52 protein-coding genes and 4 tRNA genes (1 of these 56 only partly in view) are annotated in these 55,473 nt (G+C 74.2%); 17 read left to right on the forward strand and 39 right to left on the reverse strand.

What is annotated here, in order from left to right:
- Positions 1 to 60: 60 nt before the first annotated feature.
- From KME80_RS29795 to KME80_RS29815, 5 genes are all read right to left on the reverse strand, one after another.
- Positions 61 to 2,136, reverse strand: coding sequence for an MMPL family transporter (locus KME80_RS29795; RefSeq protein WP_219509721.1), 2,076 nt, complete (start codon positions 2,134 to 2,136; stop codon positions 61 to 63).
- 29 nt (positions 2,137 to 2,165) lie between these two features.
- Entirely contained in the window at positions 2,166 to 2,939 is a 774-nt protein-coding gene (locus KME80_RS29800) for an ABC transporter permease (RefSeq protein ID WP_219509722.1), read from the reverse strand.
- Positions 2,940 to 2,967: 28 nt separating this feature from the next.
- Positions 2,968 to 3,972, reverse strand: a complete 1,005-nt coding sequence (locus tag KME80_RS29805; RefSeq protein WP_219509723.1) for an ATP-binding cassette domain-containing protein — start codon at positions 3,970 to 3,972, stop codon at positions 2,968 to 2,970.
- Between the two features lie 100 nt (positions 3,973 to 4,072).
- Complete coding sequence (locus tag KME80_RS29810; protein WP_219509724.1) at positions 4,073 to 4,549, reverse strand: flavin reductase family protein; 477 nt, start codon at positions 4,547 to 4,549, stop codon at positions 4,073 to 4,075.
- Positions 4,546 to 5,547, reverse strand: coding sequence for a beta-ketoacyl-ACP synthase 3 (locus KME80_RS29815; RefSeq protein ID WP_219509726.1), 1,002 nt, complete (start codon positions 5,545 to 5,547; stop codon positions 4,546 to 4,548). The genes KME80_RS29810 and KME80_RS29815 overlap by 4 nt, the downstream gene beginning before the upstream one ends.
- A 140-nt stretch (positions 5,548 to 5,687) precedes the next feature.
- Here KME80_RS29815 and KME80_RS29820 point away from each other — a divergent pair, with 140 nt between their 5' ends.
- Together KME80_RS29820 and KME80_RS29825 are read left to right on the forward strand one after the other, a co-directional pair.
- Positions 5,688 to 5,948, forward strand: a complete 261-nt coding sequence (locus tag KME80_RS29820; RefSeq protein ID WP_219509727.1) for an acyl carrier protein — start codon at positions 5,688 to 5,690, stop codon at positions 5,946 to 5,948.
- A 28-nt stretch (positions 5,949 to 5,976) separates the two neighbouring features.
- Positions 5,977 to 9,126 (forward strand): ATP-binding protein, encoded by a 3,150-nt coding sequence (locus tag KME80_RS29825; RefSeq protein WP_219509728.1) that lies wholly within the window; start codon positions 5,977 to 5,979, stop codon positions 9,124 to 9,126.
- 141 nt (positions 9,127 to 9,267) lie between these two features.
- Here the strand turns inward: KME80_RS29825 and KME80_RS29830 are convergent, their stop codons facing one another.
- The 17 genes from KME80_RS29830 to KME80_RS29910 all read right to left on the reverse strand — a co-directional run bounded on the left by KME80_RS29830 (position 9,268) and on the right by KME80_RS29910 (position 25,309).
- Entirely contained in the window at positions 9,268 to 11,031 is a 1,764-nt protein-coding gene (locus KME80_RS29830) for an acetyl/propionyl/methylcrotonyl-CoA carboxylase subunit alpha (RefSeq protein ID WP_219509729.1), read from the reverse strand.
- Positions 11,024 to 11,206: an acyl-CoA carboxylase epsilon subunit gene (locus KME80_RS29835; RefSeq protein WP_219509730.1), complete on the reverse strand. Its 183-nt coding sequence runs from the start codon at positions 11,204 to 11,206 to the stop codon at positions 11,024 to 11,026. Before KME80_RS29835 ends, KME80_RS29830 begins: the two co-directional genes overlap by 8 nt.
- Positions 11,206 to 12,750 (reverse strand): acyl-CoA carboxylase subunit beta, encoded by a 1,545-nt coding sequence (locus KME80_RS29840; RefSeq protein ID WP_219509776.1) that lies wholly within the window; start codon positions 12,748 to 12,750, stop codon positions 11,206 to 11,208. Before KME80_RS29840 ends, KME80_RS29835 begins: the two co-directional genes overlap by 1 nt.
- A gap of 98 nt (positions 12,751 to 12,848) precedes the next feature.
- Complete coding sequence (locus KME80_RS29845; RefSeq protein WP_219509731.1) at positions 12,849 to 14,369, reverse strand: FAD-dependent monooxygenase; 1,521 nt, start codon at positions 14,367 to 14,369, stop codon at positions 12,849 to 12,851.
- Between the two features lie 17 nt (positions 14,370 to 14,386).
- Positions 14,387 to 14,992 carry a malonic semialdehyde reductase gene (locus KME80_RS29850; protein WP_219509732.1) on the reverse strand — a complete coding sequence of 202 codons (606 nt, stop codon included), beginning with the start codon at positions 14,990 to 14,992 and terminating at the stop codon, positions 14,387 to 14,389.
- Positions 14,985 to 16,565 (reverse strand): FAD-dependent monooxygenase, encoded by a 1,581-nt coding sequence (locus KME80_RS29855; RefSeq protein WP_219509733.1) that lies wholly within the window; start codon positions 16,563 to 16,565, stop codon positions 14,985 to 14,987. Before KME80_RS29855 ends, KME80_RS29850 begins: the two co-directional genes overlap by 8 nt.
- Complete coding sequence (locus KME80_RS29860; protein ID WP_219509735.1) at positions 16,562 to 17,161, reverse strand: 2OG-Fe dioxygenase family protein; 600 nt, start codon at positions 17,159 to 17,161, stop codon at positions 16,562 to 16,564. The genes KME80_RS29855 and KME80_RS29860 overlap by 4 nt, the downstream gene beginning before the upstream one ends.
- Positions 17,161 to 17,913: a cyclase family protein gene (locus KME80_RS29865; RefSeq protein WP_219509736.1), complete on the reverse strand. Its 753-nt coding sequence runs from the start codon at positions 17,911 to 17,913 to the stop codon at positions 17,161 to 17,163. The genes KME80_RS29860 and KME80_RS29865 overlap by 1 nt, the downstream gene beginning before the upstream one ends.
- Positions 17,910 to 18,398, reverse strand: coding sequence for an aromatase/cyclase (locus tag KME80_RS29870; RefSeq protein WP_219509738.1), 489 nt, complete (start codon positions 18,396 to 18,398; stop codon positions 17,910 to 17,912). The genes KME80_RS29865 and KME80_RS29870 overlap by 4 nt, the downstream gene beginning before the upstream one ends.
- A gap of 21 nt (positions 18,399 to 18,419) precedes the next feature.
- Positions 18,420 to 18,740, reverse strand: a complete 321-nt coding sequence (locus KME80_RS29875; protein ID WP_219509739.1) for a hypothetical protein — start codon at positions 18,738 to 18,740, stop codon at positions 18,420 to 18,422.
- Between the two features lie 53 nt (positions 18,741 to 18,793).
- Positions 18,794 to 19,036 carry an acyl carrier protein gene (locus tag KME80_RS29880; protein ID WP_219509741.1) on the reverse strand — a complete coding sequence of 81 codons (243 nt, stop codon included), beginning with the start codon at positions 19,034 to 19,036 and terminating at the stop codon, positions 18,794 to 18,796.
- Entirely contained in the window at positions 19,033 to 20,358 is a 1,326-nt protein-coding gene (locus KME80_RS29885) for a ketosynthase chain-length factor (protein ID WP_219509742.1), read from the reverse strand. Before KME80_RS29885 ends, KME80_RS29880 begins: the two co-directional genes overlap by 4 nt.
- A 4-nt stretch (positions 20,359 to 20,362) precedes the next feature.
- Positions 20,363 to 21,628: a beta-ketoacyl-[acyl-carrier-protein] synthase family protein gene (locus tag KME80_RS29890; RefSeq protein WP_219509743.1), complete on the reverse strand. Its 1,266-nt coding sequence runs from the start codon at positions 21,626 to 21,628 to the stop codon at positions 20,363 to 20,365.
- Between the two features lie 108 nt (positions 21,629 to 21,736).
- Complete coding sequence (locus tag KME80_RS29895; protein WP_219509744.1) at positions 21,737 to 22,576, reverse strand: ABC-2 transporter permease family protein; 840 nt, start codon at positions 22,574 to 22,576, stop codon at positions 21,737 to 21,739.
- Entirely contained in the window at positions 22,573 to 23,502 is a 930-nt protein-coding gene (locus KME80_RS29900) for an ABC transporter ATP-binding protein (protein ID WP_219509745.1), read from the reverse strand. Before KME80_RS29900 ends, KME80_RS29895 begins: the two co-directional genes overlap by 4 nt.
- A 96-nt stretch (positions 23,503 to 23,598) precedes the next feature.
- Complete coding sequence (locus KME80_RS29905; protein WP_219509746.1) at positions 23,599 to 24,267, reverse strand: response regulator; 669 nt, start codon at positions 24,265 to 24,267, stop codon at positions 23,599 to 23,601.
- Positions 24,245 to 25,309 carry a sensor histidine kinase gene (locus KME80_RS29910; protein ID WP_219509747.1) on the reverse strand — a complete coding sequence of 355 codons (1,065 nt, stop codon included), beginning with the start codon at positions 25,307 to 25,309 and terminating at the stop codon, positions 24,245 to 24,247. The genes KME80_RS29905 and KME80_RS29910 overlap by 23 nt, the downstream gene beginning before the upstream one ends.
- 543 nt (positions 25,310 to 25,852) lie before the next feature.
- Between KME80_RS29910 and KME80_RS29915 the strand changes: the two genes are divergently transcribed.
- Entirely contained in the window at positions 25,853 to 26,545 is a 693-nt protein-coding gene (locus KME80_RS29915) for an AfsR/SARP family transcriptional regulator (protein WP_219509748.1), read from the forward strand.
- A 132-nt stretch (positions 26,546 to 26,677) separates the two neighbouring features.
- Here the strand turns inward: KME80_RS29915 and KME80_RS52900 are convergent, their stop codons facing one another.
- Entirely contained in the window at positions 26,678 to 27,376 is a 699-nt protein-coding gene (locus tag KME80_RS52900; RefSeq protein WP_219509749.1) for a response regulator transcription factor, read from the reverse strand.
- Between the two features lie 139 nt (positions 27,377 to 27,515).
- Here KME80_RS52900 and KME80_RS29925 point away from each other — a divergent pair, with 139 nt between their 5' ends.
- The 3 genes from KME80_RS29925 (at position 27,516) to KME80_RS29935 (ending at position 29,973) form a co-directional block, all read left to right on the forward strand.
- The gene (locus KME80_RS29925; protein ID WP_219509750.1) at positions 27,516 to 28,490 is read left to right on the forward strand and encodes an acyltransferase domain-containing protein; all 975 of its coding nucleotides are present in this window, start codon (positions 27,516 to 27,518) and stop codon (positions 28,488 to 28,490) included.
- Positions 28,487 to 29,578 (forward strand): acyl-CoA dehydrogenase family protein, encoded by a 1,092-nt coding sequence (locus tag KME80_RS29930; protein WP_219509751.1) that lies wholly within the window; start codon positions 28,487 to 28,489, stop codon positions 29,576 to 29,578. Before KME80_RS29925 ends, KME80_RS29930 begins: the two co-directional genes overlap by 4 nt.
- Before the next feature lie 321 nt (positions 29,579 to 29,899).
- A tRNA-Leu gene (locus KME80_RS29935) sits at positions 29,900 to 29,973 on the forward strand.
- A gap of 21 nt (positions 29,974 to 29,994) precedes the next feature.
- On the opposite strand, the gene KME80_RS52085 is transcribed toward KME80_RS29935, so the two are convergent.
- On the reverse strand, positions 29,995 to 30,117 hold the full coding sequence (locus KME80_RS52085) for a hypothetical protein (RefSeq protein WP_281427230.1): 123 nt from the start codon (positions 30,115 to 30,117) through the stop codon (positions 29,995 to 29,997).
- Positions 30,118 to 30,148: 31 nt separating this feature from the next.
- Here KME80_RS52085 and KME80_RS53360 point away from each other — a divergent pair, with 31 nt between their 5' ends.
- Together KME80_RS53360 and KME80_RS29945 are read left to right on the forward strand one after the other, a co-directional pair.
- On the forward strand, positions 30,149 to 30,349 hold the full coding sequence (locus tag KME80_RS53360) for a MerR family DNA-binding transcriptional regulator (protein ID WP_219509752.1): 201 nt from the start codon (positions 30,149 to 30,151) through the stop codon (positions 30,347 to 30,349).
- Between the two features lie 87 nt (positions 30,350 to 30,436).
- Positions 30,437 to 30,685: a hypothetical protein gene (locus tag KME80_RS29945; RefSeq protein ID WP_219509753.1), complete on the forward strand. Its 249-nt coding sequence runs from the start codon at positions 30,437 to 30,439 to the stop codon at positions 30,683 to 30,685.
- A gap of 74 nt (positions 30,686 to 30,759) precedes the next feature.
- Here KME80_RS29945 and KME80_RS29950 read toward each other — a convergent pair whose 3' ends face one another.
- Together KME80_RS29950 and glgC are read right to left on the reverse strand one after the other, a co-directional pair.
- Complete coding sequence (locus tag KME80_RS29950) at positions 30,760 to 31,059, reverse strand: hypothetical protein (RefSeq protein ID WP_219509754.1); 300 nt, start codon at positions 31,057 to 31,059, stop codon at positions 30,760 to 30,762.
- 16 nt (positions 31,060 to 31,075) lie between these two features.
- A complete protein-coding gene (gene glgC / locus KME80_RS29955) occupies positions 31,076 to 32,311 on the reverse strand; it encodes a glucose-1-phosphate adenylyltransferase (protein ID WP_219509755.1) in 1,236 nt (411 codons plus the stop codon).
- A gap of 167 nt (positions 32,312 to 32,478) precedes the next feature.
- Here glgC and glgA point away from each other — a divergent pair, with 167 nt between their 5' ends.
- Both glgA and KME80_RS29965 read left to right on the forward strand, forming a co-directional pair.
- Positions 32,479 to 33,651: a glycogen synthase gene (gene glgA / locus KME80_RS29960; RefSeq protein ID WP_219509756.1), complete on the forward strand. Its 1,173-nt coding sequence runs from the start codon at positions 32,479 to 32,481 to the stop codon at positions 33,649 to 33,651.
- 55 nt (positions 33,652 to 33,706) lie between these two features.
- On the forward strand, positions 33,707 to 35,185 hold the full coding sequence (locus KME80_RS29965) for an Nramp family divalent metal transporter (protein WP_219509758.1): 1,479 nt from the start codon (positions 33,707 to 33,709) through the stop codon (positions 35,183 to 35,185).
- 7 nt (positions 35,186 to 35,192) lie between these two features.
- On the opposite strand, the gene KME80_RS29970 is transcribed toward KME80_RS29965, so the two are convergent.
- A complete protein-coding gene (locus KME80_RS29970) occupies positions 35,193 to 35,597 on the reverse strand; it encodes a nitroreductase family deazaflavin-dependent oxidoreductase (RefSeq protein WP_219509759.1) in 405 nt (134 codons plus the stop codon).
- Positions 35,598 to 35,753: 156 nt separating this feature from the next.
- Here KME80_RS29970 and KME80_RS29975 point away from each other — a divergent pair, with 156 nt between their 5' ends.
- Positions 35,754 to 41,939 (forward strand): CHAT domain-containing protein, encoded by a 6,186-nt coding sequence (locus tag KME80_RS29975; protein WP_219509760.1) that lies wholly within the window; start codon positions 35,754 to 35,756, stop codon positions 41,937 to 41,939.
- A gap of 40 nt (positions 41,940 to 41,979) precedes the next feature.
- On the opposite strand, the gene KME80_RS29980 is transcribed toward KME80_RS29975, so the two are convergent.
- Both KME80_RS29980 and KME80_RS29985 read right to left on the reverse strand, forming a co-directional pair.
- Positions 41,980 to 42,438, reverse strand: coding sequence for a hypothetical protein (locus KME80_RS29980; RefSeq protein ID WP_219509761.1), 459 nt, complete (start codon positions 42,436 to 42,438; stop codon positions 41,980 to 41,982).
- 61 nt (positions 42,439 to 42,499) lie between these two features.
- Complete coding sequence (locus tag KME80_RS29985; RefSeq protein ID WP_219509762.1) at positions 42,500 to 43,456, reverse strand: helix-turn-helix transcriptional regulator; 957 nt, start codon at positions 43,454 to 43,456, stop codon at positions 42,500 to 42,502.
- 43 nt (positions 43,457 to 43,499) lie between these two features.
- Here KME80_RS29985 and KME80_RS29990 point away from each other — a divergent pair, with 43 nt between their 5' ends.
- A complete protein-coding gene (locus KME80_RS29990) occupies positions 43,500 to 44,627 on the forward strand; it encodes an epoxide hydrolase family protein (RefSeq protein WP_219509763.1) in 1,128 nt (375 codons plus the stop codon).
- Positions 44,628 to 44,633: 6 nt separating this feature from the next.
- Here KME80_RS29990 and KME80_RS29995 read toward each other — a convergent pair whose 3' ends face one another.
- The 3 genes from KME80_RS29995 to KME80_RS30005 all read right to left on the reverse strand — a co-directional run bounded on the left by KME80_RS29995 (position 44,634) and on the right by KME80_RS30005 (position 47,529).
- On the reverse strand, positions 44,634 to 45,182 hold the full coding sequence (locus KME80_RS29995; RefSeq protein WP_219509764.1) for a GNAT family N-acetyltransferase: 549 nt from the start codon (positions 45,180 to 45,182) through the stop codon (positions 44,634 to 44,636).
- A gap of 59 nt (positions 45,183 to 45,241) precedes the next feature.
- Entirely contained in the window at positions 45,242 to 46,009 is a 768-nt protein-coding gene (locus KME80_RS30000; RefSeq protein WP_308125981.1) for a sirohydrochlorin chelatase, read from the reverse strand.
- Between the two features lie 212 nt (positions 46,010 to 46,221).
- Entirely contained in the window at positions 46,222 to 47,529 is a 1,308-nt protein-coding gene (locus KME80_RS30005; protein WP_219509765.1) for an MFS transporter, read from the reverse strand.
- 90 nt (positions 47,530 to 47,619) lie between these two features.
- Between KME80_RS30005 and KME80_RS30010 the strand changes: the two genes are divergently transcribed.
- From KME80_RS30010 to KME80_RS30020, 3 genes are all read left to right on the forward strand, one after another.
- Positions 47,620 to 48,300, forward strand: a complete 681-nt coding sequence (locus tag KME80_RS30010) for a GntR family transcriptional regulator (protein WP_308125982.1) — start codon at positions 47,620 to 47,622, stop codon at positions 48,298 to 48,300.
- A gap of 9 nt (positions 48,301 to 48,309) precedes the next feature.
- Positions 48,310 to 48,732: a DUF2203 domain-containing protein gene (locus tag KME80_RS30015; protein WP_219509767.1), complete on the forward strand. Its 423-nt coding sequence runs from the start codon at positions 48,310 to 48,312 to the stop codon at positions 48,730 to 48,732.
- A 101-nt stretch (positions 48,733 to 48,833) separates the two neighbouring features.
- Complete coding sequence (locus KME80_RS30020; protein WP_219509768.1) at positions 48,834 to 49,469, forward strand: hypothetical protein; 636 nt, start codon at positions 48,834 to 48,836, stop codon at positions 49,467 to 49,469.
- Positions 49,470 to 49,553: 84 nt separating this feature from the next.
- Here the strand turns inward: KME80_RS30020 and KME80_RS30025 are convergent, their stop codons facing one another.
- Positions 49,554 to 50,324 carry a VOC family protein gene (locus KME80_RS30025; protein WP_219509769.1) on the reverse strand — a complete coding sequence of 257 codons (771 nt, stop codon included), beginning with the start codon at positions 50,322 to 50,324 and terminating at the stop codon, positions 49,554 to 49,556.
- Between the two features lie 141 nt (positions 50,325 to 50,465).
- Here KME80_RS30025 and KME80_RS30030 point away from each other — a divergent pair, with 141 nt between their 5' ends.
- Positions 50,466 to 51,086 (forward strand): alpha-ketoglutarate-dependent dioxygenase AlkB, encoded by a 621-nt coding sequence (locus KME80_RS30030; RefSeq protein ID WP_219509770.1) that lies wholly within the window; start codon positions 50,466 to 50,468, stop codon positions 51,084 to 51,086.
- Between the two features lie 95 nt (positions 51,087 to 51,181).
- On the opposite strand, the gene KME80_RS30035 is transcribed toward KME80_RS30030, so the two are convergent.
- The 6 genes from KME80_RS30035 to KME80_RS30060 all read right to left on the reverse strand — a co-directional run bounded on the left by KME80_RS30035 (position 51,182) and on the right by KME80_RS30060 (position 54,290).
- Positions 51,182 to 52,294 (reverse strand): WD40/YVTN/BNR-like repeat-containing protein, encoded by a 1,113-nt coding sequence (locus KME80_RS30035; RefSeq protein ID WP_219509771.1) that lies wholly within the window; start codon positions 52,292 to 52,294, stop codon positions 51,182 to 51,184.
- A gap of 194 nt (positions 52,295 to 52,488) precedes the next feature.
- Positions 52,489 to 53,232, reverse strand: coding sequence for a hypothetical protein (locus tag KME80_RS30040; RefSeq protein ID WP_219509772.1), 744 nt, complete (start codon positions 53,230 to 53,232; stop codon positions 52,489 to 52,491).
- Positions 53,233 to 53,366: 134 nt separating this feature from the next.
- Positions 53,367 to 53,441: transfer RNA gene (locus tag KME80_RS30045), tRNA-Val, on the reverse strand.
- A 1-nt stretch (position 53,442) separates the two neighbouring features.
- A tRNA-Cys gene (locus KME80_RS30050) sits at positions 53,443 to 53,516 on the reverse strand.
- Positions 53,517 to 53,533: 17 nt separating this feature from the next.
- Positions 53,534 to 53,605 (reverse strand) — tRNA-Gly (locus tag KME80_RS30055).
- A gap of 46 nt (positions 53,606 to 53,651) precedes the next feature.
- Positions 53,652 to 54,290, reverse strand: coding sequence for an ACT domain-containing protein (locus KME80_RS30060; RefSeq protein WP_219509773.1), 639 nt, complete (start codon positions 54,288 to 54,290; stop codon positions 53,652 to 53,654).
- Positions 54,291 to 54,372: 82 nt separating this feature from the next.
- On the opposite strand from KME80_RS30060, the gene dusB reads away from it, so the two are divergent.
- Positions 54,373 to 55,473: the 5' portion of a tRNA dihydrouridine synthase DusB gene (dusB, locus tag KME80_RS30065; protein WP_246645992.1), read on the forward strand. It continues 9 nt past the right edge of the window; the window shows 1,101 of its 1,110 coding nt (coding positions 1-1,101); it begins with the start codon at positions 54,373 to 54,375; its stop codon lies off the right edge, out of view.

The following is a 55,473-nucleotide window of genomic DNA, read 5'->3' on the forward strand; positions in this document are numbered from 1 at the left end:
CTGCCCCATCATCCCAGCCCCGGGGCCCGGTGCGGCCTCCCGGGAGGCCGCACCGCCCGGTCACCGGGTGCCGACGGGGCTCTCCGCCGGCGCCGGGCTCCCGGACGCGGGGACGGGCAGCCTCGGCCACCAGACCCGCCAGTCCAGCAGCAGCGCCACCCCCGGCACCAGCACCGAGCGCACCAGCAGCGTGTCGAGCAGCACGCCGAACGCCACCAGCAGGCCGAGCTCGATCATGAACACGAGCGGCAGCGTCGCCATCGCGCCGAACGTCGCGGCCAGCACCACGCCCGCCGACGTGATCACGCCGCCGGTCGTCACCAGGGCCCGGACCACCCCGCGCGGCGTGCCGATCCGCGCGCTCTCCTCCCGCGCCCTGGTCATCAGGAAGATGTTGTAGTCCACGCCCAGCGCCACCAGGAACAGGAAGCCGAGCACGACCAGCGTGGGATCCAGCCCCGGCAGGCCGAGCACCTGGACGAAGACGAACGTCATCACGCCCAGCGCCGCCGCGAACGAGACCACCACCGTGGCGATCAGCACCAGCGGCGCCACCACCGAGCGCAGCAGCAGGCCCAGCACCAGCGACACCACGAGGAGGATGAGCGGGATCAGCCTGCGCTCGTCGGCGGCGGCGGCCTTGATCGTGTCGAGGTTCTGCGCGCTCGGCCCGCCCACCCGGGCGCTCGGGTCGACGGCCGCGATCCGGGCGCGGAGCGTCTCGATGGCGGCGTACTCCGGCGGGGTGTCCGGCTTGTGCCGCAGGAGCACCGCGAACTCGGTCAGCCCGTTGCCGAGCTGGCCCTTGGTGATCTGCGAGACGCCCGGCGTGGACTGCGCGGCGGCCCGCAGCCGGTCGCCCGTCTCCGCCTTGCCGATCACGATGAGCGGCTGCCCGCCGAGGTCGGGGAAGTGCGCGGGGATCTGCTGCAGCCCGCTGATGGACTCCGGCTTGTTGACGAACTGGTCCATCTGGCGCAGCGGGCTCGCCGGGGTCAGCAGGCCCAGCGCCATGACGCCGAGCAGCAGCAGCGACCCGGCCACGGCGGTCACCCGGCGGCGCGCCACCGCCTCGCCCAGCCGCGACCACAGGCTGGACGCGCTCGGCCCCGGGTCGCCCAGGCGCGGGATCCTCGGCCAGAACGCGGGCCGCCGCAGCAGCACCAGCACCGCGGGGAACAGCGTCAGCATCGCGGCGAGCGCGCTCAGGATCGCCACCGTGGCGACCGGGCCGAGCCCCTTGAGGCTGTTCATGTCGGCCGCGAGCAGGCACAGCAGCCCGGCGATCACGGTGGCGGCGGAGGCGACGACGGCCGGGGCGCTGCGCCGCAGCGCGGTGCCCATGGCCGACAGCGGCTCGTCCTGGAGGCGCAGCTCCTCCCGGTAGCGGGCGACGATCAGCAGCGCGTAGTCGGTCGCCACCCCGAACACCAGGATGATGAGGATCGCCGAGTTCTGGTCGCTGACCGTCAGCCCGAACGCCTCCACCAGCAGGTACGCGCCCGCCTGGGAGAGCACCACGGCCGCGCCCGCGCACAGCAGCGGGATGAGCCACAGCAGCGGGCTGCGGTAGGTCAGCACCAGGATCAGGGCCACCACGATCGTGGCCGCGATCAGCAGGCTCTCGTCGATGCCGTCGAAGACCGTGTCGATGTCGGCCTCGATCCCGCCGGGGCCCGACACCTTCACGTCCAGGCCGGCGGGCCGCTCGGCCACGACGGCGCGCATGCCGTCGATGTAGGTCGCGGGCGCGCCCCGCTCGGACGGGACGGACGCGATGGTGAACGCCGCCTTCCCGTCGGGCGACAGGTCCACCTTGCCCTCGTTCGGCGGGGGCACGCCCGGCTTGCCGAACCGGGCGATCAACGTGTCGAGATGCCGCTTGACCGTGTCCTTGTCCTCCTGGGTGAGCCCGCTGTCGCGCACGTACACGATCAGGAACTCGTAGTCCTGGCCGCGCGGGAGCCGCGTCTCCAGCGCGGTCACCTGCGTCGACTGGGCGCTGGACGGCAGATAGTCCACGACGCTGTCGCTCTTGACGCCGTCGAGCCTGGCCGCCAGCGGCAGGGCGCCCGCGACCAGGGCCGCCCAGATAACGATCATCACCCAGGGCAGTGCCTTGCGGGTGCGGTTCATCGGTGGAACTCCTTCGTCGGTGACGCCGGTCATCCGGACCTGCGCCGGAACCGGTGGATGGCGAGCGGCGCGAAGAGCGCGGTCAGGGCGGCGATCCACACGGCCGACCACATCAGCGGCCGGGCCACCTCCCCGCCGAGCAGCAGCCCGCGCATGGTGTCGGCGACCGACGTGACCGGGTTGAGGTTCACCCAGACCTGCAGCCAGCCGGGCATGGTCTCCGTCGGCACGAACAGGTTGCCGGTGAAGGCCAGCGGAAGAATGATCAGGAACGCGAACTCCGACGCGCTCTCCGCCGCGCGCACGGTCAGCCCCAGCAGCGCCGACCCCCACGACATGGCGAAGCCGAAGCACAGCAGCACCACGACCGCCGCGAGCGTCTCCAGGACGCCGGTCCGGATGCGGAAGCCCAGCAGCATGCCGACGACCATCAGGACGACGATGGACAGCAGGTAGCGGACCATCTCGCCGAGGATCGCCCCGGTCAGCGGGGAGAAGCGGGCGATCGGCAGGCTGCGGAACCGGTCGTAGACGCCTTTCTTGAAGTCGGTGCCGAGCGCGGTGCCCAGCCGCATCGTGGCGAACAGCGTGGCCTGCACGAGCATGCCCGGCAGCGCGAACTGCAGGTAGTCGCGCCAGTCGCCCTTGATCGCGCCGCCGAACACGAACGTGAACAGCAGCACGATCACGATGGGCTGGACGACCAGCTCGATGATCTCCTCGGGGTTGGTCTTCAGGTGCAGCAGGCTGCGCCGGGTCAGCGTCAGCGTCTCGCGCGCGCCGGCGACGGGAACGGTGGTCATCGGGACTCCTCGGTGGATGCGGGCCGGCTCACGGCTCGGCGCGACCGGCGGCGGCCTCGCGCGCGGCGGCGGCCGTGCCCGCCGGACTCGCCGGGCTCGTCGTGGCCGCGCGGTGCCCGGTCAGGGTCAGGAACACCTCGTCCAGGCTCGGCCGCCGCAGCGCCAGCTCGGCCACCTGGACGTCGGCCAGGTCGAGCCTGAGGACCACGGCCCGCAGCACGTCCGGGTCGGCGACGGGCACGCTCACCCGCCGGTCCTCGACCGTGGCCGGGCCGCGCGCGATCTCGCCGAGGATCGTGGCGACCTCCCCGAGGTCCCGCTCGTTCGCCGGCCACACCTCCAGCACCTGGCCGCCGATCTTGCTCTTCAGCTCGAACGGGGTGCCGTCGGCGATGACGCGGCCGTGGTCGAACACCACGATCCGGTCGGCGAGCTGGTCGGCCTCCTCCAGGTACTGGGTGGTCAGCAGCACCGTCGTGCCGTCGGCCACCAGGGCGCGGATCACGTCCCAGAGGCCGTCGCGCGCCGCCGGGTCCAGGCCCGTCGTCGGCTCGTCCAGGAACAGCACCTGCGGCCGGCCGATGAGGCTCGCGGCCAGGTCGAGCTTGCGCCGCATGCCGCCCGAGTACGTCCCCGCCGCCCGCCTGGCCGCCTCCGTCAGGCCGAACTGCTCCAGCAGCTCGAAGCTGCGCAGCCGCGCGGTCTCCCTCGGCAGGCCGAGCAGCCGGCCGATGACCAGCAGGTTGTCCAGGCCGCTGATGATCTCGTCCACGGCCGCGTACTGGCCCGTCAGGCCGATGACCTTCCGCACCTTCGCGGCCTGCCTGACCACGTCGAACCCGCCGACCTCGGCGACGCCGCCGTCCGGGCGGGTCAGCGTGGCCAGGATGCGGACGGCCGTGGTCTTGCCGGCGCCGTTCGGGCCGAGCACGCCCAGCACCTCACCCGCTCGCGCGGCGAAGCTCACGCCGTCGAGCGCGCGCGTGGAACCGTACCGTTTGCCGAGGTCGTCGGCCCGGATGGCGTAGGTCATGGCCACCTCCTTACGTGTGTGGGTGTGATCTGAGACGAGGATCGTCGGCGGCCCTGTCCCCGCCCGCACCCCGTGCTGTCCCGGGGCTGTCCCGGTCCTGTTACGGCGAGCCGAGCCGGTGGAAGGCGCGGTTGAAGTAGATGAGCGGGTCGCCGTGGCGGAAGCGCACCCAGGTGACCCGGCCCAGCAGGAGCATGTGGTCACCGGCGTCGTAGCGGTCCTCGATCGCGCACTCGACCACGCACATCGCCGCCTCGACCGCCGGCAGCCCGGCCGGGGTCTCGCGGGCGACGCCGGAGCCGAACTTGTCCGCGGCGGTGTTGGCGAAGCGCAGCGCCACCTCGTCCTGGCCGTCGCGCAGCATGCTGACGGCGAAGCTCTCGCACGCGGCGAAGACCGGGTAGCAGTTGGCCGACTGGGCCAGGCACACCAGCAGCAGCGGCGGGCTGAGCGAGACCGAGCAGAAGGACGTGGCGGTGAACCCGTACGGCTCGCCGTCCCCGCCGACGGTGGTGACCACGGTCACGCCGCTGGCGTAGGCGGCCATGGCCGAGCGGAAGGCGTCTGACGAGGTCATGGAAGGTGCACGACCTGTCCGGCGTAGTTGAGCCCGGCGCCGAACCCCATGAGCAGCGCCGCGTCACCGGACGCCGCCCGCCCCGAGCGCAGCAGCGCTTCCATGGCCAGCGGGATGGACGCCGCCGAGGTGTTGCCGCTGACGACCACGTCGTCGGCGACCGCGACGTGGTCCGGCAGGCCGATCCTGGCCGCCAGGATCTCGATCATGCGCAGGTTCGCCTGGTGCGGGACGAACGCGGCCAGGTCACCCGGGGCCAGCCCGGCCAGCTCCAGCGCCCGCCGCCCGGCGGGCACCGCGTGCTCCACCGCCCACCGGAAGACGCGCCGGCCGTCCATCTTCATCCTCGGCGGCGGCAGCGTCGGGTCGGCGCGGAAGGCGCCCCACCCGGTGTTCATGCGCAGCGCGTCCCGCGACGACCCGTCCGCGCCGCGCACCACCGGGCCGATCCCCGGCGCCGCCGACGGCCCCACCACGACCGCGCCCGCGCCGTCGGCGAACAGGAACGCGATGCCCCGATCGGTGGGGTCGACGATGTCGGTCATCCGCTCCACCCCGGCGACCAGCACGTACCTGGCCTGCCGGGTCGAGACCATGTCACCCGCGATCGCCAGCGCGTGACAGAACCCCGCGCACGCCGCCGACACGTCGAACCCCGCCGAGCCCGTCGCCCCCAGGTCGGCCGCCACCGTGACGGCCAGGGGCGGCGTCTGCACCAGGTTCGACATGCTGGCCACGATCACGCAGTCGACCTCGCCCGCCCCGACGCCCGCGTGCCGCAGCGCCGACCGGGACGCCGACACCGCCATCACCGCGAGCGTCTCGTCCTTCTCGGCGAAGCGGCGGCTGCGGATGCCGGAGCGGGTCTCGATCCACTCCTCCGTCGAGTCGATCCACTCGCAGATCTCCTTGTTGCTGACCACGCGTCGCGGCCGGTGGACGCCCACCCCGAGAATCCGGCTGTGCGTCCGCGGTGCCGCCAGAAGCTGGCTGGTCATGGCAGTCTCGGACCTCCTTGCGTCGGTGTCGGGCGCATGCTCGCGAGCTCCGGTGGAGGGCAGATCGAGGACCGCTGGAGGAAGCCCGCCTCCAGCCCGTCTCCAGAGGTTCTCCAGCGCCGCCCGTCAGCCTGGCCGGCATGACGGAGTTCACCTTCGACGACCTGAAGCGCGTCGTCAGCACCTGCCTCGGCACCACGGAGGCGGCCGACCTCACCCCCGAGTCCGCCGACACCCCCTTCGAGGAGCTCGGCCTGGACTCGCTGGCCCGGTACGAGGTGGCCACGGTGCTCCAGGAGCAGCTCGGCCTGCCCATCCCCGACGAGGACATCGACCGCATGCTCTCCCCCCGGCAGACGCTGACGTACGTGAACGAAAGGCTGGCCGCCGCCGCGTCCTGACCGATCGGCGGTGTCCTAGAGTCGCCCTGTGGAGTTTCGGATCCTGGGTCCGCTCGAAGTGCGGCGCGACGGCCAGCTGATCGAGGTCAGAGGCGCCCGGCTCCGGGCGCTGCTCGTCGTCCTCGGCCTCAATGTCGGCCAGGTGGTCCCGGCCGACCGGCTGATCGCCGAGCTGTGGGCCGACGGGGCGCCGGTCGACGCCGTCAACGCGCTGCACTCCCTGGTGTCGCGGCTGCGCTCGGCCGTCGGCCGCGACACGATCGACTCCCGGCTCGGCGGCTACGTGCTGGCGGCCGACCCCGACGACGTCGACGTGCGCCGCTTCGAGCGGCTGGCCGCCGCCGGGCAGGCCGCGCTCGCCGCGCAGGACCACTCCACCGCCGCCGACCTGCTCGGCCGGGCCCTGGAGCTGTGGCGCGGCCCCGCGCTCCTCGACGTCGCCGACGCCATGTTCGCCCAGGGCACGATCGCCCGGCTGGAGGAGCTGCGGCTGTCGGCCACCAAGGACCGGATCGAGGCCGACCTCGCGCTCGGCCGGCACGCGACGCTGCTGCCCGAGATGGAGGCGCTCGTCGCCGCCCACCCGCTGGACGAGCGGCTGCGCGCCCTCCAGATGCGCGCCCTGTACGCCGCCGACCGCCAGGTCACCGCGCTGGAGGTCTACGAGCAGACCAAGCAGGCGCTGGCCGACGAGCTCGGCATCGACCCCTCGCCCGAGCTGGAGACCACCTACCTGGCCGTGCTCCGGCGCGACCCCCTCGTCCGCGGCCGCCGCCAGGAGCGGCGCACCAACCTGCGGGCGGCGCTCACCTCGTTCGTCGGCCGCGACGCCGAGGTCGAGCTCGTCGAACGCTGCCTGGCCGAGCACCGGCTGACCACGCTCGTCGGGCCGGGCGGCGCCGGCAAGACCCGGCTGGCCCAGGAGGTCGGCGCGCGGGCCGTCCCCCGCATGCGCGACGGCGTCTGGCTGGTGGAGCTGGCCGCGCTCACCGACCCGGCCGACCTCCCGCAGGCCGTCGCCTCCGTCCTGCACCCGACCGAGGGCATCCTGCTGACCGGCGCGCGCGACGGCGAGCCGCCCGCCGTCGGCATCGGCCACCTCGTCTCCATGCTGGCCTCCCGCCAGCTCCTGATCGTGCTCGACAACTGCGAGCACCTGATCGACGACGTGGCCCGGCTCGCCGAGACGCTGCTCGGCTCCTGCCCCGGGCTGCGGCTGCTGGCCACCAGCCGCGAGTCGCTGAACATCGCGGGCGAGCGGCTCGCCCCGGTGCCGCCGCTCACCGTCCCGCCCGAGGTCACCGGCCCGCCGGGCGCGCTCGCCGCCCCCGCCGTGCGGCTGTTCGCCGACCGCGCCCTGGCCGTCCTGCCCGGCTTCGCCGTCACCGAGGACAACGTCGACGACGTCGTACGGGTGTGCCGCAGGCTCGACGGGATGCCGCTGGCCATCGAACTGGCGGCGGCCCAGATGCGCGTCCTGTCGGTCGACCAGCTCGCCGAACGCCTCGACGACCGCTTCCGGCTCCTCGTCGGCGGCAGCCGCACCGCCTTCCCCCGCCACCAGACGCTGCGCGCCGTCGTCGACTGGAGCTGGGAACGGCTGGAGCCCGCCGAACGGGCGCTGCTGCGCAGGCTGGCGGTGTTCGCGGGCGGCGCCACCCTCGAATCCGCCGAGCGGGTCGCGGGCGCCGACGTGTTACCGCCGCTCGGCGCCCTGGTCGACAAGTCGCTGCTGCACGTGTCCCGCGAGCCCGCCGGCGTCCGCTACCGCATGCTGGAGACCGTACGCCTCTACGCCCTCGAACGCCTGGAGGAGTCCGGCGAACGCGAACGGCTGCGACGGGCGCACGCCACCCACTTCACCGAGGTCGCCGAACGCGCCGAGCCCGGCCTGCGCGGCCCCCGCCAGCTCGCCCTGCTGGCCCGCCTGACCGCCGAGCACGACAACCTGCGGGCCGCGCTGCGCCAGGCCATCGAGACCGGCGACGCCGCCACCGCCGTGCGGCTGGTGGCCGCGCTCGGCTGGTACTGGCGGCTGACCGGCTCACGCGGCGAGGGCGCCGAATGGACCAGGCAGGCCCTGGCCGCCGGGAAGGACGCGCCGGCTCGCGCCACCGTGCTCGCCCTCCTGCTCGGCGGCCTCGACGCCGGCCGCGAGCTGGCCGGCCGGGCCCGCGCCGCCGTCGCCGCCTGGCGCAACGAGGGCGAGCCCGGCGGCCACCCCTACCTCACGCTCGTGGAGCCCGCCCTGGCCATCGCCATGAAGGAGCCGCCGGGCCGCATCGTGGCGCTCGCCTCACGCCACACCGGCGACCCCGACCCGTGGACCAGGGCCACCGCGCTGCTGTGGCGCGGGCTGCGCCGTCTGGACGACGCCGACGAGCAGGCCGACGCCGACCTCGCGGCGGCGCTGGAGGCGTTCCGGGCCGCGGGCGACCGGTGGGGCATGGCCTCCGCGCTGCGCGCGACCGCCGAGATCGCCTCCGTACGCGGCGAGTACGCCCGCGCGCGGGCCGCCTACGCCGACGCGCTGCGGCTGTCCGACGAGCTCGGCGCTCGCCACGAGCGCCCCGCGCTGCTCTACCACCTGGCGGCGATCCAGCTGGAGAGCGGCGACCCCGACGCCGGGCTGGCTTGCCTGAGCGAGGCCCGGGAGATCGCCGAGGAGCTGGGGCAGCCCGCCACCGTCGCCGGGGTGCACCTGCTGCTGGGCAACCTGGCCCGCCGCGAGGGCGACCTCGCCCGGGCGCGCGACGAGCTGGCCGCCGCGCTCGCCATCGTCGACGGCAGCGGGCTCGACCTCATGGAGCTGCGCTCGCTCGTGATGACCTCCCTCGGCCTGCTGCACGCCCGCGAAGGGCTGCTGGAGCAGGCCGAGGAGTCGCACGGCCGGGCCCTGAGCGCCGCCGTGGGCAGCGCCGACGTGCCGATGATCGGCGCCGTGCTGGTCGGGTGCGCCGACCTGGCCGCCCGGCGTGGGGCCCCCGAGCGGGCGGCCGTGCTGCTCGGCGGGGCCGCCGCCATGGCGCCCGGCCCCGGGCTGTCGCGCCACGACCTGTCCGCCGTCACGCGCGTCGCCGCCGACCGGCTCGGCCGCCCCGCCTTCGACCGCCTCTACTCCCAGGGCCGCACCATGGACCGCGCGGAACTCATCGCCTACGGCCGCGCCACCCTCTGACCGCCCGGCCCTTTCCGGAGGCGCGCGGCCCTGCCCTCCGGCTTGCCCTCTCCGGGAGGGCTCGCGCGTCCCCCGCCCTCCGGCTGCCCCTCAGAGAGGGCGCGTGTCTCGTACGGGATGAAGGGGGCGTACCGGATGGAGTCAGGGGACGATCTCGCAGAGGACCGCGCCGCCCGCGACGGTCTGGCCCACCTCGGCGGCCAGCCCGCGGACCACGCCCGCCTGGTGCGCGGTGAGCGCCTGCTCCATCTTCATGGCCTCCAGGATGACCACCCCGTCGCCCTCCCGCACCGAGGCGCCGTCGGCGACGAGCACCCGGACGACCGTCCCCTGCATGGGGCTGACCAGCGCGTCCCCGCCCGCAACCGGCTTGCGCACGGGCTTGCGGCGCTTCGGCTCGCCCGGCCGCGCCTGGACGGCGGGCGCGGCGGCGGGCGGGACGGTCAGCCCGGCGGGCAGCGACACCGCCACGCGCCGCCCGGCCACCTCGACCGTGAGCCGGTCGCGCGGCGCGGGCGCCGCCTGCTCGGGCGCGGCCTCGTACGGCGGGATCAGGTTCACGAACTCCGTCTCGATCCACCGCGTGTGCACCCCGAACGGCGCCGCCGGATCGGCCGGGGCGAACGCCTCGTCGTCCAGCACCGCCCGGTGGAACGGCAGCACGGTCGGCATGCCCCCGATCTCGCACTGCGCCAGCGCCCGCCGCGCCCGCGCCAGCGCCTCCGCCCGGTCGCGGCCGGTGACCACCACCTTGGCCACGAGCGAGTCGAACGCGCCGGGCACGGTCATCCCCTCGTCGTAGCCGGGATCGACGCGCACCCCCGGGCCGGTGGGCAGCCGCAGCCGGGTCAGGGTGCCCGGCGCGGGCAGGAAGCCGCGGCCCGGGTCCTCGGCGTTGATCCGGAACTCGATGGAGTGCCCGTGCGGGACCGGGTCGCCGTGCTCCAGCCGCCCGCCGGCCGCGATGCGGAACTGCTCGCGGACCAGGTCGACGCCGGAGACCTCCTCGGTCACCGGATGCTCCACCTGAAGGCGCGTGTTGACCTCCAGGAACGTGACCGTCCCGTCCGCGCCGAGCAGGAACTCGCAGGTGCCGGCGCCGACGTACCCGGCCGCGCGCAGGATCGCCCGCGACGCGGCGGTGACCGACCCGGCCTGGGCGGGGGTCAGGAACGGCGCGGGCGCCTCCTCCACCAGCTTCTGGTGACGCCGCTGGAGCGTGCAGTCGCGGGTGGAGACCACCACGACCGTGCCGTCGGCGTCGGCCAGGCACTGGGTCTCCACGTGCCGGGGCCGGTCCAGGTAGCGCTCGGCGAAGCACTCGCCGCGCCCGAACGCCGCAGCCGCCTCCCGCACCGCGGACTCGTACAGCTCCGGGATCTCCTCCAGCGTCCTGGCCACCTTCATGCCGCGTCCGCCGCCCCCGTGCGCCGCCTTGATCGCGACCGGCAGCCCGTGCTCGCGGGCGAACGCGACCACCTCGGCGGCGCCGGACACCGGGCCGGGCGTGCCGGGCACGAGCGGCGCGCCCACCTCGCGGGCGATGCGGCGGGCGCTCACCTTGTCGCCCAGCAGCGTGATCGCCGACGGCGGCGGGCCGATCCACGTCAGGCCCGCGTCGAGGACGGCCTGCGCGAAGCCGGCGTTCTCGGCGAGGAAGCCGTAGCCGGGGTGGACCGCGTCCGCGCCGGCCCGCAGCGCCACGCCGATCAGGCGATCGGCGTCCAGGTACGTCTCGGCGGGCGTCCGGCCGCCCAGGGCGTAGGCCTCGTCGGCCACCCGGACGTGCAGCGCGTCGAGATCCTGCTCGGCGTAGACCGCGACGCTGGCGAGCCGGGCGTCGCGGCAGGCGTGGGCCACCCGCACAGCGATCTCGCCCCGGTTGGCGATGAGCACCTTACGCACGTGTTCTCCATGATCGTGGTGAGCGGTAGCCGGTCTCCCAGGCCCGCGGGACGGGCCGCCGGGCGGCGGCGGGTCCGGCGGGCGGGGCCGGGCTGCGGGCGACGAGCGCGACGATCAGGGCGGCGAGCTCCTCGTCGGTGAGCTCGGCGCCCTCCACCTGGATCGCGCCCGCCATCAGAACGGCGGGTTCCCGTGCTTGCGCGACGGCAGCGGCTGATGCTTGGACGCCAGCATCTCCAGCGAGCGGATGAGCGTGCGCCGCGTGTCGGCCGGGCTCACCACGTCGTCCACCAGGCCGCGCTCGGCCGCGTAGTAGGGGTGCATCAGCTCCCGTTTGTACTCGGCGATCCGCTCGGCGCGCACCGCCTGCGGGTCGGCGGCGGCGGCGATCTCCCTGCGGAAGATCACGTTCGCCGCGCCCTCCGCGCCCATGACCGCGATCTCGTTGGTCGGCCAGGCGTACGACAGGTCCGCGCCGATCGAGCGGGAGTCCATGACGATGTACGCGCCGCCGTACGCCTTGCGCAGGATGAGCTGGACGCGCGGCACGGTGGCGTTGCAGTAGGCGTACAGCAGCTTGGCGCCGTGGCGGATGATGCCGCCATGCTCCTGCTCGACCCCGGGCAGGAAGCCGGGCACGTCCACGAGCGTGACGAGCGGGATGTTGAAGGCGTCGCAGGTCTGGACGAAGCGGGCGGCCTTCGCCGAGGCGTCGATGTCCAGCGCGCCCGCGAAGGAGGCGGGCTGGCTGGCCACCACGCCCGCGACCCGGCCGCCGAGGCGGGCGAAGGCGCAGATGACGTTGGTGGCCCAGCCGGCGTGCACCTCCAGGAAGTCGCCGTGGTCGACGATCTCCTCGATGACGTCGCGCATGTCGTACGCCCGGCCGGGGTCGGCGGGCACCAGGTCGAGCAGCCGGTCGTTGCGCCGGTCGGCCGGGTCCTCCGGAAGCTGCTCGGGCGGCAGCTCGCGGTTGTTGGACGGCAGGAACGCGAGCAGGTCGCGCACCGTGGCCAGGCACTCCTCCTCGTCGTCGCAGGCGAAGGCCGCCACGCCGGAGACGCCCGCGTGCACGTCGGCGCCGCCGAGCTCGGCGTGGGTCACGCTGGCCCCGGTCACGGCCTCCACCACGTCGGGGCCGGTGATGAACATCTGGGCGATGTCGCGCACCATGAACGTGAAGTCGGTCAGCGCAGGGGAGTAGGCGGCCCCGCCCGCGCACGGCCCCATGATCACGCTGATCTGGGGCACCACCCCGGACATTCGGGCGTTGCGCTGAAATATCCCGCCATATCCGGCGAGGGCGGTGACGCCCTCCTGGATCCGCGCCCCGGCCCCGTCACAGAGCCCGACCAGCGGCGCGCCCGCCGCCTCGGCCAGGTCCATCAGCTTGTGGATCTTCTGCGCGTGCGCCTCGCCGAGCGCGCCGCCGAACATGCGGAAGTCGTGCGCGTAGGCGAAGACCGTCCGCCCGTGCACCTGACCCCAGCCCGTCACCACGCCGTCGGAGTACGGGCGCTTGCCCTCCATGCCGAACCCGCGCGCCCGGTGCCGCCGCAGCGGCTCCACCTCGGTGAAGGAGTCCTTGTCGAAGAGCAGGTCGATGCGCTCGCGCACGGTCAGCTTGCCCTTGCGGCGCTGCAGGCCGGTCTCCCGGTCGCCGGGCCCCTCCAGCACCCGCGCCTTCAGCCGGGCCAGCTCGGCGTCCCGCTCCCGCATGCTCCCGTCCACGCGCCCGGCCGGTCCGCCGGCCGGTCCGCCGGCCGATCCGCCGGCCGGTCCGCTGTCCGGTCCGCCGGGCCGCTCGTCGAGTGCCGTCATCCCGTCTCCCCCTCCCCGAACCAGGTGCGCAGCGCCCCGGTGAGCGCCTCCGCGCGGTATGCCGCCCCCTGCGGCAGCACCCAGGCCACGCAGCCGTCGGGCCTGAGCAGCATCGCGTCCACCCCGTCCACCTTGGCCCGCGCGGTGACGGTCCCGACGCGGGCCGACCAGGGCGCGATCCCGGCGCGCACCTCGGCCCGCCCGGCCAGGTCCAGCAGCAGCCCCCGCCCCCGGCCCAGCCGGTCGCGCAGCGTGGTGGCCGCTCCAGCAACCGCGCCGTCCAGCGGCAGGTCCGGGCAGAGGGTGCCGGCCAGCGGATGGTCGTCGCCCACGGCGTAACGGACCGACTGGCCGGTCTTCATGTCGACGATGCGCCGGGTGACCGGCTCCAGGCCGGTGAACTCGGCGAACAGCTCGCGCAGCGCCCGGCTCTGCGGGTCGGGCCGCATGAGCGCGGCCTGGGCGCGGGTGTTGTCCAGCAGCCCGGCGGCCACCGGGTGCCGCTCGGCCGTGTAGGTGTCCAGCAGCCCTGCGGGAGCCCAGCCGTGGACCTGGGCGGCCAGCTTCCAGCCCAGGTTCGCGGCGTCCGCCAGGCCGACGTTGAGCCCCTGGCCGCCGAACGGCGCGTACACGTGCGCGGCGTCGCCCGCCAGCAGCACCCGGCCCCGGCGGTAGGTGGTGGCCTGCCGCGCCTCGTCGGTGTAGACGAACCCGGACAGCAGCTCGTCGATGACCACCTCGACCCCGCTCACCCGGCGCACGCTGGCCTCCAGGTCCGTGAGCGTGAGCGGCGCCGCCGGATCGGCGGGCGGGCCGTCGAACTCGACCGACGCCACCCGGTCGGCGCCGAACCCGGCGAAGACGAACACGCCGCGCTCGGTGTGGTGGAAGCCGCGCGGCAGCGCCCGCCTGGCCTCCTCCGACAGCCGTACGACGCCGTCGCGGCCGGTCAGGCTGCCCGGCGTGCCCGCGAAGCCGAAGCCCGCCAGCTCGCGCACGGTGCTGCGCCCGCCGTCGCAGCCGGCCAGGTAGGCGCAGCGCAGCCGCAGCGCCCCGGCCGGGGTGGCCACGTCCACGCTCACGCCGTCGCCGTCCTGGGACAGGCCGGTGACCTCGTGCTCGCGGCGCACGTCCACGCCCAGGCTCCTGGCGTGCCGGGCGAGGATGTCCTCCAGCGCCGGCTGGTCGACGCGGACCCGGCGGCGGTCGGGGTCGGAGGCGAGCGACGGGTCGAGGAAGATCCCGCCGAAGTGCTCGCGCGGGCCGCCCGGCTTGCCGGTGAGCCGCAGGTCGCGCTCGTTCGCGGCCTCCTCGGCGGCGCGCAGCTCCGCGCCCAGGCCCAGCCCGCGCACCGCCTCGGCCGCCAGCGGGCCCATCGAGCCGGCCTTGACCGCCCGCTCGGGCCGGGCCCGCCGCTCCAGCACGAGCACCGCCACCCCGGCGGCGCGCAGCTCGCAGGCGAGCATGAGCCCGACCGGGCCGCCGCCCGCCACGACCACGTCGAAGTCGTTGGTCATCTCAGCTCCTCAATCGTCTAGATCACGGTCACGGCGTCGTCGAACTCCAGCCTCGGCAGCCGGGGCGGCGGCGTGCCCGGCACGGGCCTGCCCAGGTTCAGCACGGCCAGCGTGGTGTGCCTGCCGTCGCCGAAGAACTCCTTGTCGAGCCCGCCGGGGTCGAAGCCCATCGTGGGCGCCGCCGCCAGCCCGGCGGCGCGCACGCCGAGGATCAGGTACGCGATCTGCAGGGCCGCGTTGAAGCGGGCCGACTCCTCGCGCACGCGCGGGTCCTCGAACAGGCGCGCCGCGTCCGGCCGGCCGGGGAACAGCTCCGGCAGCCGCTCGTGGAAGCACAGGTCGGCGGCCAGCAGCGCGGTCAGCGGGGCCGCCGCCGTCCTGGCCCTGCCGGGCCCGGACATCCACCGGACCGCGTTCGCCCTGGCCTCGGCCGAGCGCAGGAGCACGATCCGCAGCGGCTGCTGGTTCATCGAGGTGGGCCCGTACCGGACCAGGTCGTAGACGGCCCGGACCAGGTCGTCGCCGACGGGCTCGCCGGTGAACACATCGACCGTGCGGGCCTCGCGGAACAGCAGGTCCTGCGCGGCCCGGTCGAGCAGCAGCCCGAAGGCGCCCTCAGCCATCGCCGAACCACCTGGCCAGCGCCGAGAGCAGCCCCTCGTACGGGCGCCCGTCACCGGCCGGCAGCACCCAGGCCACGCAGCCGTCGGGCCTGACCAGCGCCGCGTCGATCCCGTCGAGCCCGGCCCCGGCGGTGACGACCGCGACCCGATCGGCCCACGGCGCCGCCGCGGCGCGCACCTCGGCGCGGTCCGCCTGGTCGAGCAGGACGCCCCGGCCCCGGCCCAGGTGGTCGAAGAGCCGCTTGCCCGTCGACAGCTCCAGGTCCGGCAGCAGCGTCCCGGCCAGCGGATGCTCCTCGCCCAGGTCGTAGCGGACGGACAGGCCGGTCACCATGTCGTAGACGCGCCGGTTGACCACGTCGAGGCCGAGCACGCCCGCGAACAGCTCGCGCAGCGCCCGGCTCTGCGGGTCCGGCCGCATGAGCGCCGTCTGGGCGCGGGTGTTGTCCAGGAGCCGCGCCGCCACCGGGTGCCGCTCGGCCGTGTAGGAGTCCAGCAGCCCCTCCGGGGCCCGCCCCTGGACCTGCGCGGCCAGCTTCCAGCCCAGGTTGGCGGCGTCGACCAGGCCGACGTTGAGCCCCTGGCCGCCGAACGGCGGGTGCACGTGCGCGGAGTCGCCCGCCAGCAGCACCCGGCCCAGCCGGTACGTGGCCGCCTGCCGGGTGTGGTCGGTGAAGCGGACCCCGGACAGCAGCCGGTCGACGGCCGCCTCGGTCCCGCTCACCCGGCGCACGCTCTCCTGGAGCTCCTCGGCGGTCAGCGGCGCGTCTCGGTCCTGCGGCGGGCCGTCGAACTCCACGGTCGCCACCCGGTTGGCGCCGAAGGCGGCGAACAGGTAACCGCCCCGATCGGTCAGGTTGAAGCCCGGCCGCAGCCCGCCCGCGCCGGCCATGCGGACCAGGCCCTGCCTGCCGGTGAGGGTCGGATCGGTGCCGTCGAAGGCGAAACCGGCCAGCTTGCGCACGGTGCTGCGGCCGCCATCGCAGCCGGCCAGGTAGGCGCAGCGCAGCCGCAGCTCGCCGCCCGGGGTGGCGACCTTGACGCTCACGCCGTCGCCGTCCTGGGACAGGCCGGTGACCGTGTGCTCGTGCCGCACGTCCACGCCGAGCCGGCCGGCGTGCTCGGCGAGGATGCGGTGCAGGGTGAGCTGGTCCACCCGGACCCGGCGGCGGCCGGGGTCGGACGACAGCGCCGCGTCGAGGGGCAGCCCGGCGAAGTGCTCCGGCGGCCCCGCGTGCCCCGGCGCCCGCCCCCCGGGAGCTCCCGGCGGGCCACCCCCCGGCGGGCCACCGCCCGGCCGTCCGGCCGGGGCGGCGGACAGGAGCTTGGCCAGCATCTCCTCGTCGCGCCTGATCGCCTCGGCCTCGGCCTCCATCAGCGCCTCGCCCAGCCCGAGCCGGGCGACGGCCTCGGCCGCCAGCGGCCCGATGATGCCCGCCTTCGGCATCGGGTCCGGCTCGGGGTCGCGTTCGAGGACGAGCACCGTCACGCCCGCCGAGCGCAGCTCGCAGGCCAGCATCATCCCCACGGGCCCCGCGCCCGCGATCACCACCTCGTGGAAGCCCCCGGTCATGACCGCCCCTCGCCGTCCGTGCGGGTCAGCGACACGACGAGCACGTCCCGCTGCGCCCGGCCCCCCGCCTTGGGGGTGAACGGCGTGCAGTGGTGGGTCAGCGCCCGGTCGTCGAGCAGCAGCGTCTCGCCCGGGTTCAGGCGGCGCTCGAAGACCAGCGAGGTCTCGTCCTCGGCGGTGGCCAGCATGTGCACGGCCCCGTTGACGTTCTCCTCTGCGACGACGGTGACGAGCACGTGGTCGCCGCCGCCCTGGTGGAAGCCCTGGGACGGGTGCGCGTTCTGCCGGTCGTCGGCGTAGTTGCGGACCTGGAAGACGGTCAGCGCGAACTCCTCGCCCGGCAGCCACGCGCGCACGCGCGGGTCGCCGACCTGGGCGGCGACGAAGTTGCGCACCGCGGCCCCCAGCGGGTCGTACGGCGAGCCGCCGTCGCCCTCGTGCCAGGTGACGGCGGTGCCCTTGACCTGGCCGGTGCCGGTCGCGACGTGGCGGACCACCTCGTCGTCCTTGAAGCCGACGTTGGCCGACAGGCCGGAGAAGCTCGCCACGAGCCCTTCGGTGATCTTGTCGATGCTGCTGAACGTGCGATAGAACATCAGCTCTCCTCCATGATGGCGACCACCCGGGTCCAGCCGGCTCCCGCGCCCGCGATCGACACCGGGAAGCACGAGACGTCGAACCCGGTGGCGGCGGGCAGCGTCCCGAGCCCGGCCAGCTTCTCCAGCTGCAGATACTCCTTGCGCCGCCCGTAGACGTGGGCGGGCCACAGGCACGCCTTGTCCCCGGTGCGCTTGTAGTCCTCGACCATCGCGCGCATCGGCCGGTCCAGCCCCCACGCGTCGATGCCGATGACCCGCACGCCGCTCTCGACCAGGAACTCGGTGCCCTCGCCGGACAGCCCGGCGTAGTCGGTCAGGTAGCGGGCGCTGCCCCACAGCGCGTCGGCGCCGGTCCACAGCAGCACGATGTCGCCGGGGGCGAGCCGGTGCCCGGCCGCGTCGAGCGCCGCCGTGAGCCGTTCGACGGTGACGGCCTCGCCCGAGGGCACGTCGCGTACGTCCAGGCGGACGCCGGGCCCGTGACACCACTCCAGCGGCACCTGGTCGATGCTCCTGGCGGGCCGGCCCGCCGTCAGCGGGCCGTAGTGCAGCGGCGCGTCCATGTGCGTGCCGGTGTGGGTGGTCAGCGTGACGGTCTCGTTGGAGATGGCCATCCCGTCGGGGAAGTCCTCGGGGCTCAGCCCGAGGACGATCGCGCCCGTACGGTGGTCGAGCAGGTCCACCGTCACCGGCGTGGCCTCGCTCGGCGTGTCGCGGGTGGCGACGCTCAGGTCGTAGAACCGCTTCACGCGACCGCGCCGGCGGCGAGCCGCTCGGCCTCCGACTTGACCGCGCCGAGGTCGGCCACGCTGTTGCGCTCGACGGCCGCGCGCAGCATCGTGTCGGCCTCCTCCGGCGTGAACCGGCCCGCGACCTTGCCGCCGACCGGCTCGCGCGCCTCGAAGTCGTGCGTCAGCACGAGCTGCGTGCGGTCCTCCCCGAACGGGAAGGCCCGCCACTCGCCGCCCATCCGCCCGACGATCGGCGCGGTCTCCAGCTGCCGGTAGGCGATGACGCGCCGCCCGGCGTCGATGTCCCTGCGCGACACCCAGGTCGCAAGCTCCCCGCTGACGTCCACCAGGAACCGGGCGATCTGGTACGTGTCGTCGCCCTCCAGGATCGTGACCTCCTGGGTGGGCGGGAAGATCCTGGCGTACCCCTCCACGTCGACCAGCAGGTCCCAGACGACGCTGACGGGGGCGTCCACGGTCACGGTGTGCTCGGCGTACGGCATGGCGCTTCCTCCTTCGCTGGGTCAGACCGACAGGGGCTCGTGGTTGGCGTAGGCCGCCTCGAACCGGAGCTTCTGCTTCCACTGCGTGGTGAAGTCGTAGACCTCGGGGATCTCGGAGAACGTCTTGAGGTCCTCCAGCGTCTCGGTGGTGAACTGGGCGATCTTCGAGGCGGTGATGCCCCGGGAGCGCTCGTCGGCGGGCAGCCACAGGTGCGGCCGGTAGTCGAAGCCCTTGACCAGCGGGTTGCGGTCGAGCAGCTCCTTCATCGCGGTGAAGAACTCCTCCTGGTCGCCCTCGGTCGCGGAGGCGGGGAAGCGGTAGATCAGGGTGTGCACGATCATGACGTGGTCCTTCCGGAGGTCAGCGGAACAGGGACGGAACGGGCGGCGCGCGGTCAGGGGACGGTCACGCCGGAGACGAAGTCGAGCAGGGCGCGGGGCGTGGTCAGCTCGGCCACCTGCTCGTCGGGGATCCGCACGCCGAACTCGGTCTCGATCCGGGCGGCGGTCTCCATCAGGGCCAGCGAGTCGTAGCCCAGGTCGGTGAAGAGCTCGTCCAGGATGTCGCCGCCGAGGTCGACGTGCTCGTCCTCGCCGGCGCAGGCCACCATGATTCTGCGAAGGTCGTCGAGAGTCATTTCTCCTCTTTCCGAGGTACGGCTTCCGGATGTTCGGGCTTGCGAAGGACGACGGCGGCGTTGAAGCCGCCCTTTCCGCGCGCCAGGACCAGCGCGTGGGTGAGCGCCGCGCTCCTCGGCTCGGCGCCGCGCACCAGGTCGATCCGGTACGCGGCGGGCACCTCCCCGGCGTGGGGCACGGGCGGGATGACCCCGTCGCGCAGCGCCAGCAGCGCGCACACCACGTCGAGCGGCCCGCTCCCGGCGTACAGGCGGCCGGTCAGCGCCTTGGGCGCGGTCACCGGGACGCCCCCGGGTCCGAAGACCGCGGAAATCGCCGCGGCCTCCTCCCGGTCCAGGAACGGCACCCCGGCGGCGTCGGCGAAGACGACGCCGATCTCCCCGGGCTCGGTGCCCGCGTCGGCGAGCGCCTTGCGGATGGCCTGCTCCAGGCCGGGCGGCCGGCCCGAGCCCGGCCGCGGGTCGAAGGTGGCGGCGTACCCGGCGACCTCGCCGTAGACCTTGGCCGCGCCGCGCCGCAGCGCCGCCTCCCGGTCCTCCAGGACGAGGATGGCCCCGCCCTCGCCGGGCACGTAGCCGTCCGCCTCCCGGGTGAAGGGCCGGTAGGCCAGCTCGGGGACGGGCTCGCGGCTAAGCCTGCCGCTGGCGATGTGGCTCACCCAGCCCCACGGGTCGAGCGAGGACTCCACGCCGCCCGTCACGATGTGCGGGGTGCCGCGGCGCACCGCCCGCCGGGCGTGGCCGAGCGCGTCCAGGCCGCCCGCCTGCTCGGCCACCAGCACCCCGCCGGGGCCGCGCATGCCGTGCCGGATGGAGATCTGGCCGGTGTTGACCGCGTAGAACCAGGCGAAGGACTCGTACACGCTGACCGTCTGCGGGCCCTGCGTCCAGAGCTTCTGGATCTCCCGGTGGGTGAACTCGAAGCCGCCGGAGGCGTTGGAGGTGACCACGCCCATGCTGTACTCGGGCAGCTCGGCCGGGCGCAGCGCGGCGTCCTCCAGCGCCCACTCGGCCGCCGCCAGCGCGAGCCGGGTCACCCGGTCGGTCTGCGGCATCAGCCTGGAGGGGATGTGCTCCTCGGCGACGAAGCCGCTCACCTGCCCGGCCAGCGTCACCGGGTAGCGGGGGCCGCCGCCCCGGGGGTGCCCGCCGGCGTGTCCCTCGGCGTGCAGCGGCCGGATGCCGCTCTCCCCGCGCAGGGTCGCCGCCCAGAACTTCTCGGCGCCCAGCCCGTTGGGGGCGATGACGCCCAGGCCGGTGATGACGGCCGTGGCCGCCCCGCCGGTCCGCTCGCCGGGCGCGGCGATCGTGGTCTGCGTCATGGCGTCAGCTCCCGTTCCCGGCGCGGCTGAGCAGCATGGCGCTCTGGAAGCCGCCGAAGCCGCTGCCCACCGACAGCACCGTGTCCACCCGCTGGTCGCGCGCCTCGATCGGCACGTAGTCGAGATCGCATTCGGGGTCGGCCTCCGTCAGGTTGGCGGTGGGCGGCACCATGTCGTTCTCGATGGCCAGGGCGCAGGCGACGAGCTCGATCGAGCCGATCGCGCCCAGCGAGTGGCCGATCATCGACTTGATGGAGCTGACCGGCGTGCGGTAGGCGTGCTCGCCGAGCGCCCGCTTGAACGCGGCGGTCTCGTGCCGGTCGTTCTGCTTGGTGCCGGAGCCGTGCGCGTTGACGTAGTCGACGGCGTCGCCGTCCATGCGCGCCTCGGCCAGTGCCGCGTTGATCGCCTCGGCCATCTCGCGGCCGTCGGGCTTGAGCCCGGTCATGTGGTAGGCGTTGCAGCGGGTGGCGTACCCGTTGATCTCGGCGATGATCCGCGCGCCGCGCCGCCGCGCGTGCTCGTACTCCTCCAGCACCAGCATGGCCGCGCCCTCGGCGAGCACGAAGCCGTTCCTGGTCCGGTCGAACGGGCGCGAGGCGTGCTCGGCGTCGTCGTTGCGCGGCGTGGTCGCCTTGATCGCGTCGAAGCACGCCACGGCGATGGGGGAGATGGGGGCGTCGGTCGCGCCGGCGAGCACGACGTCGGCGCTGCCCTCCTTGATCAGCTGGTGGCCGTACCCGACGGAGTCGAGGCCCGAGGTGCAGCCGGAGGAGACGATGGCCGCCGGGCCCTCCGCGCCGGCGATCCAGGCGACCTCGGCCGCGATGGCGCTCGGCACGAAGTAGTCGAACAGGTGCGGCGAGGCGTACCCGGGGTCGACGAACCAGTCGTGGCCCGTGTCCGACAGCACCAGGTACTCGCGTTCGAGGCTGGTGGTGGCGCCGACGGCGGTGCCGACGCTGACCGCCACCCGGCCCGGGTCGAGGCCGGCCGCCTCCAGCCCGCTGTCGGCGACGGCCTCACGTCCGGCCACCACCGCGAGCTGGGTGGCGCGGTCCATCCGGCGGATCTCCCGGCGCGTCAGCCCGGACGCCTCGGGATCGAAGTCGCACTCGGCCGCCACCTGGGACCGGAAGGGCGAGGGGTCGAAGAAGGAGATCCTGCGGGTGGACGTCCGCCCGGAGGACAAGAGCTCGAAGAAAGACTTCGTCCCCGCACCACCGGGCGCGCGCACGCCCATTCCGGTGATCACGGTTCGTCGGTCCATGAGACGCACACGCTCCTTTTGCGACATCGGCTGTCGCAGGTGAACATGTGCGACGGTCCTCGAGCGCCGCTCGAGGACCGTTGGGGTCCCAGCCCGGCGTTCCGCCGGTCAGGCGTCGCGCCGGCGCAGCGTCCAGGCGGCGAGCCCGAGCAGCGCCACGAGGTACGCGCAGAACACGAGGAAGCCCGGCAGCGGCGCCAGCACCCCGCCGGCCTGCGTCTCGGCCATGAACGCCTTGCCCGCGGTGGCCGGCAGGTAGGGCGTGACCGCGTCGGCGACGCCCTCCGGCAGCAGCATCCCGGCCAGCGAGTCGAGCAGGAAGACGGCGAACGACACGACGGAGACCGCCATCGCCGTGCTGCGCATCAGCGTGGCCAGCGCGATCGCCGCCACCCCGACCCCGGTCAGGTACACCGGCGCGGCCAGCACCGCCCGCAGCACGCCCGGGTCGCCCAGCGACGGCGCGACGCCGTGCGCGCCGAGGAGCGCCGACCCGGCCAGGAACGACACCAGCGAGGAGAGGAGCATCAGGGCGAGCACGACCCCGGCGAAGACCACGCACTTGGCCCACAGCACCGGCAGCCGCCTCGGCACCGCCGAGAACGTGGCGCGGATCAGCCCCGTCGAGTACTCCGACGACACGTACAGCACGCCGAGCGCGCCGATGAGCAGCTGGGCGAAGGCGACGCCGCCGAGGGTGGCGCCGGTCGGGGTGCTCGGCTGGAACGGCGGCCCGTCCGGCTCCAGCGTGCCCGCCGCCAGCGGCTCGGCCATGGCGCCGGCGGTGATCAGCCCCACGCCGACGAACACGACGACCGACAGCAGCAGGGCGACGGTGGTCGAGCGCACCGACCTCAGCTTGATCCACTCGCCGTTGACCGCGCGGGCCAGGCTCACGCCGGGCGCCACCGCCGCGGCGCTCGCGGGATGACTCACGGGCCGGCTCATGACGCGATCCCCACACCGGTGGGCGCGCGGAACTCCACCGACAGGCCCGTCAGCTCCATGAACGCCTCCTCCAGCGAGGCCCGCGCGGTCGTCAGCTCGTGCAGCGGCAGGCCGCACGCCGCCGCCTCGTCGCCGATCCGCTCCGCCGGGACGCCCTCGATCTCCAGCAGGTCGTCGTGCCGCCGGGTGATGGTCACGCCCGCGCGCTGGATCAGGTTGCACAGCCGCACCGGGTCCGGAGTGCGCACCAGCACCCGCATCCGGCGCTCCGACACCGACCTGATCAGCTCGCCGACCGGCTCGTCCGCGATCAGCCTGCCCTGCCCGATGACCACGACCTGCTCGGCCGTCTCGGCCAGCTCGCCCATCAGGTGCGACGACAGGAACACCGTCCGGCCCTCGGCCGCCAGCCCCTTGAGCAGCCTGCGGATCCACACGATGCCCTCGGGGTCCAGGCCGTTGACGGGCTCGTCCAGCACGACCGTCGCGGGGTCGCCGAGCAGCGCCGCGGCGATGCCCAGCCGCTGCGCCATGCCGAGGGAGAAACCGCCCGCCCGCCGGTGCGCCACCTCGCTGAGCCCGACCAGCTCCAGCACCTCGCGGACGCGCCGCCGGGGGATGCCGTTGGTCGCCGCCAGCGCCGCCAGATGGTTGAACGCCGACCTGCCCGGGTGGGCCGCCTTGGCCTCCAGCAGCGCGCCGATCTCGCGCAGCGGCGCCGCGTGCTCGCGGACGGGCCGCCCGTTGACCAGCGCCACGCCCTCCGTGGGCGCGTCCAGGCCGAGGATGAGCCGCATCGTGGTGGACTTGCCCGACCCGTTGGGCCCCAGGAACCCGGTGACGACGCCGGGCCTGACAGTGAAAGTCAGGTCGTCGACCGCCAGCGTGTCCCCGTAGCGCTTCTTCAGGTTGGTGACCTCAATCATGGTCCCACGATGCAGCAGCCGCGACCTCGTCCGCGTCGTCCGATCGCAGTATCCGCGAGATCATGCGTCCGTACGAGACGGCCTTGACCAAGGGTGTCAGGCGCTCGCCACCGTGACCAGCCCGGCCTGGTACGCGGTCACCACGAGCTGCGCCCTGTCCCGCGCGCCCAGCTTCGCCATCGCCCGGTTGACGTGCGTCTTCACCGTGTACGGGGACAGGCACAGCTCTTCGGCGATCTCCTCGTTGGAGGCCCCGGTGGCCACGTGCACGACGATCTCCAGCTCGCGGGCCGTCAGCGCCTCCAGCACCCCGCCCGCCTCGGTGTCGGCCTTCACCGGCTGGTTGAGGAAGCGGGTGATCAGCCCCTTGGTGGCCTTCGGCGACAGCAGCGCCTCCCCGGCCGCCACGACGCGGATCGCGGCCAGCAGCTCGCCCGGCTCCACGTCCTTGCCGAGGAAGCCGCTGGCGCCCGCCCGCAGCGCCTGGAACACGTACTCGTCGATCTCGAACGTCGTCAGCACCAGGATGCGCACCCCCGACAGGCTCTCGTCGGCGGTGATCTCCCGGGTGGCCGCCAGCCCGTCCATCTCCGGCATCCGGATGTCCATGAGGATCACGTCGGCGCGGGTCTCGCGGGCCAGCCGCACCGTCTCCAGCCCGGTCTGCGCCTCCCCGACCACGCACAGGTCGCCGGCCGTCTCGATGAGCGAGCGGAATCCCTTGCGGATCAGGGTCTGGTCGTCAGCGAGCAACACGCGGATCATCCTGGTTCCTCTCGGTGAGTTGGCTTCCCGTCAGCGGCAGCCGGGCCACCACCGCGAACTCCCCGCCCCGGGCGGGCCCGGCGCTGAGCACGCCGCCGACGGACGCGACGCGCTCGCGCATGCCGATCAGGCCGTGCCCGGTGCCAGGATCGGCCCCGGCCGTCCCGGCCCGCTGGTTGCGCACGTCGATGGTCAGCTCGCCGGCGGTGTAGGCCATCGTCATCCGGACGTGGCCGCGCCCGTACTTGCGGGCGTTGGTGAGCGACTCCTGGATCGTCCGGTACGCGCACAGGTCGACCGCCGGGGGGAGCGGCACGGCCAGGCCGGAGACGGTCCGGTCCACCTTGAGCCCGGTGCGGGCGAACGACTCCAGCAGCGGGTCCAGGTCGGCGAGCCCCGGCAGCGGCTCCAGCGGCGCCCGCGCGTCGCCCGACCCGCGCAGCACGTCGAGCACCGCGCCGAGCTCGTTGAGCACGGTGCGGCCGGCCGCCCGGACGTGCGCCAGCGCCTCCTCGGCCGCGTCGGGCCGGTGCCGCAGCAGGTGGGCGGCCACCCCGGCCTGCACGTTGACGACCGAGATGTGGTGGGCGACCAGGTCGTGGACCTCGCGCGCGATGTGCATGCGCTCCTCGACGACCCGCCGCCTGGCCTCCTCCTCCAGCGCCAGCTCCGCCCGCCGGGCCCGTTCCTCCAGCGCGGCGACGAGCTGGCGCCGCGTCACGGCGGCCTGTCCCACCGCGCCGCCCGCCAGCGTCGCGGCGATGAACGGCGGCGGCCCGCTCTGCGCGTCGGGCCAGGTGGTCCCCTGGACGAGGAAGTGCACCGCGACGAGCAGCGCCGACCCGCCGGCCGCCACCGCCACGGCGGTCCCGCGCTCGCTCACCGCCCCCACCGTGTACGCGGTCAGCAGGATCGCGGCCATGGCCGGCTCCACCACGTCGAGCGGGTCGGCCAGCGCCGAGGCCAGCAGGGTGAGGAACAGCGCGGGCACCGGCACGACCCGCCGGACGGCGACGGCGGCGCCCATGAGCACGGTCAGCACCGGTAAATGCCGGGCCGCTGGTTCGGGCGTGTCCAAATACGGTGCGAGAAGCGCCGAAATACTCACCGCGGCGCCGGCGATCGCGTCGACAACGAGAGCGGGGAGTCGGGGAATATGGCGCCTTATACCTCGTTGTCTCACGTCGCCACAATAACGGGTGCGCCGCCAATCGGCCTACTGCAATTGCAGTAGGTGGCGGTTACCGCGCATGCGGTAGCGTGCGCTTACCACATGTAGTGATAAGACATTAAACGGTTGCGAAGTGAACCATTTACCTGCCCGTCCATCAATGCCCGCCTCGTCGCAGCGGCGAATTACATGCGGGCGGCTCACCTTCGATGGAGCATACCTCTTTAGAGGCACGACATTCGAGACATGTTCCATCTTGCTATATTCTCGCCGGGTATTAGGGGTCGCCGCATGTCGTGTTCCATCAACTGACGGGGAGACATGATGCCCAAAACCAATTTCTCGGTGCTTGGACCGATGGAGGTGGTGCATGCCGGCCGGGCCTGCACGCCAAGTGCGCCCAAGGTTCGCCAGGTGCTCGCGCTGCTGCTCGTTTCCGCCAATCGCCTGGTGCTGGTCGATTCCATCATCCGCGAACTGTGGGACGACAACCCGCCCAAGAGCGCCCTCACCACCACCCAGACCTACATCTACCAAATACGCAACCTGATCCAGCGCGAGCGCCTCAGCGGCTCCGGGCGCGAACTGCTGCTGACCAAGCCGTTCGGCTACACGCTCCTGGTCGACCAGGACCAGCTCGACCAGGACCGATTCGACCACCTGGTCACCCGGGCCGAGGGCTTCGCCCGCGCCGGGCAGCACGAAGCCGCCGCCGCCGACCTGCGCCAGGCGCTGGGGCTGTGGCAGGGGCCGCCCCTGGCCAACGTGACCCAGGGCCCCCTGCTCCGCTCCCACGTCGTCCACCTGGCCGAACGCCGCACCCACGCGCTGGAGCTGCGCATCGAGGCCGACATGCACCTCGGGCGGCACCGGGAGCTGATCGGCGAGCTGCGCAGCCTGATCGCCGAGAACCCGCTGCACGAGTGGCTGCACGCCCAGCTCATCACCGTCCTCAGCCAGGCGGGCCGGCGCGGCGAGGCGCTGGCCGCCTTCCAGGGCCTGCGCGAGGTCCTCAACCGCGAGCTGGGCCTGGACCCGTCGCCGGCGGTCCAGCGCCTGCACCGCGAGGTCCTGCGGGGCGGCCGCGTCCTGGCCATCCCCGCCTGACCCGTCCGCTTCAAGGCCCGTCCGCTTCAAGGCCCGTCCACATCGAGGCCCGTCCGCTTCAAGGCCCGTCCACCCTGGCCCGCCCAGCGGCTGCGGCGGACCGACGGGCCCCGGCGCGGCCGGCCGGGCGGTTCAGCGGGCGCCGAGGCAGTGGGCCTGCCCGGGGGACGCCGCCCGCGCGGTGGGGAGGCCGGCCGCCTTGTTGACCGCGTCGATGCGCGACACCGCCCCGAGCTTGCCGTAGATGTTGCGCAGATGCCGCTTCACCGTCCCCTCGGTGATCGACAGCCGGGCGCCGATCTGCGCGTTGCTCAGCGCCTGGGAGACCAGGTCGAGCACCTGCCGCTCGCGGACGGACAGGCGGGCCGTCCAGCGCGGCCCCGCCTCGGCGTCGGCCTCGCGCCGCCGCTCGCACCCGGGCCGGCGCGGCGACGGGCCGGGCTCCAGCCGGGTGAGGTTGCGCAGCACCAGCACGAGGTCCGCCCGTGTGCTGGTCGCCGGCAGGCACCAGTGCGCGCCGTGCCCGGCCAGCTCGCCCAGGTCGACGGTGTGGCTCAGCGCCAACACCACGATCTTGACGTCCGCCAGGTGCCGCCGGACCTGCCGCAGCGCCCGCCACTCGGCCTCCTGCGGGCCGCCGCCCGCCCCGGCCAGCACCACGTCCGGCCGCACCCGCGCGGCCACCTGCGGGACCTCGGCCGGCGAGCGCGCCTCCCCGACGACGCTGATGCCGTGCAACCTGCCGATCCAGTCCCTCAGGCACTCCCTGAAGATCACATGATCCGTACCGAGAACGACGCCGATCCCCCCGGCCGCGTCCGTACCTTCCACGGAATCCACCCCCTTCTTGCCGACGTGCGGTTCCGACCCTGCTGGACGGACCTGTCATGGCCCGCACACGGCTCTGTCACCGACTACGTATCGAGGCAACCTCGAGCCCGGCTCAAGATCGGTCACGCAAGCTGGCAGCATGCGACAGACCGAGAGGCGCACGGTGCTGCTCCTGCCGGGGCAGGGCGCCCAGTACCCGCGCATGGCCGCCGAGCTCTACCGCGAGCAGGCGGCCTTCACGGCGGCCATGGACGAGTTCTTCGACGCCTGCGGCCGCCGGGGCGGCGAGCTGCGCGACGACTGGCTGTCGGCCGCGCCCCGGGTGCCGATCGACGACGTCACCCGGGCCCAGCCCCTGCTGTTCGCGGTGAATCTGGCGATCGGCCGGGCCCTCACCGACGCGGGCAGGCCGGTTGACGCGCTGCTCGGTCACAGCGTGGGCGAACTGGCCGCCGCCGCGCTCGCCGGCGTGTTCAGCCCGGCCGACGGCGCGGAGCTGATGTGCCGCCGCGCCGACGCGGCCCGCCTGATGCCCCCGGGCGGCATGCTCGCCGTGGCCGCCACCCCGGACGAGCTCGCCCCCCACCTGTCCGGCGGCCCCGGCGGGGAGCTCGGCGGGGTCGTGGTGGGGGCCTGGAACGCGCCCCGGCAGTGCATCGTGTCCGGGCCCGATCCGGCGCTGGAGGCCGCCGAGGAGACGTTGCGCGGCAAGGGCTTCATGTGCCGCAGGGTCCGGGCGCTCCAGCCGTTCCACAGCCCGGTGCTGCGGCCGGCCGCCGAGGAGCTGGTCCGCTGCCTGGAGGGGATGCGCCTGAGCCCGCCACGCGTCCCGGTGCGCTCGTGCCGGACCGGGCGGTGGGTCACCGACGAGGAGGCGGTCACGCCCGAGTTCTGGGCGCTGCAACTGGCCGAGCCGGTGCTGTTCTGGCCCGCACTCGACGGCCTGCTCACCGACCGGCCCGAGGGCGGCTGGACGCTCGTCGAGGCCTGCCTCTCCCAGCTCGCGCCCCTGGCCAGGCGGCACCGCGCCGTGGCCCGGGGCGGCGCCGAAGTGATCACGATCGGCCCCGGCGAGTTCCCCATGACGGCATCCGTACGAAGGAGTGGATCATGACCGACCACGAGGCCACGGGCCTGCTCGAAGCGGCGGACGCCGTCGCCAAGCTCGCCGGCGAGCGGGCCGCCGAGGCGGAGGCCGCGCGGCGGCTGCCGGAGGACGTCGTCGCGGCGATCCTCGACGCCGGGTTCGCCCGCCACTTCGTCCCGCGCAGGCACGGCGGGCACGAGGCGGCGTTCACCGAGCTGCGGCGGGCCCTCGCGACGGTGGGGGAGTCGTGCGCGTCCGCGTCGTGGTGCGCGCTGATCGTGGCCACCTCGGGCCGCATGGCCGCCTACCTCCCGGCCGAGGGGCAGGCGGAGGTCTGGCGTGAGGGGCCGGACGCGGCGATCTCGGCGGCGCTCGTCCCGTCGGGCACGGCCGAGGAGACGCCCGGCGGGTGGCGGCTCTCGGGGGAGTGGCACTTCCTCAGCGGCGTCGACTTCTCCGACTGGGCGCTGCTGTGCGCGCCCGCGCCGGACGGGCCGAGGTTCTTCGCCGTGCCGCGCGGCGACTACCGGATCAGGAACACCTGGTTCACGCTCGGCATGCGCGGCACCGGCAGCAACACCGTGGTCGCCGACGGCGTCCTGGTGCCCCGCCACCGCGCGGTGGCGCAGGGCGCGGTGTTCCGGGGGCACAGCGAGCACTCGGCCGCGCCGTGCCACCAGACGCCGCTGGCGGCCGTGGCGGGCGCGCTGTTCGCCGCGCCCGCGCTCGGCTCCGCCACCGCGATGCTGCGCGCGTGGACCGCGCAGCTGACGGCCAAGGGGCCCGGCCTGACGCCGCCCGCCGAGCTGGAGCTGGCCCGCTCCAGCGCCGAGCTGGACGCGGCCCTGCTGCTCACCGAGCGGGCCACGGCGATCGCCGACCTGGGCCGCGTCGCGCCCGCGACGGCCGCGCGCAACGCCCGGGACGCCTCGCTCGCGGCCCAGCTCGTCCGCGCCGCCGCCGCCCGGCTCTTCGAGTCGGGCGGCAGCCAGGTCCAGCGGGACGACAGCGACCTGCAGCGCCACTGGCGGGACGTGCAGAGCGCCACCTCGCACGCGGCGCTGCGCTTCGAGCGCACCAGCGGCCCGTACGCGCAGTCGCTGGGCGCGGGCTGACCGGATATTCGGTGGCGTCCCGCACGATCTCCGGGCTACCTTGAAGCTGTCCGGAACGACGTACGAGAAGGAGGCGAGCGGTGACATCCCTGGCACTGGCACTGGCACTGACGCCTCCGGCCTCCGGGTGACCTGACGAGGACACCAGGACGGCCGCCCGGGCTCGACCCCGAGGCGGCTTTTTCATGCGCGTCACCAGGATCCAGCGGCCCTGAAGGGAAAGGCGCCGCGAGCAAGGCCTGCGCGGCGGGGCTGGCGGCCCCCGGGCGGACCGAGCTCATGCCCCGGGCCGGGCCTCCCGCCGGCCCGTCCGGGGCCCACGCCGCTCTGGCCCAACTGGCAGAGGCGCCGCCCTCAGGAGGCGGAGGTTCGGGGTTCGAATCCCTGGAGCGGCACCGCGTTCAACAGCACCGCGTTCACAACACCCCCGGGTAGAGGACGGCGGGGTCGGCCGACAGGGCGGCCTTGATCCGGGCGGTGCCGTCGTCGGCGACGACCTCGGCCCGTCCGGCCTCGACGCCGTCCAGCGCGGCCCGCACGACGTCAGAGGCAAGCCGAAGGGAAGCGGGCATGCGCATCGGGGAGCTGGCCGCCGCGACCGGCGTGAGCGTGCGGGCGCTGCGCTACTACGAGGAGCAGAGCCTGCTCGCCGCCGAGCGCGATCGCATCGACCGGCAGATCCGCGACCTGACCGGCACCCGTGACCGGCTCGACGCCGCGATCGCCACCGCCTCGCTCGCCCGGGAGGCGGGCCGCCCCTGCCCGCGCTGAGCGCGGCCCGCGTGGCGTTCCCCCGCCCGGCGGATGGCTCCGTATAGTGATGCAGCGATGACACTTCGTGATCACGGGGGGAATATCATGAAAGCCATCCTTGCCGCCGCCGGCGGCGCCGTCCTCGCCGCGGCCGCCCTGACCGCGACCCTCGCGAGCCCGGCCGCCGCCGACAAATGGCCGGGCTGCGACGGGAAGAGCGCCACCTGGCAGAAGATCCACGACGACAACACCGTCTCGTCCGGCACGTACGACGAGACCGACTGCGACGACCACCACGGCTGGTGGGGCAGCGACTACCACCGCAGCGGCTGGCTCTACACGCTGGCCGACTGACCGGCGTCACCACGGTCCCGGAGCTCGCCCGCCGAGCCCGGGGCCTCGCCATGTCCGCCCTCGTCCAGCACCGGTCAGCCGCCCGCCTCCCACACGGCCTCGAACGCCGGCGCGCTGATCTCGGTCAGCTCCCAGATCTCCAGCGCCTGATCGGTCAGGAAGCCGTGCTCGTCCTGCAGGTGCCGCCACCAGTAGCGGTGCACCTGACGCCCGGCGCGGATCTCGATCTGCCGGATCGCCCACTGCTCGCCGTCGCCCTCGACGCTCTCGAACAGCCACACGCCGCCGTCCTCGTCGTCGCCCCGCCAGTGCTGGCGGGGCAGGTCGGACTCGCTCAGGTCGCGGATCAGCGGTTGGCGGAGATCAGGCTGCACCCCCACACTCTACGGCTCACCGGTCGACGATCTCGTTCTTGCCGATGACCACGACGCCGCCGCGGGTCAGCGCGAACCGGGTGCGGTCGTAGTCCAGGTCGAAGCCGATGCGGGCGCCGTCGGGGATGACGACGTTCTTGTCGATGATGGCCTTGCGCACGATCGCGCCGCGCCCCACCTTGACGTTCTCCATCAGCACCGAGTCCTCCACCAGCGAGTGGGAGTGCAGCACGACCTTGGGCGACAGGATCGAGCGGTAGGCGGTGCCGCCGGAGACGATGACGCCGGGCGAGACCAGCGAGTCGATGGCCCGGCCGACGCGGTCGCCGTCGTTGTGCACGAACTTGGCGGGCGGCAGCGGGTCGTGCCCGGTGTGGATGGGCCACTTGTCGTTGTACAGGTTGAAGACCGGATGCGCGGCGATCAGGTCCATGTGCGCCTCGTAGTAGGCGTCGAGCGTGCCCACGTCGCGCCAGTAGCCCCGGTCGCGCTCGCTCGAACCGGGCACCACGTTGTTGGCGAAGTCGTACACGTCGGCCCCGCCGGACTTGACCATCATCGGGATGATGTTGCCGCCCAGGTCGTGCTTGCTCGTGGGGTCGAGGGCGTCCTCGCGCAGCGCGTCGATCATCGCCTGCGTCTTGAACACGTAGTTGCCCATCGAGGCGTAGACCTCGTCGGGCGAGTCGGCCAGCCCGACGGCGTCCTTGGGCTTCTCCCGGAACGCCACGATGCGCCGGCCCTCCGGGTCGGTCTCGATCACGCCGAACTGGTCGGCCAGCGACAGCGGCTGCCGGATCGCGGCCACGGTCACGTCGGCGCCGGAGTCCTCGTGCTGGTCGACCATCTGCCGCGGATCCATGCGGTAGATGTGGTCGGCGCCGAACACGATCACGTGCTCGGGCATCTCGTCGTAGATCAGGTTCAGGTTCTGGAAGAGCGCGTCGGCCGAGCCGGAGAACCAGCGCGGGCCCAGCCGCTGCTGCGCGGGCACCGGCGTCACGTAGTTTCCGAGCATGGCCGACAGCCGCCAGGTGCGCGAGACGTGGCGGTCGAGGCTGTGGTTCTTGTACTGGGTCAGTACGACGATCTTCAGATAGCCGCCGTTGGCGAGGTTGGACAGCACGAAGTCGATGAGCCGGTACATCCCGCCGAACGGCACCGCCGGTTTCGCCCGATCCGCCGTGAGAGGCATGAGCCTCTTTCCCTCTCCACCTGCCAGCACGACCGCAAGCACCCTCCGGGACCTCATGTCCTGGACGCTACCCTCAATCGGCCGATCTATCGACGAATGCGCGTCCGGCTCCCTCCCGTCGTGTCCCGTTCTCTCGGGTTATGTACGCCACGCGGCGGGCGGTCGTTCCGCATGTCGGGCTTGTCGCCGTGTCGCGGGGAGGCACTTCCTCGTATGGTCGTGTCATGCGTGTTGATCTGCTGAGCAGGGAGTACCCACCGGAGGTCTACGGCGGGGCCGGCGTGCACCTGGAGTATCTGGCCAGGGAGCTGCGCGAGCTGGCCGACGTGCGGGTCCGCTGCTTCGGCGCGGACCGGGACGAGCCGGGCGTGTCGGCATACCGTACGCCCGCCGGGCTGGGGGCGGCGAACGCGGCCCTCCAGGTGCTCGGGGTGGACCTGGAGATGGCCGCCGCCTGCGCGGGCGCGGACGTGGTCCATTCGCATACCTGGTACGCCAACTTTGCCGGGCATGTCGCGAAGCTGCTCCACGGCGTGCCGCACGTGGTCACCACGCACAGCCTCGAACCGCTGCGGCCGTGGAAGGCCGAGCAGCTCGGCGGCGGCTACGCGATCTCGTCGTGGGCCGAGCGCACCGCGCTGGCGGCGGCCGACGCGGTGATCGCGGTGTCGGAGGGCATGCGCCGCGACGTGCTGTCGGCCTATCCGGGGATCGACCCGGCCAAGGTCACGGTGATCCACAACGGCATCGACACCGCCGAGTACGCCCCGGACATCGACCAGGATGTCCTGAAAAAGTATGGGATAGACCCCGACCGGCCGTACGTGATCTTCGTGGGCCGGATCACCCGCCAGAAGGGGCTCGTCCACCTCCTGCACGCGGCGCGCGCCCTCGACCCCGGCGCGCAGCTCGTGCTGTGCGCGGGCGCGCCCGACACGCCCGAGATCGAGGCCGAGGTCACCGCGCTGGTGCGCGGGCTGGACCGCGAGGGCGTGTTCTGGATCTCCGAGATGCTGCCCAAGCCCGAGGTCATCCAGCTCCTCACCCACGCGGCCGTGTTCGTGTGCCCGTCGGTCTACGAGCCGATGGGCATCGTCAACCTGGAGGCGATGGCCTGCGAGACCGCCGTGGTCGCCACCGCCACCGGCGGCATCCCCGAGGTCGTCGCCGACGGCGAGACCGGCCTGCTCGTCCCGATCGACCAGGGCCCCGACGGCACCCCGCACGACCCGGAACGCTTCGCCGGCGACCTGGCCGCGCGCGTCAACGCCCTGCTCGCCGACCCCGCCCGCGCCGCCGCCCTCGGCCGGGCCGGTCGCGCCCGCGCCGTCGAGCACTTCTCCTGGGCCACCGTCGCCCGCCGCACCCTCGCCCTGTACGACTCGCTCACGCGCTGATTGGGCCTTGCCGACCCTCCTGCCCCGGCTCACGCTGGGGGCAGGAGGCGAGGACATGGCGCACCCACTCGGAGTCAGCCGCCCGGATCTCGGCGTCACCGACCTGCCCACGCCGGAGGAGGTCTTCAAGGTCTCCCGGATCGGCCCGGCGCAACTGTTCAAGTACGCGGTCGGGCCCAGCCTGATCGCCCTCGGCATCTCGATCGGCAGCGGCGAATGGCTGCTCGGCCCGCTCAGCGTCGGCCAGTACGGCTTCGTCGGCGTCGGCTGGGTGATCCTCGTCTCGGCGCTGCTCCAGACGTTCTACAACGTCGAATGCTCCCGCTACGTCGTCGCCACCGGCGAGGCGCCGGTCGTCGCCTGGGGGCGCGTGCCGCCCGGCCGGCGGCTGTGGGTGCCGCTGTCGGTGCTGATCGTCCTGTTCTCCTTCATCGCCGGCGGCTGGGCCGCCTCGGCGGGACAGGGCGTGTACGCGCTCGTCCACGGCCGCATCCCGCCTGCCGGGGCCGAGGAACCCCGGCTGTGGGCCATCGCGCTGCTCGTGGTCGTCTTCCTGATCACCGCGCTGGCCCGCCGGATCAGCCGGGCGCTGGAGCTGGCCAACTGGCTGCTCGTGTCGGTCATCCTGCTCGCGCTGCTGGCCATCGACCTGCTCGTGGTGCCGTGGGAGCTGTGGTGGGAGGGCATCCGCGGCTTCGTCACCCCCGCCGCCCCGCCCGCCGGCATCACCGCCACCCAGCTCGGCGCGCTGGCCGGCTTCACCGCGCTGGCCTCCGGCCTCAACTGGTACGTCATGGGGCACTACCGGGACAAGGGCTACGGCATGGGCCACCGCACCGGGTTCATCTCCGGGCTGCGCGGCGACCGGCGCGAGATCCTGGCCAGCGGCGTCACCTTCCCCGACGACGAACGCAACCGGGGACTGTGGCGGCGCTGGTACCGGCTGCTCATGGTCGACATGTGGGGCGTGTTCTTCGTCGGCGCCATCCTCGGCATGCTGCTGCCCACGATCCTCATGTCCCAGGCCGTCGCGCTCTCCGGCGAGCGGCCCACCAGGGCCGACGTGCCCACGTTCGTGGCCGTCGCGCTCGGCGACGAGTACGGCGGGGCCATGTTCGCCGTCGCGCTCGTCCTCGGCGTGCTCGTGCTGTTCTCCACCCAGCTCGGCATCTTCGAGGCCATGGTCCGGGTGACCACCGACGCCGCCCACGCCACCAGCCCGCGCCTGCGCCGGCTGGTGGAGGGCGACCCGCGCCGGTTCTACTACCCGTTCATGATCGTCCTGCTGGTGGTGATCTCCGTCGTCATCCACCTCAGCCTGCCCGTCGCGCTGGTGGAGTGGTCGGCCAACATGTCGAACCTGGGCGCGCTCATCTACCCGTTCTTCCTCATGTACCTCAACAGCAGGCTGCCCAGGCCCGCCCGGCCCCGCCCGTGGCACTACGCCGTGCTCGGGCTCAACGTCGTCTTCTTCGGGTTCTTCTTCGTCAACTTCATCGCCGACTTCCTCGGCGACCCGCTGGTGACCTTCTGACCCCCGATCAGCGGGTGCGCTCCAGCACCACGATCGGGATCTCCCGGTCGGTCTTCTTCGTGTACTCGTCGTAGTCGGGCCACGCGGCGGCCATCAGCCGCCACAGCTCCGGCCGCTCCTCAGGGGTGGCGGTACGGGCGCGGGCCTTGAACCGGTCACCCTTGACCTGCGCCTCCACCTCAGGCTCGGCCAGCAGGTTCTTGTACCAGTCGGGATGGTCCGGGTCGCCGCCCTTCGAGGCGACGAGCACGAGGTCGTCGCCGTGCCGCTGGTAGATCAGCGGCGTCGTGTACGGGTCGCCCGACGTGCGGCCCTTGGTGGTCAGCAGCAGCACCGTCGTGCCGTTCCAGTCGTGTCCCTCGGCGCCGTCGGTCTCACGGTAGCGCCGGACGTGTTCCTTGCCGTAGAGCATGCCTGCATGCCTACCCCCCGGACAGGCTTCTCACCTGGGCCTGTACGACAGTGGAAGTCCCGTGGCACACACCAGAACTGTAAGCGCTTACCTACCGGCGCCCCCCGGCAGGGGCGGTCCTGTACGCCGGCGCGCACCAGTGAGAGTGTTGCCTTCATGAACGATCCGGCCTGGGCTCTCGCCTCCCGCATCGCGGCGTTCGACCGGGACGCCGACCCCGGGCCGGTGCGGGACGAGACGGCGCTCGCCGAAGCCGAACAGGCCATGCTCGCCTGCGACGGCGGCCCCGCCGACGCCGTCACCTGGCGGCTCATCGGCATGCTCCACCTGGCCCGCTACCGCCTCGACCCCGGAGAGGGCACCGAAGCCGCCGTGGCCGGCGTGTTCTTCGCCGCCGTGGCCGTCGTCGACCCGCGTGGCCTGCCCGAACGGCTGCGCGGCCCCGGCGCCGCCGACACCCCCGAGACCTGGGCCAAACTCGTCGAAGAGCTCTTCCGCCACGTCGACCCCGGCGCCCACCCCCACGTCGCCCTCCTCCTGCACACCCTCGTCCGCCGCGCCCTCGCCGACCCGACCCCCGAGGTGTGCGACCGGCTCGCCCAGGTCCTCCTCCAGGAGGCCGACGGCGCCTGGGCGTCCCGCGCCCTCGCCCTCCTCGGCGACGGCCTCACCCGCCTGCACCGCGCGACCGGCCGGCCCGAGGCGCTCGACGACGCCGTCCACGTCCTCTTCCGCGCCGCCCTCGGCGACCCCCGCCACCTCGGGGCCCTCGCCGCCGCCCTCGGCCGCGCCATGCCCGGCGACGATGAGCTCACCCGCGCCCACCTCACCGCCGCCTGGCGGCCCGACGGCCCGGAACGCTCCCAGGCGCTCCTCGCCCTCCTGGAGCTCGCCGGGCGGCGCGCCGCCCAGTCCGCGCACGACGCCGACCTGCTCGCGTTCATCCGCACCGGGCAGGCGGCCCTCGACTTCTGGCACGAGCCCCGCGCCGCCCACCCCCGCGTCCTCGCCGCGTACGCCTCCGGGCTCGTCGAGTGGTACGCCGTCACCGGCGACGAACGCTCCCTGGAGGCCGCCCGCGAAATGCTCGCCGCCCTCGGCGAACCGCCCGGCGACATCCCCGCCGAACTCGGCCGCGACCCCATCGCCCGGCTCGACCTCCTCGCCGGCCGCCGCTGGCGCCGCTACCGCGCCACCGGCCACCCCGCCGACCTGGACACCGCCCTGCACGCCCTGCGCCACGCGGCCACCCGCGCCTACCCCGGCCACCCCGACCGTCCCCGCCTCCTCGCCAACCTCGCCAACGCCCTCACCCACCACGCCACCCCTGAACCCGCCCTCAGGGGACCGAGCGGCCTCCTCGGCGAGGACGCCACTACGGCGACGGGCCCCGGCGGCGCACCCGCTTCCGGGCGGCAGAGCGGCACCCCCGGTGGTGCGGCAGCCTCTGGAGGGTGGGGCGACGTGGGTTCTCGTGGGGCGGCCCCTGAACGGGCGGCACGTCCGTACGGTGGGGGCGCCACTCCGGTGGGGCCGCCTCACGGTCAGGACGCCATCGGGGTCGTGGGAGGGCAGCGGGACGCCCGGGCGGACGAAGCGATCACGGCGGCGCGGGAAGCCGTGGCGGCGTGTTCCGGCGCCGACCCGATGCGGCCCCGGGCGCTCCTGCTGCTCGCCCGGGCGCTCCGGCTCGACCCCGGCCTGCCCGCCGCCGACGAGGCGGTGACCGCCTTACGGCAGGTGATCGACGCCGGCGAGGAGCCGGCGGAGGCGTACGCGCTGCTGTCCCTCATGCTGCGCCGCCGCGCCCTGGCCGGCCAGGGACGCCAGGACCTCGACGACGCCGTGCAGGCCGCCCGCCAGGCCGCCGAGACGGCCGCCAAGACGCTGCCCGACCAGCCCGCCGTCCCGGCCCCGCTGGCCGAGGCGCTGCTGCTGCGGTTCGACGTGCTGGGCGACCCCGCCGACCTGGCCGAGGCCCTGACCGTGCCCGCCACCGCCCTCGACCCCGCCCTGCACGCCCACCTGGCCCGCACCCTCGCCCGCCTGCCCGAGCACCCGTCGCCCCTGGCCACGGCCGGGCCGGAGCCGGCGGAGGCCGCCGCGCGGCTCGCGCTGGACGTCGACGACGACCTGACCCGCGCCCTCCTGCCCCTCGCCGGACGACCCGGCCCGGCCCCCGCCGAAGAACCGGACGCCCTGGCGACCCGGCTGCTCGGCATCGCCGGCCTGTTCGCGGACCGGGGCAGGCATCGCATCGCCGCCGAACTGCTCGTAGGTGCCGAACGGGCCTTCACCGACGCGGGCGCCCCGGCCGGCGCCGCGCGGGCGCGTTCCCTGATCGGCCGCTGCCACGAGGAGCTGGGCGAGTGGGAGGCGGCGCTGCGCTCGTACGAACAGGCCGCGATCACGTACCGCGACCTGGGCGACGCGCACGCGGAGGCGGCGGAGACCGGCCGGATGGGCGCGGCGGCGAGCGGCGGGAACGATCCGGCCCGCGCCGCCGCCCTGCACCTGCGTGCCGCCGACCTCTGCCGCCAGGCGGGCCTGGCCGAGGCGGAGGCGTCCCAGCAGGAACAGGCCGCCGCCGCGCACCTGGCCGCGGGCGACCCGGAGGCCGCGCTGGAGCGTTCGAGCCGCGCCCGCGAGCTGTACCTGGCGCTCGGCGAGAGCGTACGCGCCGCCCGCGTCCTCATCGTCAGCGCCCGGTGCGGCGCCGAGCTCGGCCATCTGCCCGCCGCCGCCGAGGTGATCACCACCTGCGCCGCCGAGCTGGAGACGCACGGCTCCTGGGACGACGCCTGCCAGGCGCTCGACGCCCACGCGCGGCTCCTCCACGCCCTCGGCCACGCCGGCCACGCCGCCGCGTGCGAGACGGCCATCGTCGAGATCGTCCGCCGCCGGGGGAACCGGCGCGATCCCGCCGACGAGTGGTACCGGATCGCCCGCCGCCGCCGCGCCCGCGGCGACCTGCCCGCCGCCCGGCAGGCCTTCGAACGGGCCGAACGCGCGTACAACGCGATCGGTCACCAGGACGGCCTCGCCGCCGTCCGCCACCAGCTCGGCACCCTCGCCTACGCCGAGGGCGACCCGGACCAGGCCGCCCAGGACCTCGCCACGGCCGCCGACGCCTACGCCCGCCTCGGCGCCCCGTCCCGCGAGGCCGCCGCCCGCACCCTGCGCGGCGCCTGCCTGGGCGACCTGAACCGGCCGGACGACGCCCGTACGGAACTCGCCCGCGCCTTCGAGCTGGCCGCCTCCGAGGGGGACCTGGAGGCGCTGTTCTCCGCCACGCTGGCGCAGGCCGACCTGGCGCTTCACCCGGCCTCGGCATCGCCCGGCACGCCTTCCCGCCCCCAGGCGGAGGCAGGCCGGCCGTCGCGAGCAGCGGCGGAACTGGCAGCCGGGTTCGGGAACGAGCCGGGCGCCGCCTTCGAGGACCGCGGGGGAGCCGGTGACGGGTGGCTCGCCGAGGTGCGGCGGGGGCTGGCGGCCAAGGCTTCGGACAGTGCCGGGGCCCGGGGCGCGTGGGCGGTCGCGGCGGGGGAGCTGCTGGAATCGGCCCTGGGGATGGCAGCGGGTGACCCGGTGCGCGAGGCGATCGTCCAGGACCGCCTGGCGGTGCTGGCCGCGCGTACCGGTGACGCGGACGGGGAGATCGAGGCGCTCGAACGGGCGGCGGCGGGGCTGCGTCACACGGGCCGTCCCGGCGCCTTCGCTGCGGTACGGCTCGGGTTCGCGCTGGAGGCGCGCGGGGCGCTGGTGCGTGCCCGTTCCGCCCTGGAGGAAGGGCTGGCGGCCCTGGCCGACGACCCGGCCCCCCAGCCGGCCGAGCCGTCGTACGGCCATCGCGCCCCGACGGAGGGCACGGCGTGTTCAGGCGATGGGCCGGCGGGGGCAGAGGCGCCGTACTGGCTGATGGCGGGGCAGGTCGAGGCGGCGGTGCTGGTCCGGGTGGCGCAGCTGCAGCTGGCGCTCGGGGAGCGGGCGCGCGGGCGGGCGGCGCTGGCACGGGCGCTCGCGGGGCTGCGGCGGGAAGGGGACCCGGCGGAGGCGCCGGCCGAGTGGCTGCGCATCGAGGAGGCCGAAGCGGCGGCAGACCTGGCCGGGGCGCTCGCGCCGGCCCGGCAGGCGCTCCAGGTGAACGACGACCCGGGACGCCGCTCGCGGCTGCTGGCGAAGCTGGCCGAGCTGGCGTTGGAGGCGGAGGAGCCCGCGGTGGCGCACGACTACGCCGCCCAGGGGTGCGAGCTGGGTGACGCCCGTCTGGTGGAGCATCTGCGCAACCTCGGCGCGGCGGCGCTGGCACAGGGGCGGGCCGCCAAGGCGGTCGACCACCTGACCAAGGCCGCCCAGCTCGCCCGCGAGCCCGTCCGGGCGACCCCGGCGGCAGGCACGGCGAGCACAGCCGGCTCGGCGGGGGCGGCGTTGCCGGTGCGACTGGTGCGGGTGCTGGCCGTGCTGGGGGCGGCGCTGGTCGAGGCGCGGCGGCTCGCGGAGGCCGGAGCGGTGCTGGCCGAAGGGCTGGCGCTGACGGGCGGGCCGGCGTGGCGGGTGCCCAGGGCCGAGCTGCTGGTGGCGCGGTCCCGGCTGCGGCTGGTGCAGGGCGAGCCGGGGGAGGCGGTCACGGGCTGCCTGGAGGCCCTGGTGCTGGGCGAGGCGGCAGGCGACGACAGGCTCGTCGGGGCGGCCTGCGACGGCCTCGCGGAGGCGTACCGGGAGCTGGGGGAGACGGCGCGGGCGCGGTCGTTCGGCGCGCGGGCGGTGGAGGTCGACCGGGCCCGGGGGCGGCGGCGGGCCGTGGTGCTGGGGTTGATCCGGCAGGCGGCCTTGCAAGCCCAGGGGCTCGGGGCGGGTGGGGCGGAGGCCGTGGCGGGGCTGGAGGAGGCGCTGGGGCTGGCGCGGCGGATCGGGTTCGCGGCCGGGGAGGGGCTGGCGCTCGGCAGGCTGGCCGCGCTCGACGTGCGGGCCGGGGAGCACGCGCGGGCGCGGCAGCGCGCCTCGGAGGCCATCGCGCTGCTGCGCGGCACCGGGCAGGAGGAGGCGCTGGGCCGCGCGTACCAGGACAGGGCGGTCGCCTCGGAACGGCTCGGTGACCTGGCGGCGGCGCTGGCGGACGCCGAGGCGGCCGGAGAGCTGTCCGAACGCGCCGGCGACGGCGCCGCCGGGGCGCTGCGTGACAGGGCCGTCGAGCTGGCCGTGCGGCTGGGGCGGGGCCGGACCGCGTGGGCGCACGCCGAGCGGGCGAAGGCCAGGCTCCTGGCCGTCCAGCTCGGCCCCGTGGGCCGGGCCGACGGGCCAGGCCCGGGGTGGCACGACGAGGGCGTCGTGGCCGAGGCCGTGGAGGCGATGGCCGGGGTGCTCGGGACAGCCGAAGCAACCGGGGCAATCAGGGCAACCGGGGCGGCCGAAGCAGCCGGGGCGCGCAGGGGCGCGGGGGTGACCGGGGTGCTGGGGTTCTACCTGAGCGGCGGCCGGGTGCTGGTGCTCGCGCACCGGACCGGGTGGGCGCAGCCGAGGGCGTTCGGCACCCGGGTGGGAACGGAACTGCTCGTGGCGGCAGGCGGCGAGGGCCGGTGGGGCGACGACTGGGCGCTGCTCGGCGACCTGCTCCTGGGCGACGCCCTCGACGCGCTCGGCGACGCCCTGGACATGCTCTACCTCGTCCCGTACGGGGAGCTGGACCGGTTGCCGCTGCACGCGCTGGCCCCCGGCGGCCGGCTGCTGCTCGAACGCTGCCCGGTGGCCTACGCGCCGTCGCTGGCCATGCTGGGCGGCCTCGCCGGGCGGCAGGCGGCGCGGGCGCGGCGTTCGCTGGTCGTCGGCTACGCGCAGGACGCGGTGGCGCGGGTCGCGTACGAGAACGAGGCCGCGGAGATCGCGCGCGACGGCGGCCAGGGCGCGCACACCGGGCCGGACGCCACGGCCGCGCTGCTGGAAGGCGACTGGGACCGGATCCACCTGGCCTGCCACGGCTCCTACGACGGGGAGGACCCGTTCGGGTCGGGCGTCAGGCTGGGCGACGGGCTGCTGACCGCGCGGCGGATCGCCGGGATGCGGATCGGGGCCGGGCTGGTCGTGCTCGGCTCGTGCGAGAGCGGCGGCGCGGCGGTGCTGGGGCAGGCGCTGCTGCGCGCGGGGGCCGGGGCCGCGGTGGCGCCGATGTGGCCGGTCGGCGGGGAGGTCAGGCGGGCGGTGACGCGGCGGCTGCACGCGAGGATCCGCGACGGCGCCGGGCGGGCGCAGGCGCTGCGCGAGGTGACCCTGGAGGCACGCGACAGGCACGGCGCCACCAGGCCGGACCTGTGGGCCGCGTACGTGCTGATGGGCCTGGCCGCCTGAGCCGCGTTGCGCCAGGGCGGGAAGCGGGGACGCGGGCCGGTCAGCGGTGCGCGGTGAGCAACGCGTCGACGGGGACGGCGTCGACGGGGAGGGGGTCGACGGGGACGGCGTCGTCGGGGGTGCGCTCGCGCACGTCGCTGTCGCGGATGGCGAAGACCGCCGGCAGGACGCCCACGTCACCGTAGTGGCCGGTCACGGCCGCGCCGACGGCGCGGCGGACGTCGGCGACCACCTGGCGCGAGGTGTGGCCCGCGCCGGGCACCGTCACGTGGCCGAGCAGGCCGGCGAAGCGCGACTCCGACACCGCCGGGGGATGCTGGCCGGGCGCCACGGGCCGGTCGAGCCAGAACACCTTGCCCGACAGGACGGCGTCATAGCCCGCGCCCTCGCCGCCCAGCGTGCGCGCGGACTCGGCGAGCAGCCGGCCGAACCCGGCCAGGTCGGCGTCCGGCGGCAGGTCGGTGGTGACGAACAGCGGCACGATCAGCGTGTCGAGCATGGGCCATCCCTCCTGTGAGGAGCCTCATCGTAGGGGCCGCCACCGACAATTTCCGGCCGGCTCACTGGCCGCCCGCCGCGCCGGCCAGCCGCGCCGCCAGCACGCGCAGGTGATCGGCCAGCTCCGGCGGCTCGTGGACCTCGAACGGCACGCCCAGCGACACCAGCCAGGACGCCATCTCGTCCAGCGAGTCGCCGCCCGCGGTCAGCAGGCAGGAGGCCGGGCCGAGCGGTTCGACGGCGGCGGCGGACGGGGAGAGCCGCTCGGCGACCGCCGCGGCGGGGGCGTGCACGGTGAACCGGCCCCGGAAGCGGTACGGCGCCTCGGCGATCCGGCGGGAGGCGTAGCCCGCCAGATCGGTGTCGGGTGGGCGGCGCGGGGTGAACCTCGGCCCGTTCGGCGTCCGCAGCCGCACCCGGTCCACCCGGAACAGCCGCCAGTCGTCACGGCCGGGGTCGAAGGCGACCAGGTACCAGCGCCGCCCGGTGGCCACCAGCCGGTGCGGCTCCACGACGCGCGTCGTCACGGCGCCGCCCGCGCCGCAATAGTCGAACCGCAGGCTCTCGTGGTCACGGCAGGCCGCCGCGATCGCCGCCAGCGCGTCCGGATCGACCGCGGGCGCCCGCCCCGTCATCGGCACGGTCATCGACTGCACGGCGTTGACCCGGCGCCGCAGCCGCGACGGCAGCACCCGCTCCAGCTTGGCCAGGGCGCGCAGCGACGTCTCCTCGATGCCCGCCACGCTGCCCTGGGCGGCGGTGCGCAGCCCGACGGCCACGGCGACGGCCTCTTCGTCGTCGAGCAGCAGCGGCGGCAGGTCGCCGCCCGCGCCCAGCCGGTAGCCGGGCGCCCCGGCGGTGGCGTGCACCTGGTAGCCGAGCTCGCGCAGCCGCTCCACGTCGCGCCGCACCGTGCGCGCGGTGACGCCGAGCCGCCCGGCCAGCTCCGGCCCGGACCACTCGCGGTGGGTCTGCAGCAGGGACAGCAGTTTGAGCAGCCGCGCCGACGTCTCCAGCATCCTAGGACCCTACCTGTCCTAGGCCGGTCCTAGCGTGGTGGTCATGAAGCCCTTCCGCATCGACATCCCGCAGGCCGACCTCGACGACCTGCGCGAACGCCTCGCCCGCACCCGCTGGCCCGACGAGCTCGACGGCGCCGGCTGGTCGTACGGCGTGCCGGTCGCGTACGCCAGGAGGCTGGCCGAGCACTGGCGCACCCGCTACGACTGGCGCGAGCACGAGGCGGCGCTGAACGCCCACCCGCAGTTCGTCACCGAGATCGACGGGCAGGACGTGCACTTCCTGCACGTGCGCTCGCCGGAGCCGGACGCGCTGCCGCTGCTGATCACGCACGGCTGGCCGGGGTCGGTCGTCGAGTTCATGAAGGTCATCGGCCCGCTCACCGACCCGCGCGCGCACGGCGGCGACCCCGCCGACGCCTTCCACCTGGTGGCCCCGTCCATCCCCGGCTTCGGCTTCTCGGGCCCCACCCGCGAGCGCGGCTGGGACGTGGCCAGGGTCGCGCGCGCCTGGAAGGAGCTGATGAGCCGCCTCGGCTACGACCGCTACGGCACGCAGGGCGGCGACACCGGCGCGACGATCTCCCCGATGGTCGGCAGGCTCGACCCGGACCGCGTCGTGGGCGTGCACGTCAACGGCGGCCTCGGCCATCCCACCGGCGACCCCGCCGAGCTGGAGGGCCTCACGGAGGCCGAGCTGTCCAGGATGAGCCTGTACGCGGACGAGGACGGCCGCGGATACGCGATCATGCAGGCCACCCGGCCGCAGACGCTCGCCTTCGGCCTGCACGACTCCCCGGCCGGGCAGCTCGCCTGGATCGCCGAGAAGTTCAAGGAGTGGACCGACCCGGCCCGCGAGCTGCCCGAGGACGCCGTCGACCGCGACCAGCTGCTCACCAACATCAGCCTCTACTGGCTGACCGGCACCGCCGCCTCCTCCGCCCGGCTCTACAAGGAGAGCGCCGCCTCCTGGTTCGGCCGGCCGGAGCCGTCGCCGCTCCCGCACGGCGTGGCCGTCTTCCCCGGCGACCCCGGCATCCGGCGCTTCGCCGAGCGCGAGCACCACGTCGTGCACTGGTCGGAGTTCGGCAGGGGCGGCCACTTCGCCGCGATGGAGGCGCCCGACCTGCTGGTGGACGACGTGCGCGCGTTCTTCAGGCTGGTGCGGTGAGCTCGCTCAGCGGTCGGTCCACTCGTCCTCCAGGGCGGCGTGGATGACCGAGTCGCGCCAACCCCACGGCGTGGACACGTGGTGGCGCAGGATGCCCTCCTCGACCATCCCGGCCGTGAGCATCGCGAGCTGCGCGGGCAGGTTGGCGGGGGAGCGGGCGCCCCAGATGCGGTGCAGGCCGAGCTGCTTGAAGCCGAACTTCAGCAGCAGCCGCACCAGGTCGGTGCCCATGCCGCGGCCCCAGTGGTCGGGGCGCAGCCCGAGGCCGATCTCGGCGCTGTGCGGATGCTCGGCGTCGACGCGCAGCCGCGCCACGCCGATGGCCTCCGGCTCGCCGGGTTCGAGCACCGCCAGCACGTAGAGCCTGCGCGGCTCGGCCGCCGCCGCCCGCACCGCCTCGTCGACGAGGCCGGCCACCTGCGGCAGCGACAGCGGCGCGAACGGCATGTGCTGGGTCGCGCCCGGGTCGCCGTAGACGGCGTGCAGCGCGGCGACGTCGGCTTCGGTGACCTCACCGAGCCACAGCCGCCCGCCCTTGCACACCACCCGGCGCATGCGGAGAAGGTAACGCGGGCGGGCCGATCTTCACAAGGACGCCGGGTCCGACCAGTACGTCAGGTGGCGAGCTGACTGCCGTAGGCGCGCGCGACCAGCTCGGCGATGGCGCCGTGCGAGCCGAGCGGCTCGGCGTGACCGGCGTCGACCGACGCGGCGGCCCGCTCGACGAGGCCGGCGGGCGCCTCGTGGCCGATCAGGCAGGGCGCGATGGCCAGCCGCTCGGCGCCGGCGGCGCGCAGCCGCTCGGCGGCCACGGGCACGCCGGGGTCGCTGTCGAGGGAGGCGGCGACGACCGGCAGCGTGAGCCGGGAGGCCAGCAGCACCGCCGTGGCCTGCACGGCGTGCACGGCCCGCTCGCCGCCGACGGTGCCGAGGATGACGCCGTCGACCGGGCTGGAGACGTTGAGCAGGCGGACGCGGTCGGCCCTGGCCAGGCCGCGCTCGGCCAGCCGGATGTGCAGCGCCTCGGCCAGCAGCGGGTGAGGGCCGAGCGCCTCGGTCATCACGGCGGGGGCGCCGCTCTTGGCCACGGACTCGGAGATCTCGGTGAGCACGACCGGGTCGTCCCACGTCAGCAGGGGGACGACGACGGAGTCGCGGTCGGCCGGCAGCGAGGCGGCCAGCTCGTCCACGGCGGTGAGCCGTACCTCGATCTGGGGGTTGTCGACCCGCACGACGGCGGCGATCTCGGCCGGCACGCCTGAGGTGCCGCCCGGCGCCGCGAGCACGAGGACGGGCGCGTCCGGGGGCAGGGACGTGGGGACGGGACGGCGGTGGCGGCCGCCGCCCGGCCTGGGGGACCGTGCACGTACAGGGAGGCTCACAGGCGCGCAGTTTATGCGTAAACCGTGTCCGGCGTTCCGGGAATCGGCGGCGATTCCGTTACAACGCCCGCCCTGTGATAGAGATCACATCGACGGACCGGCCCGGCCCCCGTGGCCTGGCGGGCCGGCCCGACGGCGAGCCCGGGACCGCCGCGCGGGCGGCGGTGGCAGCCGCCGCCCGCGGCTTCCGCGGCGGACCGGGGGAGCGGGGGTCAGGCGCGCTGCGGCTGCGTGCCGGGGTCGGCGGCCAGGTCGAGGTCGCGGGTCTCCGGCGCGATGGCCAGGCCCACGGCGGTGACGGCGAGCGCGGCCACCACGTACAGCGACACCGCCAGCGTGGTGCCGAACGCGTCGAACAGCTTGATCGCGATGATCGGGGCGAGCGCGCCGCCGACGATCCCGGCCACCTGGTAGCCCATCGAGGCGCCGCTGTAGCGCAGCCGGGTGCTGAACAGCTCGGCGATGAAGGCGGCCTGCGGGCCGTACATGGCCGCGTGCGTGATCAGCGCCACGACCGCCGCCAGCGCGATCAGCGGGAACGAGCGCGTCTCCAGCAGCGGGAAGAACGCGAACACCCACACCGCGGCGCCGATCACGCCCGCCAGGTAGACCGGGCGCCTGCCGTAGCGGTCGGACAGGGCGCCGAACAGCGGGATCAGCGCGAGCTGCAGCGCCGAGCCGATGAGGACCGCGTTGAGCCCGACCGACCGGTCCAGCCCGAGCGGGCCGGTCAGGTGGACGAGGATGTAGGCGGTGAAGGTGTAGAAGGCGACGTCCACGCCGATGCGCGCGGTGAAGGCCGACAGCAGCGCGCGCGGGTGCGTGCGCAGCACCTCGACCAGCGGCATCCGCGCCTTGGCGCCCTGCTGCTCGACCCGCTCGAACAGCGGCGACTCGGTCACCCTCAGCCGCACCCACAGGCCGACGAGGACCAGCACCCCCGACAGCAGGAACGGCACCCGCCAGCCCCACGACAGGAACGCGGCGTCCGGCAGGGTGAACGACAGTACGGCCAGCGTGCCGGTGGCCAGCACGTAGCCGGCGGGCACGCCCACCTGCGGCCAGCTCGCGTTGAAGCCGCGGCGGCGGGGGTCGCCGTGCTCCAGCGACATGAGCACCGCGCCGCCCCACTCGCCGCCCAGCCCGAGGCCCTGGACGAAGCGGAGCAGGGCCAGCATGACGGGCGCGAGCACGCCGATGCTGTCGTAGCCCGGCAGCACGCCGATGAGGAACGTGGCGGCCCCCATCAGCAGCAGCGTGACGACCAGCACGGTCTTGCGGCCGGCCCGGTCGCCGAAGTGGCCGAACACGATGCCGCCCAGCGGCCTGGCCACGAACGCGACCGCGTTGGTGGTGAGCGCCAGCAGGGTCGCGCTGAGCGGGTCGAACGTCGGGAAGAACAGCTTGCCGAAGACCAGCGTCGCGGCCGTGGTGTAGAGGAAGAAGTCGTACCACTCCAGCGACGTGCCGATCAGGCTGGCGAGGATCACCCGCCGGGTCTGTTGCGTGGAGCTTGACATCAGCATCGCTCCTTCGTCAGGGGGTTGGTATCAACATAAGAATCGTTGAACGATTCGACAAGAGGTTTGTTTGATGATTTCCTGTTGCCTGTGGACGAAGCTCTCGTGGATCTCGTACGGGACCGGTCCCGCCTCGGGCGCAGCAGCACCGCCGAGCGCGTCGCTGACATCCTGCGCGACCGCATCATCGAGGGCATGTTCAAGCCCGGCGACCGGCTGTCGGAGGAGACGATCTGCGAGCGGCTGGAGGTGTCGCGCAACACGCTGCGCGAGGCGTTCCGGCTACTCGGCCACGAGCGGCTGCTGGAGCACCGGCTCAACCGCGGAGTGTTCGTGCGCGTCCTGTCGGCCGACGACGTAGCCGACCTCTACCGGGTGCGCCGGGTGCTCGAAGGGGCCGCCGTGCGGCGCGAGCCGACCGCCCGGGCGCTCGCCGTCATCCGCGAGGCGGTCGCCGACGCCGAACGGGCCGCCGCCGCCGGTGACTGGCACGCGGTCGGCACCGCCAACATCCGCTTCCACCAGGCCCTGGTGACCCTCAACGACAGCCCCAGGCTGGACGAGGCCATGCGGCAACTGCTGGCCGAGCTGCGCCTCGTCTTCCACGTCATGGAGAACCCCCGCGCCTTCCACGAGCCGTTCGTGGCGCGCAACCGCGAGCTGCTCGGCCTCATCGAGGCCGGTGAGCCCGACCGCGCCGCCGCCTGCCTCGACGCCTACCTCGACGACGCCGAACAGCTCCTCGTCCACGCCTACGAGCCCAGCCGATAGCGTTCCGGCATGGAACACGGCAGCGAGTACGGCGGCGCGTACGGCAGCGAGCCCGGCAGGGCGCACGGCGGCGAACGGACCTTCACCCCCGGCGAGGCGCGGGCCCTGATGCCGGCCATCCTGCGCGAGGCCGCCACCCTGGTCGCCGCCCGCGCCGACCTGGCCGAGATCGCCTTCGACCGCCGGACGACCGGCTCCTCACCCCTCGGCGGCGTGCCCGAGCTCAAGGCCGTCGAGGCCCGCATCGAGGAGATCGTCAGCACCTGGACCGGGCGCGGGCTGGAGGTCAAGGGCATCGCGCCCGTCCTGCTCGACTTCCCCGCCGAGCTCGACGGCGTCTCGGTACGGCTGTGCTGGATCGAGGGCGAGCCGGAACTGCGCTGGTACCACCGCACCGACCTGGGCTTCGCCGGGCGGCGCCCGCTGCCGTAGAGGCTGGGCACAGGAACTGTGCAGTCGTGGCCAACGACGTGCCGGGGGGCCGTCCGGCAACCTGATCTCCGTCTGACCCCCGTCTTTCAGGAGAGCAGAACATGTCCTCGATCAGCAGGATCGCCACGATCGCGATGGCCGCCGTGGCGCTGGCCGGCGGCACCGCCCTCACGGCGCCCCCGGCCCAGGCCGCGAGCTGGAACTGCCATGCCTCGTGGAACGAGAAGAGCTTCAACCTCCCCGGCAAGCCGGACATGACCGTGTGGGCGCGCTCGTGCGTCTACAAGGACGGCAACACCCGGCGGGCCCGCATCGAGCTCAGGTGGGACCAGGCCGAACCGGTCTACGGGGAGAGCTTCGACAAGTTCGCCGTCCAGGTGCGCCTCGAACGCGACGACACGGTCATCACCTCAGGGTGGTGCGAGTTCAAGCAGACACTCAACGACAACCCCGACGGCTTCGGCTCGTGCACCTCCCGGTACGTGACCAGCAGCGCCCAGTACGGCTGGACCGGCGACGGCAAGGTCGTCTACAACATCAACAACGACGGCAACGGCGACTACACCTGGAACCTGCACGGCTCCGGGGAGGTCAAGATCGCCCCCAACGGACTGGAGGTCGGTGACGAGCCGGAGCCGGAGCCGCTGCCCGACCCCGCCGACACGCCCGACCCCGCCGACACGCCCGACCCCGCCGACACACCCGACCCCGCCGACACGTCCGAGCCCGTGCTGTGACGAACCCCCCCGCCCCGGGCCGGGGACCGCTAAAAGGGGCGCGGGGGATTCCATCGCCCTAGCCAGCTGTGGCGGCTGACCCCGTCAGGCCGCCGCGCTGGTGATGACCGCGAACCGGGCGCCGTGCGGATCGGTCAGGAAGGCCATCCGGCCCACGCCCTCGATGTCCGTCGCCGCCTCCGCCACGGTGCCGCCCAGCTCCTGACACCGGGCGACGGTCGCGTCGCAGTCGGGCACCTCGAAGTAGAGCAGCCAGTGCGGCCGGCCGCCGTCACGCAGCTCGACGAGGCCGGCCATCGCCGTGTCGGCCTGGTGGCCCTCGGCCGGCGAGGCCACCGGGTAGGTGTAGTCGCCCATCGGCATGTCCTCGAACCGCCAGCCGAACACCGTCCGGTAGAAGCCGCGCATGCCCTCGACGTCGGGCGTGTAGAGCTCCACCCAGCCGAGCGAGCCGGGGTCGGTGACCAGGTCGAGCCCGCGCAGGCCGCCCGGCTCCCACAGCGCGAACTCCGCCCCGGACGGGTCGGTGAGCTGGGCGAAGCGGCCCTGCCCGCCGATGTCGCCGGGCCCGGACCGGACCGTGCCGCCCGCCTGCTCGACGGCCTTGACGGCGGCGTCGCAGTCGGTGGTGGCGAAGTAGAGCATCCAGGCGGGGGAGTCGCCCTCGTCGGTCAGCGTGCCGATCGCGGCGACGGTCTTGCCGTCGGCCCGGCACACGCCGTACTCCATGTCGGGTCCGAACGACTCGAACCGCCAGCCGAACAGGCCGGTGTAGAAGGCGGCCGTGGCCTCGAGGGCGGGGCTGCCGTAGTCGATCCAGCACGGGGTGCCCGGCAGGAACTGGGTGGTGAGCATGACGTGCTCCTTCACGCGGTGTGCATGGATGGCCCCGTCTCCACGGCGACGCCGAATCCGAGCCTCGCACGCCCCGGCCCGCGATGCCGGGCACGACACGCAGTCGAATCTTTGTTTGAACAATAACGTACACTCGACGCCATGAGCGCGGTATTCCAGGCATCTCTGCTCGGCATGGACGAGGAGCTCGGGCTCGGCCCGCTCGGCTCGACGGTCCGCCGCACCGATCTCGGCCGCGGCGCGTGGCTCGACGTGCGTCCCGGCTGGCTGTCGGGGGCCGACCTGCTGTTCGAGCGGCTGGCCGAGCGGGTGCCGTGGCGGGCCGAGCGGCGCCGGATGTACGACCGGGTGGTCGACGTGCCCCGGCTGCTGAAGTTCTACGAGGAGGGCGAGACGCTGCCCGACCCGGTGCTCGCCGACGCCATGCGGGCGCTCGACGAGCACTACGCGGCCGACCCGTTCCGCACCGCCGGCCTGTGCTTCTACCGCGACGGGCGCGACAGCGTGGCCTGGCACGGCGACACGATCGGCCGGGGCGCGACCGAGGACACGATGGTGGCGATCCTCTCGGTCGGCAGCCCGCGGCCGCTGATGCTGCGCCCGCGCGGCGGCGGCCCCTCCCTGCGCTATGACCTCGGCCACGGCGACCTCGTCGTGATGGGCGGCAGCTGCCAGCGCACCTGGGAGCACGCCGTGCCCAAGACCGCCCGCGCGACCGGGCCGCGGATCAGCGTCCAGTTCCGCCCGCGCGGCGTCCGCTGACGGCCTGTCCGACCGGCCTGCGGTGGCCCGGCCTGTGCCGGGGCGTCCGCTGACCGGCCGGCTGGCTGCGCCGAGCGGCCGTTGACCGACCGGGGCTAACGGTGGCCGAGTTTGAGCCGGGCGACCCGGCCCTGCTCCCCGGCGGCCCAGCACGACAGGTCGCGGGTGCACGACACCGTGTCGTACGAGCCGGTGTCGAACGTCCGCCACGTCCGCCCGCCGGTGTAGGTGATGTCGCTGCCGGTGGGCCCGACCGCGACGGCCGCGAACGGCAGGTGGGGCAGCCACGTCACCCCCGACCTGTAGGCGGGCGGCGGCGTCGAGGCGGTCCGCCAGGTGCGCCCGCCGTCCCGCGTCACCGCGCCCGCGCTGGGTGAGGGCTCGCCCGGACGGTAGTCGCCGCCCACCGCGAGCCCGTGGCGGGGGTCGCGGAAGGCCAGCGCGAACACGCCGCGCGCCGGGTCGCCCGCCGGGATCGGCGTGTCCGCCACGGTCCAGGTGCGGCCCCGGTCGCGCGAGTGGAAGACGCGCGCCCGCTCGGCCCCGCCGGCGGCCAGCCACACGTCCCGGCCGCCGGCCGTCACCAGGCACTGCCCGCTCGCCGCGAACCCCGCCTCGCCCGGCAGCGCCGGCGGCATCCCGTCGGCGGGCAGCACCTGCCAGCTCCGCCCGCCGTCCTCGGTCGCCAGGATGCGGAACCGGCCGTCGACCGGGTCGCTCATCGCCAGCCCGCGCCGCCGGTCGAAGAACGCCACGCAGTCGTAGAACGCCTGCGGTTCGTCGTTCCTGAACGTCTCGGTCCAGGTACGGCCGCCGTCCTCGGTCCGGTAGATCCGCGAGTCGGCGCCCGCGCCGATCGACAGCACCACGGCCCGGTGCGCGTCGAACGCCTCCACGTCCCGGAACTGCAGCGTGCCGGTGCCGGGCGGTGACACGTTCTCCCAGCTCCGGCCGCCGTTGACGGTGCGCAGCACGGTGCCTTCCGAGCCGGAGGCCCACACCACGTCCCGGCTCACCGGCGCGAGGCCGCGCAGCCGCGCGGTCACGCCGGTCTCCTTCAGCTCCCAGCCCGGCAGCTCCCAGCCCTGCGCTTCCCCGCCCGGAGCTTCCCCACCTGCCGACGGGACCACGGCGTGGACGGGCGCGGGCGCGGCGGCGAGCACGCAGGCGGCGGCCGACAGGGCGCTGATCGCGAAACGAAGCCTCATGCCGCGCAAACTAACCCAAAGGATCACAGCCGTCCATGCCCCGAGTCAGAAAGAACACGCGCCCCGCCCGCCTCGGCGGTGACGCCGCCGCCATCATCGGACCCGCCCACCGACGGCGGCCCCGGTGCAGCCTGGCGCGGCCCGGTGTGGCCCGGTGCGGCCCGGTGCAGCCTGGGTCGGCCCGGTGTGGCTGGTCAGGCGACGGACGCCACCAGGTGGCGCAGGACGCGGCGGGTCTTCGACTCCTCACCCGAGCTGATCTCGACGCCGTGGCCCCGGACCAGCTCCTCCAGCGACGCCTGCGCGGCGACGGCGCTCTCCGGGGAGACGCGCAGCGACAGCTCCAGGAAGTCGAGCTCGTCGCCGACCACCCACCGCTCGGCCAGCGCGGTGAGCTTGCGGCCGGACGCGTCGAGCTCCAGCGGCCCCCAGCGGGTAGCCTCGACCGGTGGCAGCAGCCGCAGGGTGCGCAGGTTGACGTGCAGGCCCGCGCACGTCCTGAGGAAGCGTTCCTGCTTGTCGGTGAACAGCCCCTTGATCGACCGGTTGCCCGTGTAGACGGCCTCGATTCGTTCCGGCGACCGGCGCGCGGTGCACGAGGCGGTGAGCACCTTGCGCGGCCCGGACCAGTCGGCCTCCAGCTTGAACTCCCATCCGTCGCCGTCGGTCGCGCCGAGCCAGTAGTCGTTGAGCTGCGAGCGCCGGCAGGGGCGCAGCTTGATGGTGGAGTCGCTCTTGCGGTTGCCGGTGTCGCGCACCCGCAGCACCACGCCGGCGTCGAGCAGCGGGGTGCCGGGGGCGAGCCCGTCGGCGGTGTCCTCGCAGAAGTAGATCTTCAGATCCTGCCCGTCGTCCGGCTCCAGCCCGAACGCGCGCATGGCCGCCCGGACCCGGGGGCCGTCAACCGTTAACTTGATCTCCACTGTGTTGGGTCGCATGCATGCAACAATCCCCCTCCACCGCGCGCTGACACCGCCGTGCGCCTCACTGAGAGGTCCGAAACATCGGAGGTCTGGTCGCTCGCGGCGACGATCCCGCTCCCGGGAGCCCGCATGACCGGGCTTGAAGATGGTGGTGGACGATACTGGGATTGAACCAGTGACCTCTTCCGTGTCAGGGAAGCGCTCTCCCGCTGAGCTAATCGTCCTTGGAGGTGGAGACGGGATTTGAACCCGTGTGGACGGCTTTGCAGGCCGCTGCCTCGCCTCTCGGCCACTCCACCAGGAGAGTAGAACTCCGAGCGGAAGACGGGATTCGAACCCGCGACCCTCACCTTGGCAAGGTGATGCTCTACCACTGAGCCACTTCCGCGTTGCCCGGCCAACTCTAGCGGGTTTTCCGAGCGGATGCTCACCCGTCAGCTCTTGCGGAGCTGACGGGCGACGCTGCGCTCGGTCGCCGGCAGGCTGAGGAAGATCTCCAGGATGCGCGTGAGGCGGTGGACCTCGGTGCGGTGGAACGCCGGGCCCTCGGAGCGGGCCAGCATCAGCGTCAGGGCCAGCGGCGGCAGCGGCGCGTGGATGAGGTGCGGGCCGCCGTCGAGCGTGACCGCCGTGGGACGGACCGGGATGAGCTCCGGGAGCGTGATCTCCTGCGGGGCGCGCCAGCTCGCGTAGACGACGCCGCGCTCGGTGGCCGTCGCCGCCCAGTCGGCGCTGAACAGCACCGGCAGCGAGTCGACGAGCGTGGTCAGCGCCCGGTCGCCCGCCGTGGTGATGTACTTCAGGATCTCCAGCTCGGGATAGGTGCCCGGGGCCTCGCGGGTGGTCCAGACGCCCTCGACCGTCACGTCCGCGACCGACTCCAGGCTCTCGCGGAGCTCCGGCTTGGAGATGTCCTCAGGACAGAAGAGCGTCAGATCGTCGACGGCCATGCCCGCGCCCCTGTCGAGAACCGTCACCTGGGTGATGTCCGCCCCCGCGGAGCCCAGGACCGTGGTGATCTGCGCGAGCGAACCCGGCTTGTCGGGCAGCGCCAGGCGGACTCGAAGAAGCATCCATCACTCCCCACGCGAGATGCCGTGTCACAGACTATCCGCGAATACCGCTCCCGGCCCGACCTGCGCTACAACTGACGGGATGAAGATTGGGCCCATCGGGGTGTGGCCGCCCGTCGTGCTGGCGCCGATGGCGGGCATCACCAACGCGCCGTTCCGGGTGCTCTGCCGCGAGCAGGGCGCCGGGCTGTTCGTGTGCGAGATGATCACGACGCGGGCGCTGGTCGAGCGCAACCCCAAGACGCTGCGCATGATCAGGTTCGCGGAGTCGGAGAAGCCCAGGAGCATCCAGCTGTACGGGGTCGACCCGGCGATCGTCGGCCGGGCGGTCCGGATGATCGCCGAAGAGGACCTGGCCGACCACGTCGACCTCAACTTCGGCTGCCCGGTGCCCAAGGTGACCAGGCGCGGCGGCGGCTCCGCCCTGCCGTACAAGCGCAACCTGCTGCGGCGCATCCTGCGCGAGGCCGTCGCCGGCGCGGGCGCGCTGCCCGTCACGATGAAGATGCGCAAGGGCATCGACGACGACCACCTCACCTACCTCGACGCCGGCCGCATCGCCGTCGAGGAGGGCGTCGCCGCCATCGCCCTGCACGCCCGCACCGCCCGCCAGCACTACGGCGGCGTCGCCGACTGGGACGCCATCGCCCGCCTCAAGGAGGCCGTGCCCGAGATCCCCGTGCTCGGCAACGGCGACATCTGGTGCGCCGACGACGCCCTGCGCATGGTCGCCCGCACCGGCTGCGACGGCGTCGTCGTCGGCCGCGGCTGCCTGGGACGGCCGTGGCTGTTCAAGGACCTGGAGAACGCCTTCCGCGGCAGCGCCGAACGCACCCGGCCCACCCTCGGCGAGGTGGCCGCCGTGATGGCCCGTCACGCCGAAGGGCTCACCACCTGCTTCGACATCGAGCGCTACGCGATCGCCGACTTCCGCAAGCATGTCGGCTGGTATCTCAAGGGCTTCACCGTCGGCGCCGAGCTGCGCCGCGAGCTCGCCACCGCCGAGTCGCTCGACGGGCTGCGCGCGAGCCTCGCCAAGCTCGACCACGACCAGCCGTGGCCGCCCAACACCGACACCCCGCGCGGCAAGTCCGGCGAACGCACCAAGGTCCAGCTGCCCGACGGCTGGCTCGACGACCCCTGGGACACCGTCGTCCCCGAGGACGCCGAGACCGACCACTCC

The sequence above is a fragment of the Nonomuraea ceibae genome (genome assembly GCF_019396325.1).
GTDB lineage: Bacteria > Actinomycetota > Actinomycetes > Streptosporangiales > Streptosporangiaceae > Nonomuraea > Nonomuraea ceibae.

Bases quoted from the DNA above. Each gene is read 5' to 3' on its own strand.
- KME80_RS29900 (WP_219509745.1), bottom strand. From the start codon at position 23,502: ATGATTGAGGTCACCAACCTGAAGAAGCGCTACGGGGACACGCTGGCG.
- KME80_RS29970 (WP_219509759.1), bottom strand. From the start codon at position 35,597: ATGCTCTACGGCAAGGAACACGTCCGGCGCTACCGTGAGACCGACGGC.
- KME80_RS30040 (WP_219509772.1), bottom strand. From the start codon at position 53,232: ATGCGACCCAACACAGTGGAGATCAAGTTAACGGTTGACGGCCCCCGG.
- KME80_RS29985 (WP_219509762.1), bottom strand. From the start codon at position 43,456: ATGCTGGAGACGTCGGCGCGGCTGCTCAAACTGCTGTCCCTGCTGCAG.
- KME80_RS29890 (WP_219509743.1), bottom strand. From the start codon at position 21,628: ATGGACCGACGAACCGTGATCACCGGAATGGGCGTGCGCGCGCCCGGT.
- KME80_RS29965 (WP_219509758.1), top strand. From the start codon at position 33,707: ATGGCGCACCCACTCGGAGTCAGCCGCCCGGATCTCGGCGTCACCGAC.
- KME80_RS29880 (WP_219509741.1), bottom strand. From the start codon at position 19,036: ATGACTCTCGACGACCTTCGCAGAATCATGGTGGCCTGCGCCGGCGAG.
- KME80_RS29795 (WP_219509721.1), bottom strand. From the start codon at position 2,136: ATGAACCGCACCCGCAAGGCACTGCCCTGGGTGATGATCGTTATCTGG.
- KME80_RS29810 (WP_219509724.1), bottom strand. From the start codon at position 4,549: ATGACCTCGTCAGACGCCTTCCGCTCGGCCATGGCCGCCTACGCCAGC.
- KME80_RS29980 (WP_219509761.1), bottom strand. From the start codon at position 42,438: ATGCTCGACACGCTGATCGTGCCGCTGTTCGTCACCACCGACCTGCCG.
- KME80_RS30060 (WP_219509773.1), bottom strand. From the start codon at position 54,290: ATGCTTCTTCGAGTCCGCCTGGCGCTGCCCGACAAGCCGGGTTCGCTC.
- KME80_RS29990 (WP_219509763.1), top strand. From the start codon at position 43,500: ATGAAGCCCTTCCGCATCGACATCCCGCAGGCCGACCTCGACGACCTG.
- KME80_RS29805 (WP_219509723.1), bottom strand. From the start codon at position 3,972: ATGACCTACGCCATCCGGGCCGACGACCTCGGCAAACGGTACGGTTCC.
- KME80_RS29925 (WP_219509750.1), top strand. From the start codon at position 27,516: ATGCGACAGACCGAGAGGCGCACGGTGCTGCTCCTGCCGGGGCAGGGC.
- KME80_RS29845 (WP_219509731.1), bottom strand. From the start codon at position 14,369: ATGACCAACGACTTCGACGTGGTCGTGGCGGGCGGCGGCCCGGTCGGG.
- KME80_RS29800 (WP_219509722.1), bottom strand. From the start codon at position 2,939: ATGACCACCGTTCCCGTCGCCGGCGCGCGCGAGACGCTGACGCTGACC.
- KME80_RS29835 (WP_219509730.1), bottom strand. From the start codon at position 11,206: ATGGCGGGCGCGATCCAGGTGGAGGGCGCCGAGCTCACCGACGAGGAG.
- KME80_RS30030 (WP_219509770.1), top strand. From the start codon at position 50,466: ATGAGCGCGGTATTCCAGGCATCTCTGCTCGGCATGGACGAGGAGCTC.
- KME80_RS29820 (WP_219509727.1), top strand. From the start codon at position 5,688: ATGACGGAGTTCACCTTCGACGACCTGAAGCGCGTCGTCAGCACCTGC.
- KME80_RS29995 (WP_219509764.1), bottom strand. From the start codon at position 45,182: ATGCGCCGGGTGGTGTGCAAGGGCGGGCGGCTGTGGCTCGGTGAGGTC.
- KME80_RS29930 (WP_219509751.1), top strand. From the start codon at position 28,487: ATGACCGACCACGAGGCCACGGGCCTGCTCGAAGCGGCGGACGCCGTC.
- KME80_RS29905 (WP_219509746.1), bottom strand. From the start codon at position 24,267: ATGATCCGCGTGTTGCTCGCTGACGACCAGACCCTGATCCGCAAGGGA.
- KME80_RS29885 (WP_219509742.1), bottom strand. From the start codon at position 20,358: ATGACGCAGACCACGATCGCCGCGCCCGGCGAGCGGACCGGCGGGGCG.
- glgA (WP_219509756.1), top strand. From the start codon at position 32,479: ATGCGTGTTGATCTGCTGAGCAGGGAGTACCCACCGGAGGTCTACGGC.
- KME80_RS29975 (WP_219509760.1), top strand. From the start codon at position 35,754: ATGAACGATCCGGCCTGGGCTCTCGCCTCCCGCATCGCGGCGTTCGAC.
- KME80_RS29840 (WP_219509776.1), bottom strand. From the start codon at position 12,750: ATGCGGGAGCGGGACGCCGAGCTGGCCCGGCTGAAGGCGCGGGTGCTG.
- KME80_RS53360 (WP_219509752.1), top strand. From the start codon at position 30,149: ATGCGCATCGGGGAGCTGGCCGCCGCGACCGGCGTGAGCGTGCGGGCG.
- KME80_RS29870 (WP_219509738.1), bottom strand. From the start codon at position 18,398: ATGCCGTACGCCGAGCACACCGTGACCGTGGACGCCCCCGTCAGCGTC.
- KME80_RS29895 (WP_219509744.1), bottom strand. From the start codon at position 22,576: ATGAGCCGGCCCGTGAGTCATCCCGCGAGCGCCGCGGCGGTGGCGCCC.
- KME80_RS29860 (WP_219509735.1), bottom strand. From the start codon at position 17,161: ATGTTCTATCGCACGTTCAGCAGCATCGACAAGATCACCGAAGGGCTC.
- KME80_RS29855 (WP_219509733.1), bottom strand. From the start codon at position 16,565: ATGACCGGGGGCTTCCACGAGGTGGTGATCGCGGGCGCGGGGCCCGTG.
- glgC (WP_219509755.1), bottom strand. From the start codon at position 32,311: ATGAGGTCCCGGAGGGTGCTTGCGGTCGTGCTGGCAGGTGGAGAGGGA.
- KME80_RS30020 (WP_219509768.1), top strand. From the start codon at position 48,834: ATGTCCTCGATCAGCAGGATCGCCACGATCGCGATGGCCGCCGTGGCG.
- KME80_RS29850 (WP_219509732.1), bottom strand. From the start codon at position 14,992: ATGGCTGAGGGCGCCTTCGGGCTGCTGCTCGACCGGGCCGCGCAGGAC.
- KME80_RS29875 (WP_219509739.1), bottom strand. From the start codon at position 18,740: ATGATCGTGCACACCCTGATCTACCGCTTCCCCGCCTCCGCGACCGAG.
- KME80_RS29945 (WP_219509753.1), top strand. From the start codon at position 30,437: ATGAAAGCCATCCTTGCCGCCGCCGGCGGCGCCGTCCTCGCCGCGGCC.
- KME80_RS30025 (WP_219509769.1), bottom strand. From the start codon at position 50,324: ATGCTCACCACCCAGTTCCTGCCGGGCACCCCGTGCTGGATCGACTAC.
- KME80_RS29815 (WP_219509726.1), bottom strand. From the start codon at position 5,547: ATGACCAGCCAGCTTCTGGCGGCACCGCGGACGCACAGCCGGATTCTC.
- KME80_RS30005 (WP_219509765.1), bottom strand. From the start codon at position 47,529: ATGTCAAGCTCCACGCAACAGACCCGGCGGGTGATCCTCGCCAGCCTG.
- KME80_RS30035 (WP_219509771.1), bottom strand. From the start codon at position 52,294: ATGAGGCTTCGTTTCGCGATCAGCGCCCTGTCGGCCGCCGCCTGCGTG.
- KME80_RS30015 (WP_219509767.1), top strand. From the start codon at position 48,310: ATGGAACACGGCAGCGAGTACGGCGGCGCGTACGGCAGCGAGCCCGGC.